The sequence below is a fragment of the Phenylobacterium sp. genome, assembly GCF_041920015.1.
Taxonomy (GTDB): Bacteria; Pseudomonadota; Alphaproteobacteria; order Caulobacterales; family Caulobacteraceae; genus Phenylobacterium.
In genome coordinates this window covers 1-55912 of record NZ_JAYRST010000002.1, presented here as the reverse complement: position 1 = coordinate 55912, position 55912 = coordinate 1, and the positions used below count along the sequence as shown (strand labels likewise).

At 69.1% G+C, this 55912-nt stretch carries 51 protein-coding genes (1 of these 51 cut by a window edge); 32 read left to right on the top strand and 19 right to left on the bottom strand.

Annotation, left to right across the window (positions count from 1 at the left end):
- A protein-coding gene (locus tag ACE3TL_RS00885; RefSeq protein ID WP_374576773.1) for a polyprenyl synthetase family protein crosses the window boundary here: on the top strand, positions 1 to 600 show its 3' portion. The gene continues 279 nt to the left of window position 1, outside the view; only the last 600 of its 879 coding nucleotides appear in the window; its start codon lies beyond the left edge, outside the window; the stop codon is at positions 598 to 600.
- A 19-nt stretch (positions 601 to 619) separates the two neighbouring features.
- Complete coding sequence (dxs, locus tag ACE3TL_RS00880; protein ID WP_374576772.1) at positions 620 to 2539, top strand: 1-deoxy-D-xylulose-5-phosphate synthase; 1920 nt, start codon at positions 620 to 622, stop codon at positions 2537 to 2539.
- A 3-nt stretch (positions 2540 to 2542) separates the two neighbouring features.
- Here dxs and ACE3TL_RS00875 read toward each other — a convergent pair whose 3' ends face one another.
- From ACE3TL_RS00875 to flgF, 5 genes are read right to left on the bottom strand one after another with little or no spacing between them, the layout of a single operon-like run.
- Positions 2543 to 3055 carry a hypothetical protein gene (locus ACE3TL_RS00875; RefSeq protein WP_374576771.1) on the bottom strand — a complete coding sequence of 171 codons (513 nt, stop codon included), beginning with the start codon at positions 3053 to 3055 and terminating at the stop codon, positions 2543 to 2545.
- Positions 3056 to 3076: 21 nt separating this feature from the next.
- Positions 3077 to 3808, bottom strand: coding sequence for a flagellar basal body L-ring protein FlgH (gene flgH, locus ACE3TL_RS00870; RefSeq protein ID WP_374576770.1), 732 nt, complete (start codon positions 3806 to 3808; stop codon positions 3077 to 3079).
- 11 nt (positions 3809 to 3819) lie between these two features.
- The gene (flgA, locus tag ACE3TL_RS00865) at positions 3820 to 4563 is read right to left on the bottom strand and encodes a flagellar basal body P-ring formation chaperone FlgA (protein WP_374576831.1); all 744 of its coding nucleotides are present in this window, start codon (positions 4561 to 4563) and stop codon (positions 3820 to 3822) included.
- A 2-nt stretch (positions 4564 to 4565) separates the two neighbouring features.
- Entirely contained in the window at positions 4566 to 5354 is a 789-nt protein-coding gene (gene flgG, locus ACE3TL_RS00860) for a flagellar basal-body rod protein FlgG (protein WP_374576769.1), read from the bottom strand.
- A gap of 14 nt (positions 5355 to 5368) precedes the next feature.
- The gene (gene flgF, locus ACE3TL_RS00855; RefSeq protein ID WP_374576768.1) at positions 5369 to 6106 is read right to left on the bottom strand and encodes a flagellar basal-body rod protein FlgF; all 738 of its coding nucleotides are present in this window, start codon (positions 6104 to 6106) and stop codon (positions 5369 to 5371) included.
- Positions 6107 to 6322: 216 nt separating this feature from the next.
- Between flgF and ACE3TL_RS00850 the strand changes: the two genes are divergently transcribed.
- The 6 genes from ACE3TL_RS00850 to ACE3TL_RS00825 all read left to right on the top strand — a co-directional run bounded on the left by ACE3TL_RS00850 (position 6323) and on the right by ACE3TL_RS00825 (position 13082).
- Positions 6323 to 6904 (top strand): flagellar basal body-associated FliL family protein, encoded by a 582-nt coding sequence (locus ACE3TL_RS00850; RefSeq protein WP_374576767.1) that lies wholly within the window; start codon positions 6323 to 6325, stop codon positions 6902 to 6904.
- A gap of 75 nt (positions 6905 to 6979) precedes the next feature.
- On the top strand, positions 6980 to 8029 hold the full coding sequence (gene fliM, locus ACE3TL_RS00845) for a flagellar motor switch protein FliM (RefSeq protein WP_374576830.1): 1050 nt from the start codon (positions 6980 to 6982) through the stop codon (positions 8027 to 8029).
- The gene (locus tag ACE3TL_RS00840) at positions 8026 to 8520 is read left to right on the top strand and encodes a DUF6468 domain-containing protein (protein WP_374576766.1); all 495 of its coding nucleotides are present in this window, start codon (positions 8026 to 8028) and stop codon (positions 8518 to 8520) included. The genes fliM and ACE3TL_RS00840 overlap by 4 nt, the downstream gene beginning before the upstream one ends.
- Positions 8520 to 9332, top strand: a complete 813-nt coding sequence (locus ACE3TL_RS00835; protein ID WP_374576765.1) for a MotE family protein — start codon at positions 8520 to 8522, stop codon at positions 9330 to 9332. Before ACE3TL_RS00840 ends, ACE3TL_RS00835 begins: the two co-directional genes overlap by 1 nt.
- Before the next feature lie 4 nt (positions 9333 to 9336).
- Complete coding sequence (locus ACE3TL_RS00830; protein WP_374576764.1) at positions 9337 to 12261, top strand: endoglucanase; 2925 nt, start codon at positions 9337 to 9339, stop codon at positions 12259 to 12261.
- An 11-nt stretch (positions 12262 to 12272) separates the two neighbouring features.
- Positions 12273 to 13082, top strand: coding sequence for a transporter (locus tag ACE3TL_RS00825; RefSeq protein WP_374576763.1), 810 nt, complete (start codon positions 12273 to 12275; stop codon positions 13080 to 13082).
- Here the strand turns inward: ACE3TL_RS00825 and fliP are convergent.
- Together fliP and ACE3TL_RS00815 are read right to left on the bottom strand one after the other, a co-directional pair.
- Positions 13079 to 13876 (bottom strand): flagellar type III secretion system pore protein FliP, encoded by a 798-nt coding sequence (gene fliP / locus ACE3TL_RS00820; protein ID WP_374576762.1) that lies wholly within the window; start codon positions 13874 to 13876, stop codon positions 13079 to 13081. The two genes, ACE3TL_RS00825 and fliP, sit on opposite strands and share 4 nt — an antisense overlap.
- Positions 13869 to 14150 (bottom strand): hypothetical protein, encoded by a 282-nt coding sequence (locus ACE3TL_RS00815; RefSeq protein ID WP_374576761.1) that lies wholly within the window; start codon positions 14148 to 14150, stop codon positions 13869 to 13871. Before ACE3TL_RS00815 ends, fliP begins: the two co-directional genes overlap by 8 nt.
- A gap of 121 nt (positions 14151 to 14271) precedes the next feature.
- Between ACE3TL_RS00815 and flgB the strand changes: the two genes are divergently transcribed.
- From flgB to ACE3TL_RS00765, 10 genes are all read left to right on the top strand, one after another.
- On the top strand, positions 14272 to 14721 hold the full coding sequence (gene flgB, locus ACE3TL_RS00810) for a flagellar basal body rod protein FlgB (protein WP_374576760.1): 450 nt from the start codon (positions 14272 to 14274) through the stop codon (positions 14719 to 14721).
- A gap of 10 nt (positions 14722 to 14731) precedes the next feature.
- Positions 14732 to 15151: a flagellar basal body rod protein FlgC gene (gene flgC, locus ACE3TL_RS00805; protein WP_374576759.1), complete on the top strand. Its 420-nt coding sequence runs from the start codon at positions 14732 to 14734 to the stop codon at positions 15149 to 15151.
- An 11-nt stretch (positions 15152 to 15162) separates the two neighbouring features.
- Positions 15163 to 15471: a flagellar hook-basal body complex protein FliE gene (gene fliE, locus ACE3TL_RS00800; protein WP_374576758.1), complete on the top strand. Its 309-nt coding sequence runs from the start codon at positions 15163 to 15165 to the stop codon at positions 15469 to 15471.
- A gap of 57 nt (positions 15472 to 15528) precedes the next feature.
- Positions 15529 to 16296 (top strand): ATP-binding cassette domain-containing protein, encoded by a 768-nt coding sequence (locus ACE3TL_RS00795; RefSeq protein WP_374576757.1) that lies wholly within the window; start codon positions 15529 to 15531, stop codon positions 16294 to 16296.
- Positions 16293 to 17837 (top strand): glycine betaine ABC transporter substrate-binding protein, encoded by a 1545-nt coding sequence (locus tag ACE3TL_RS00790; RefSeq protein WP_374576756.1) that lies wholly within the window; start codon positions 16293 to 16295, stop codon positions 17835 to 17837. The genes ACE3TL_RS00795 and ACE3TL_RS00790 overlap by 4 nt, the downstream gene beginning before the upstream one ends.
- A gap of 77 nt (positions 17838 to 17914) precedes the next feature.
- Complete coding sequence (gene fliQ, locus ACE3TL_RS00785) at positions 17915 to 18178, top strand: flagellar biosynthesis protein FliQ (protein ID WP_183773444.1); 264 nt, start codon at positions 17915 to 17917, stop codon at positions 18176 to 18178.
- A gap of 19 nt (positions 18179 to 18197) precedes the next feature.
- Entirely contained in the window at positions 18198 to 18953 is a 756-nt protein-coding gene (gene fliR / locus ACE3TL_RS00780; RefSeq protein WP_374576755.1) for a flagellar biosynthetic protein FliR, read from the top strand.
- 3 nt (positions 18954 to 18956) lie between these two features.
- On the top strand, positions 18957 to 20042 hold the full coding sequence (gene flhB / locus ACE3TL_RS00775) for a flagellar biosynthesis protein FlhB (protein WP_374576754.1): 1086 nt from the start codon (positions 18957 to 18959) through the stop codon (positions 20040 to 20042).
- A gap of 79 nt (positions 20043 to 20121) precedes the next feature.
- Complete coding sequence (gene cckA, locus ACE3TL_RS00770; RefSeq protein ID WP_374576829.1) at positions 20122 to 22188, top strand: cell cycle histidine kinase CckA; 2067 nt, start codon at positions 20122 to 20124, stop codon at positions 22186 to 22188.
- Positions 22189 to 22238: 50 nt separating this feature from the next.
- The gene (locus ACE3TL_RS00765) at positions 22239 to 23162 is read left to right on the top strand and encodes a mechanosensitive ion channel family protein (protein ID WP_374576753.1); all 924 of its coding nucleotides are present in this window, start codon (positions 22239 to 22241) and stop codon (positions 23160 to 23162) included.
- Here ACE3TL_RS00765 and ACE3TL_RS00760 read toward each other — a convergent pair.
- Positions 23159 to 24367 carry an NAD(P)/FAD-dependent oxidoreductase gene (locus ACE3TL_RS00760; protein ID WP_374576752.1) on the bottom strand — a complete coding sequence of 403 codons (1209 nt, stop codon included), beginning with the start codon at positions 24365 to 24367 and terminating at the stop codon, positions 23159 to 23161. The two genes, ACE3TL_RS00765 and ACE3TL_RS00760, sit on opposite strands and share 4 nt — an antisense overlap.
- A gap of 39 nt (positions 24368 to 24406) precedes the next feature.
- The gene (locus ACE3TL_RS00755) at positions 24407 to 24790 is read right to left on the bottom strand and encodes a hypothetical protein (protein WP_374576751.1); all 384 of its coding nucleotides are present in this window, start codon (positions 24788 to 24790) and stop codon (positions 24407 to 24409) included.
- Positions 24791 to 24940: 150 nt separating this feature from the next.
- Here ACE3TL_RS00755 and ACE3TL_RS00750 point away from each other — a divergent pair, with 150 nt between their 5' ends.
- The 3 genes from ACE3TL_RS00750 to ACE3TL_RS00740 all read left to right on the top strand — a co-directional run bounded on the left by ACE3TL_RS00750 (position 24941) and on the right by ACE3TL_RS00740 (position 28610).
- Positions 24941 to 26731 (top strand): DEAD/DEAH box helicase, encoded by a 1791-nt coding sequence (locus tag ACE3TL_RS00750; protein ID WP_374576750.1) that lies wholly within the window; start codon positions 24941 to 24943, stop codon positions 26729 to 26731.
- 77 nt (positions 26732 to 26808) lie between these two features.
- Positions 26809 to 27537 carry a TVP38/TMEM64 family protein gene (locus tag ACE3TL_RS00745; protein ID WP_374576749.1) on the top strand — a complete coding sequence of 243 codons (729 nt, stop codon included), beginning with the start codon at positions 26809 to 26811 and terminating at the stop codon, positions 27535 to 27537.
- A gap of 56 nt (positions 27538 to 27593) precedes the next feature.
- A complete protein-coding gene (locus tag ACE3TL_RS00740; protein WP_374576748.1) occupies positions 27594 to 28610 on the top strand; it encodes an NADP-dependent oxidoreductase in 1017 nt (338 codons plus the stop codon).
- A 7-nt stretch (positions 28611 to 28617) separates the two neighbouring features.
- On the opposite strand, the gene ACE3TL_RS00735 is transcribed toward ACE3TL_RS00740, so the two are convergent.
- Positions 28618 to 29631 (bottom strand): fatty acid desaturase, encoded by a 1014-nt coding sequence (locus ACE3TL_RS00735; protein WP_374576747.1) that lies wholly within the window; start codon positions 29629 to 29631, stop codon positions 28618 to 28620.
- A gap of 192 nt (positions 29632 to 29823) precedes the next feature.
- Between ACE3TL_RS00735 and ACE3TL_RS00730 the strand changes: the two genes are divergently transcribed.
- Entirely contained in the window at positions 29824 to 31671 is a 1848-nt protein-coding gene (locus ACE3TL_RS00730; RefSeq protein ID WP_374576745.1) for a DUF885 family protein, read from the top strand.
- Positions 31672 to 31681: 10 nt separating this feature from the next.
- On the opposite strand, the gene ACE3TL_RS00725 is transcribed toward ACE3TL_RS00730, so the two are convergent.
- A complete protein-coding gene (locus ACE3TL_RS00725) occupies positions 31682 to 33298 on the bottom strand; it encodes an EAL domain-containing protein (protein WP_374576744.1) in 1617 nt (538 codons plus the stop codon).
- Positions 33299 to 33418: 120 nt separating this feature from the next.
- Between ACE3TL_RS00725 and ACE3TL_RS00720 the strand changes: the two genes are divergently transcribed.
- Entirely contained in the window at positions 33419 to 33907 is a 489-nt protein-coding gene (locus ACE3TL_RS00720; RefSeq protein ID WP_374576743.1) for an NUDIX hydrolase, read from the top strand.
- Between the two features lie 30 nt (positions 33908 to 33937).
- The gene (locus ACE3TL_RS00715) at positions 33938 to 35020 is read left to right on the top strand and encodes a phosphatidylinositol-specific phospholipase C1-like protein (protein ID WP_374576742.1); all 1083 of its coding nucleotides are present in this window, start codon (positions 33938 to 33940) and stop codon (positions 35018 to 35020) included.
- Here ACE3TL_RS00715 and ACE3TL_RS00710 read toward each other — a convergent pair.
- Positions 35017 to 35418 (bottom strand): GFA family protein, encoded by a 402-nt coding sequence (locus ACE3TL_RS00710; protein ID WP_374576741.1) that lies wholly within the window; start codon positions 35416 to 35418, stop codon positions 35017 to 35019. The genes ACE3TL_RS00715 and ACE3TL_RS00710 overlap by 4 nt on opposite strands.
- Positions 35419 to 35522: 104 nt before the next feature.
- On the opposite strand from ACE3TL_RS00710, the gene ACE3TL_RS00705 reads away from it, so the two are divergent.
- From ACE3TL_RS00705 to ACE3TL_RS00695, 3 genes are all read left to right on the top strand, one after another.
- Positions 35523 to 35663, top strand: coding sequence for a hypothetical protein (locus ACE3TL_RS00705; protein WP_374576740.1), 141 nt, complete (start codon positions 35523 to 35525; stop codon positions 35661 to 35663).
- Positions 35664 to 35740: 77 nt separating this feature from the next.
- A complete protein-coding gene (locus tag ACE3TL_RS00700; protein ID WP_374576739.1) occupies positions 35741 to 35890 on the top strand; it encodes a hypothetical protein in 150 nt (49 codons plus the stop codon).
- 80 nt (positions 35891 to 35970) lie between these two features.
- The gene (locus ACE3TL_RS00695; RefSeq protein ID WP_374576738.1) at positions 35971 to 37029 is read left to right on the top strand and encodes an alpha/beta fold hydrolase; all 1059 of its coding nucleotides are present in this window, start codon (positions 35971 to 35973) and stop codon (positions 37027 to 37029) included.
- On the opposite strand, the gene ACE3TL_RS00690 is transcribed toward ACE3TL_RS00695, so the two are convergent.
- Positions 37026 to 38291, bottom strand: a complete 1266-nt coding sequence (locus tag ACE3TL_RS00690) for a dicarboxylate/amino acid:cation symporter (protein ID WP_374576737.1) — start codon at positions 38289 to 38291, stop codon at positions 37026 to 37028. The genes ACE3TL_RS00695 and ACE3TL_RS00690 overlap by 4 nt on opposite strands.
- An 87-nt stretch (positions 38292 to 38378) precedes the next feature.
- Positions 38379 to 40040, bottom strand: coding sequence for a putative 2OG-Fe(II) oxygenase (locus tag ACE3TL_RS00685; RefSeq protein ID WP_374576736.1), 1662 nt, complete (start codon positions 40038 to 40040; stop codon positions 38379 to 38381).
- Between the two features lie 208 nt (positions 40041 to 40248).
- Between ACE3TL_RS00685 and ACE3TL_RS00680 the strand changes: the two genes are divergently transcribed.
- Positions 40249 to 43236 (top strand): TonB-dependent receptor domain-containing protein, encoded by a 2988-nt coding sequence (locus ACE3TL_RS00680; RefSeq protein WP_374576735.1) that lies wholly within the window; start codon positions 40249 to 40251, stop codon positions 43234 to 43236.
- A 227-nt stretch (positions 43237 to 43463) separates the two neighbouring features.
- Here the strand turns inward: ACE3TL_RS00680 and ACE3TL_RS00675 are convergent, their stop codons facing one another.
- A complete protein-coding gene (locus tag ACE3TL_RS00675) occupies positions 43464 to 44120 on the bottom strand; it encodes a TetR/AcrR family transcriptional regulator (RefSeq protein ID WP_374576734.1) in 657 nt (218 codons plus the stop codon).
- A gap of 17 nt (positions 44121 to 44137) precedes the next feature.
- Between ACE3TL_RS00675 and ACE3TL_RS00670 the strand changes: the two genes are divergently transcribed.
- Together ACE3TL_RS00670 and ACE3TL_RS00665 are read left to right on the top strand one after the other, a co-directional pair.
- Positions 44138 to 44590, top strand: coding sequence for a nuclear transport factor 2 family protein (locus ACE3TL_RS00670; RefSeq protein WP_374576733.1), 453 nt, complete (start codon positions 44138 to 44140; stop codon positions 44588 to 44590).
- Positions 44587 to 45420, top strand: a complete 834-nt coding sequence (locus ACE3TL_RS00665; RefSeq protein ID WP_374576732.1) for a hypothetical protein — start codon at positions 44587 to 44589, stop codon at positions 45418 to 45420. The genes ACE3TL_RS00670 and ACE3TL_RS00665 overlap by 4 nt, the downstream gene beginning before the upstream one ends.
- A gap of 101 nt (positions 45421 to 45521) precedes the next feature.
- Here ACE3TL_RS00665 and ACE3TL_RS00660 read toward each other — a convergent pair whose 3' ends face one another.
- The 4 genes from ACE3TL_RS00660 to ACE3TL_RS00645 all read right to left on the bottom strand — a co-directional run bounded on the left by ACE3TL_RS00660 (position 45522) and on the right by ACE3TL_RS00645 (position 51563).
- Positions 45522 to 48302 carry a M14 family metallopeptidase gene (locus ACE3TL_RS00660; RefSeq protein ID WP_374576731.1) on the bottom strand — a complete coding sequence of 927 codons (2781 nt, stop codon included), beginning with the start codon at positions 48300 to 48302 and terminating at the stop codon, positions 45522 to 45524.
- A gap of 197 nt (positions 48303 to 48499) precedes the next feature.
- Positions 48500 to 49990: an amidohydrolase gene (locus ACE3TL_RS00655; RefSeq protein WP_374576730.1), complete on the bottom strand. Its 1491-nt coding sequence runs from the start codon at positions 49988 to 49990 to the stop codon at positions 48500 to 48502.
- Between the two features lie 69 nt (positions 49991 to 50059).
- Entirely contained in the window at positions 50060 to 51082 is a 1023-nt protein-coding gene (locus tag ACE3TL_RS00650) for a FecR domain-containing protein (RefSeq protein ID WP_374576729.1), read from the bottom strand.
- The gene (locus ACE3TL_RS00645; RefSeq protein ID WP_374576728.1) at positions 51045 to 51563 is read right to left on the bottom strand and encodes an RNA polymerase sigma factor; all 519 of its coding nucleotides are present in this window, start codon (positions 51561 to 51563) and stop codon (positions 51045 to 51047) included. Before ACE3TL_RS00645 ends, ACE3TL_RS00650 begins: the two co-directional genes overlap by 38 nt.
- 399 nt (positions 51564 to 51962) lie before the next feature.
- Between ACE3TL_RS00645 and ACE3TL_RS00640 the strand changes: the two genes are divergently transcribed.
- Both ACE3TL_RS00640 and recA read left to right on the top strand, forming a co-directional pair.
- Positions 51963 to 54347, top strand: coding sequence for a TonB-dependent receptor domain-containing protein (locus ACE3TL_RS00640; protein ID WP_374576726.1), 2385 nt, complete (start codon positions 51963 to 51965; stop codon positions 54345 to 54347).
- A 154-nt stretch (positions 54348 to 54501) separates the two neighbouring features.
- Positions 54502 to 55572, top strand: a complete 1071-nt coding sequence (gene recA, locus ACE3TL_RS00635) for a recombinase RecA (protein ID WP_374576725.1) — start codon at positions 54502 to 54504, stop codon at positions 55570 to 55572.
- The last annotated feature ends 340 nt before the right edge of the window (positions 55573 to 55912 follow it).

Genomic DNA, 55912 nt, shown 5'->3' with positions numbered 1-55912 from the left:
ATGCGGCGCGGACGGCCGACCGTGCACAAGGCCTATGACGAGGCGACCGCCGTCCTGGCCGGCGATTCCCTGCAGACCATGGCCTTCGAGATCCTGGCCGATCCCGACACCCATCGCGATGGAGCGGTACGCGCCGAGCTCGTGCTGAAGCTCGCCCAGGCCTCGGGCGCGCGGGGCATGTGCGGCGGCCAGATGATCGACATGCTGGGCGTGCGCGACGACCTGGGCGCGGTGGCGCGGATGCAGCGGCTGAAGACCGGCGCCCTGATCGCCGTCTCCTTCGAGCTGCCGCTGATCATGGCCCGCGCCGGCGAGGCCGAGCGCCACGCCCTGATGGGGTTCGCCCAGGACATCGGGCTCGCCTACCAGATCGTCGACGACCTGCTCGACGCCGAGGGCGACAGCGAGGCGATGGGCAAGAAGGTCGGCAAGGACGCCGAGCGGGGCAAGGCCAACTACGTCACGCTTCTGGGGGCCGATGCGGCCCGCCAGCGGCTTGCAGTGCTCAAGGAGCAGACCAAGGCTCACCTGGATCCGTTCGGCCCGCGCGCGGATTTCCTGCGGGCGAGCGTCGATTTCGTGCTAGATCGCCGAAACTAGTTCAAGAAAACCCGACAATATGGCTCCCGTCACTCCGCTGCTCGACAAGGTCAAACACCCACGTGACATGCGTGGATTCAGCACCGCTGAACTGCGCCAGCTCGCCGATGAACTGCGCGCGGAGATGATCGATGTTGTATCGCAGACCGGCGGACACTTCGGCGCCGGCCTCGGCGTCGTCGAGCTGACTGTCGCGCTGCATCATGTCTTCGAGACGCCGGAAGATATCCTGATCTGGGACGTCGGCCACCAGGCCTATCCGCACAAGATCCTGACCGGCCGCCGCGACCGCATCCGCACCCTGCGCCAGGCGGGCGGGCTGTCGGGCTTCACCAAGCGCAGCGAGAGCGAATACGACCCGTTCGGCGCGGCGCATGCGGCGACCTCGATCAGCGCCGCCCTCGGCTTCGCCGCCGCGCGCGACGCCGCCGGCCGCTCCAACAGCGTGGTGGCCGTGATCGGCGACGGCTCGATGAGCGCGGGCATGGCCTACGAGGCCATGAACAACGCCTGCCACACCACTCGCGGCCAGCTCACGGTCATCCTCAACGACAACGACATGTCGATCGCCCCGCCGGTGGGCGGGATGAGCGCCTATCTCGCCCGCGTGGTGTCGGGCGGCGGCTATCAGTCGCTGCGCAACCTCGGCAAGTCGGTGGCCAAGGTGCTGCCCCGGCCGCTGCAGGAGGCCGCCCGCAAGGCCGAGGAATACGCCCGCGGCATGGTCACCGGCGGCACCATGTTCGAGGAACTGGGCTTCTACTATGTCGGGCCGATCGACGGGCACGACCTCGACGCCCTGACCGCGGTGCTGCGCAACGTCCGCGAGATCAAGGACAAGCCGGTCCTGGTCCATGTGGTCACCCAGAAGGGCAAGGGCTACGCCCCGGCCGAAAGCGCGGCCGACAAGCTGCATGCGGTGGCCAAGTTCGACGTCATCACCGGCCAGCAGGCCAAGGCTGCGCCGGCCGCCCCGACCTACACCAAGGTCTTCGCCCAGGAACTCATCAAGCAGGCTGAGAAGGACCCGAAGATCATCGGCGTCACCGCGGCGATGGATTCCGGTACGGGCCTCGACCTGTTCGCCAAGCGCTTCCCCGACCGCATGTTCGATGTCGGCATCGCCGAGCAGCATGCGGTGACCTTCGCCGCGGGGCTGGCCGCCGACGGGATGAAGCCGTTCTGCGCGATCTATTCGACCTTCCTCCAGCGTGGTTACGACCAGGTCGTCCATGACGTGGCGATCCAGGGCCTGCCGGTGCGTTTCGCCATGGACCGCGCCGGCCTGGTCGGGGCCGACGGCGCGACCCACGCGGGCTCCTTCGACATCGGGTTCATGGGCGCCTTGCCGGGCATGGTGCTGATGGCGGCGGCCGACGAAGCCGAGCTGGCGCGCATGGTCGCGACCGCCGTGGCCATCGACGACCGCCCCTCGGCCTTCCGCTATCCGCGCGGCGAGGGGACGGGCGTGGCGATCCCGGACATCGCCGAGCCGCTGGAGATCGGCAAGGGCCGCATCGTGCGCGAAGGCTCGGCCGTCGCCATCCTGTCGTTCGGCACGCGCCTGGCCGATAGCCTCAAGGCGGCCGACATGCTGGCCGCCCGCGGCCTGGCCGCCACCGTCGCCGACGCCCGCTTCGCCAAGCCGCTCGACATCGAGCTCGTCCTGCGCCTGGCGCGCGAGCACGAGGCCCTGATCACGGTGGAAGAAGGCGCCATGGGAGGCTTCGGCGCCTTCGTACTCCAGGCGCTGGCCCAGCACGGCGCCCTCGACCGCGGTCTGAAGGTGCGGACTCTCGCCCTGCCCGACGTCTTCCAGGACCAGGGCAAGCCGGAGGCGATGTACGCCGAGGCGGGGCTCGACGCCGAAGGGATCGTGGCCGGCGCGCTTTCCGCCTTGGGCGTCGACAACGCCGCAGCCGCGGGCCGGCGCGCCTGAAGCCTACTTGCAGGCCCCGAGGAATTTCCGAACCTGGCCCTTGGGCGCCGGCGGTGGCTGAAGCGTCTCGCCGATCGCGTTCAGAGTGATCGCGCCGCTCTTGCGGAAGGCGGCGGCGAAGGGCGCAAGGGTTGAAAACTCGGCTGTGGCCGTCGTTCCGCCGGTGATCTCGTTGACGCGGCCCTGACCGCGCAGATTCAGCGACGCAGCCTGCGAGGTGAGGACGACGCTCATCGGCCAGGGTTCGCGCACGCCGGCCTTGTCCACCCAGGCGCCTCCGACCTGATCCACGCCCAGTTGCGCCGAAAGGTCGGCGACGACCTTCACCTGCCCCGACTTGCGCGTGCAGAAAAAGGCGATCGGCTGGTCGTCGGTGTCCGGCGCGCCGAAGTGCAGCGCCGCCTCGGCGTCCTTCGGCGTCTCCACGCTCCAGACCCGCTCGGGAGCCTGGGCTCGAGCGGGGGTCTGGGCGGCGGCGGCGATCAGGGCGAGCAGGAGGGCGGCGGCAGGCTTCATGCCGGCCAAGCTAGCACCGGCTCAGAACGGCTGGAACCGCTCCACCAGCGATTGGCCGCCCGGCACTTTCTGCACCCGGCTGATGTCGCCGCGGCCGCCATAGCTGATCCGCGCCTCGGCGATCTGGGTGTGGCGGATGGTGTTGGCCGAGGAGATGTCCTCCGGCCGCACGATGCCGGCGACGGTGAGCTGGCGCAGCTCGGCGTTGGTGCGGACCTCCTGGGTGCCCTGGATCACCATGTTGCCGTTCGGCAGGACGTTGGTGACCACCGCGGCGATGGTCAGGGAGATCTTCTCCGAACGGGTGACCGCGCCCGTCCCGGTGTTGTTCGAGGTCGAGTTGGTGTTGATCGCGTTGGCGGGGTCGAACCCGCCGGGGAAAAAGCGGCCGAGGCTCGATTCCAGGCCGAAGAAGTTGTCGACGCCAGCCTGCACCCCCGAGCTGCGGCTGCTGGTCGAGGTGTTCTTGGTCTGGGCCGAGTCGTCGATGTCGATCTGGACGGTCAGGATGTCGCCCACCCGGTTGGCGCGCTGGTCGATGAAGAAGGCGCGCGCGCCGGTCCGCCACAGCGAATTGGCCGAGGCCGGCGTCGGGGTCGGCTCGCGCGCCGAGACGAAGCTCGGCGCTTCGCGGGCGACGAGTTGGGCCGGATAGCCGACCGGCGCGAGCTCGGGCCCCTTCACCGCCTCCTTGACGGTCGAGCAGGCGGCCAGCGGGGCCAGGGCGAGGACGGCGAGAAGCGAGAGGCGCATGGGCGTTTTCCCTAACGAAGCGCGTACTGGGCGCGGGGCAGGGCCCGCATCTGGTCGGCGGCGGGGCCGACCAAGGCCTGACCGGGGCCGCTGGCCACGGCCGAGATGACCTTCTTCGAGGCGGTGTTCTGGACGGCGAAGCTGTCGCCCAGCGCCGCGCCGGCCATCGCCTTGGCCTGGAGGGCCAGAGAGATCCCGTCGTTCTCGTAGAGGACGGTGATCATCTCGCCTGCCTTGATGACCTGGGGAGCGGAGACGTCGCGGGCCGAGACGGCCGCGCCTGCGCGCAGCGGGCGGCGCGCCGCCAGCCCGATCACCATCTCGGCGTCGCCGGGCGCGTCGGCCGGCGCGGCTGCGACCTTGGCCCAGACGAGGTCCTGCGGCTGGACGATCTCGCCGGCCGCCAGGCTGCGGGCGTAGGTCAGCACCTCGACATTGACGCGCGAGACGCCGGCCGCTGCGACGGCGGCGCTCGGCGCGCCGCGGACCACGATCCGGCGAAAGCCCTCGGCGTTGGCCCAGTCCAGGCCCGCCCGGCGCGCCGCGCCCTGCACGGCTGCGGCGTCCAGCACCGCCGAAGCCCCCGGCTTGGCGGCGACCGGGACCTTGCCGGCCGCGCCCGCGCCTTCGAATAGGTCGCCCAGCGTGATCACGCCGTCGCTGTCGAGCGGCTCGGCCTTGAGGACCACCGGCGTGCCGGCCAGGGCGGGGGCGGCGATCAGGGCCGCGGCGGTGGCGATCAGCAGGCGCTTCATGATCATGACCGGATGTTGCTGGCGGTGCGCAGCATCTCGTCGGCCGAGGTGATGACCTTGGAGTTCATCTCATAGGCGCGCTGGGCCACGATCAGGGCGGTGATCTCGCTCACCGCATCGACGTTGGAGGCTTCGGTATAGCCCTGGTTCAGCGTGCCGGTCCCGTCGATGCCTGGGGCAGCGACGGTGGGCGCGCCCGAGGCGGCGCTTTCCTTCAGGAGGTTGTCGCCGATGGCGTCCAGGCCCGCCTCGTTGACGAAGGTGGCCAGCTCGATATTGCCCACCACCTCCGGCTGGGTCTGGCCCGGGCGGATCGCCTGGACCTGGCCCGACTTGGAGATCGAGATGTCGGTGGCGTCTTCCGGAATGGTGATCGCCGGTTCGATCAGATAGCCGTCCTCGGTGACGAGCTGGCCCTGATTGTTGGGCGAGAAGTTGCCGGCGCGGGTGTAGGCGATGGTCCCGTCCGGCATCATCACCTGGAAGAAGCCGCGGCCGGTGATCGCCACGTCGAACTTGCCGCCGGTGGCGGTCATGTTGCCCTGTTCGGTGATGCGGTAGACCGAGCCGGTCTTGACACCGCCGCCCACCTGCACGCCGGTCGGCACCACATTGCCCTGGTCGGACGACTGCGCGCCGGCCCGTTCGATGGTCTGGTAGAGCAGGTCCTGGAACTCCGCCCGCTGCTTCTTGAAGCCGACGGTGTTCATGTTGGCGATGTTGTTGGAGATCACATCGACGTTCAACTGCTGGGCGGCCATGCCCGTCGCGGCGGTGCGGAGCGCTTGCATCGGTCAGCTCTTCCTTAGTTCACCTTGCCCATCCGCTCGACCGAGCGGCGGGAGAGTTCGGCGTTGGCGTCCATCATCTTGGTGATGGACTCATAGGCGCGGGTGATCTCGATCATCCGGGTGACTTCCGAGATCGGCTTGACGTTGGAGCCTTCCAGCATCCCCTGCTGGATCACCGACTCCGTGGCCGGGATGGGCTGGGCGTTGGAGCTGTTGCGGAAGCGGTTCTCGCCGACCTTCTCCAGCACCGACAGCTCCTGGAACTGGAAGAGGCCGACCTTGCCCAGCCGCTCCTGACCCTGGCTCACCACCCCGTCCTTGGCGATGCTGACCGGGCCGAGCTTGGGGTCGATGACGATGTCGCCGCCGCCTTCGTCCAGCAGGGCCGCGCCGTCCTCGGTGACCAGGCGCCCGTCGCCGTCCATGTGGAAGCGGCCGTCGCGGGTGAACTGCTCGCCGTCCGCGGTGCGCACGCGGAAGAACCCGTCGCCCTGGATGCCGAGGTCGAAGGTCGCGCCGGTGGAGCGCAGCACGCCCTGGCCGAAATCGCGCCCGACGCTGCGGTCGATCACGAACTTCACCGGCCGCGGCGCGCCGGCCGTGTGGGCGGGGGCGGCCGGCTCGGTCTCGACCATCAGGTTTTCGACCTTGAAGCCGGTGGTGTCCATGTTCGCGATGTTGTTGGCCACGATGTCGAGTTCTCGGCGCAGGGTCATCTGGCGCGAGAGTCCGACGTAGAGGGCGTTGTCCATGGCGAGGCTTAACCTGCGGCGTTTTCGTCGCCGCCTGCGCTGCAAGGATCGGGCCAGTCTGAAAGCTGAATGAAATCAGCGGGAAATAAAGTTAACGCCCGCCGCCCGGCGCTTTTTGCCCGGCACGAAAATCGCGCTCGTTAACACCTGTTAAAAACTTGTCCTTAACCATGCCTGGGTCATGAGACGGGGATAGATTCTAAGGAGCGCGCGGGCGTGGCCAAGGACAAGGTGAAAGAGGCCGACGCCGACGCCCCCGAAGGCGAGGAGGGCGAGGCCGCGCCCAAGAAGAAGCTTTCGCCGAAGATCCTGATCATCGCGGGCGTCGCCGCGGCCCTGGTGCTGGGCGGCGGCGGGGCCGGCGCCTTCTTCCTGCTCAAGCCCAAGCCCGAGGCGGCCGCCGGCAAGGCGGCGAAGAAGGAACGCAAGAAGGACGACAAGAAGAAGGGCGAGGGCGACAAGCCGGTCGGCGAGGTGCGCGAGGGCCCCGACGGCGTGCTGTTCTACACCATGCCTAGCATCGTGGTGAACATGCAGACGGCCGACGGCCGCACGACCTTCCTGAAGCTCAAGCTGACCCTGGAGGCGCCCGATCAGGATACGGTCGACGCCCTGGAACCCAACATGCCCAGGCTGCAGGACATGTTCCAGACCTTCCTGCGCGAACTGCGGCCGGAAGACCTGCAAGGCTCGCAAGGCTCCTACCAGCTTCGGATGGAGATCCAGCGGCGCGTCAACATGGTGATCGCGCCGGCCAAGGTGAACGCGGTGCTGATCGAGGAGATGCTGATCAACTGAGGCCCTTGGGCCTCGGGCGGCGAACGACGCATGGGCGACGACGAACCTCAGATCATCGGCGGGCTGCAGGGGGCGATGAACCCCGACGACCCGGCCACCTGGCCAAATCCCGACGACGCCAAGATCGACGGGATGCTGGGGGCCGAGCGCATCCTGAACCAGGACGAGATCGACAGCCTGCTGGGCTTCGATCTCTCCGACGAGGAGGCGGCCGAGCGCTCGGGCATCCGGGCGATCATCAATTCGGCGCTGGTGTCCTACGAACGCCTGCCGATGCTGGAGATCGTCTTCGACCGCCTGGTGCGGCTGATGACCACCTCCTTGCGCAACTTCACTTCCGACAACGTGGAAGTGAGCCTCGACAACATCTCGTCGATCCGCTTCGGCGACTACCTGAACTCGATCCCGCTGCCGGCCATCCTCTCGGTCTTCAAGGCCGAGGAGCTCGAGAACTACGGCCTGCTGACCGTCGATTCCAACCTGATCTATTCGATCGTCGACGTGCTGCTGGGCGGGCGCCGCGGGACGGCGGCCATGCGGATCGAGGGGCGTCCCTACACCACCATCGAGCGCGTCCTGGTCCAGCGGATGGTCGAGGTGGTGCTGGCCGACGCCCGCGCCGCGTTCGAGCCGCTGACCCCGGTGACCTTCACCCTCGACCGGCTGGAGACCAATCCGCGCTTCGCCGCCATCGCCCGGCCGGCCAACGCCGCCATCCTGGTCAAGCTGCGCATCGACATGGAGGACCGCGGCGGCCGTATCGAGTTGCTGCTGCCCTACGCCACGCTCGAACCGATCCGCAAGATGTTGCTGCAGCAGTTCATGGGCGAGAAGTTCGGCCGCGACAATATCTGGGAAAGCCATCTGGCGACCGAGCTCTGGACCACCCAGCTCGACGTGCGCGCGGTGCTGGACGAGCATGAATTGCCGCTGCGCCAGGTGCTGGACCTGAAGGTCGGCGACACCCTGCTGCTCAACGCCACCCCCGACAGCCAGGTCGAGCTGCGCGCCGGAACCGTGCCGCTGACCCGCGGCCGGATGGGCCGGCGCAACCACCACATCGCCGTGCGGGTCGAGGCGCCGCTGTCGCCCCACGCCAGAAAAGCCATTTCGAGGTTCAAATGAGCGCCATCGCCATCGGCATGAACCTGATGCTCGCCGGCCTGCTGGCCGCGGCCCTGGTCATGGGTTACCGCCTGAATGCGCGTTTGAAGGCGCTGCGCGAAAGCCACGAGGGCTTCGCCAAGGCCGTGGCCGAGCTCGACGCCGCCGCCGCCCGCGCCGAACAGGGCCTGGCCGACCTGCGCGCGGCGACCGACGAGGCGCACGACGCCCTGGCCGACCGCATCGGAAAGGCCCGAGCCCTGACGGCCCGGCTCGACCGCCAGCTCCAGGGCGCCCCGACGCCTCGCGCCGACGCGGTTTCAGAAAGCGATGTCGAGCGCGTGACCCACCGGCTCGGCTCCCTGCTGTCGGCCGCGCGCGAACCGCGCCCGCAGCGCGAGCCGCCGCGCCGCGAGGCGCCGGCCTTCCAGGCTCGCCCGACCTTCGACGACGATCTCTTCGATGGGCCCGCCGAACCCGCGCCGCGGCGCGCCCGGGCCGGAGTCCGCTGATGCAGAACATGCCTCGCATCCTGCCCCTGGTGGGCGTCGCCATCGCCGGCGTGATCGGGATCAACGCGCTCTCGGGCGCTCAGACCCTGCCTGACCTGGTGTCCGGCGCCCGCGCCTTCGCCGAGGAGGCCGCCAAGGGCGTGAAGAGCGCGGCGGCGCCCGCGGACGACAAGGCCGCCACCGGCGAGGCCAAGGACGCGGCCGCCAAGGTTCCGGGCCTGCCGGCGGCCAAGCCTGCCGCCGTCTGTGCGCCCACCGCCGCGGAACTGGCCAAGGAGGCGGGTCTCTCGCCGGCCGAACTGCAGGCGCTGCAAAGCCTCGGCGCGCGCCGGGGCCAGCTCGACAAGCGCGAACAGGACCTCGACGTGCAACTGGCCCTGCTGGCCGCGGCCGAGGCCAAGCTGGACGCCAAGATCCAGGCCCTGACCGGCATGAAGGGCGATATCGCCAAGCTGATGGTCGACGCCGACGCCAAGGAACAGGCCGAGATCGACCGCCTGGTGAAGGTGTTCGAGCTGATGAAGCCCAAGGACGCCGCGCCGCGGATGGTCCTGCTGGACGACGCCGTCCGCCTGCCGGTGGCTGCGAAGATGAAGGAGCGCGCGCTCTCGCCGATCCTGGCCGCCATGCCGCCGGCCGAGGCCAAGAAGCTGACCGAGGCGCTCGCCAGCCGCTTCGCCGAGGTCAAGAAGGTTGCGGCCGCCGCTCAGGCCGTGGCCGGTCCGCCCGCGCCGGCGGCCGCCAAGCCTGGCGCCCAGGCCGCCGCCCCGGCTGCGCCGAAGCCCGCCGCGCCGCCCGCCAAGGCCGGCTGAGCGAATGAACCTGCGCCAGGCCCTGCGGTCGAGCGTCGCGGCGATCACCATCGCCAGCGTCGCCGCGCCTGCGGGCCTGGCCGCCCCCGCCACCGAAGCAGCGCCTCGCGGCGTCCAGGTCCGCGTCGCCCAGGCCAAGGACTTCTCGCGCATCGAGATCGCCGGCCGCGCCGTGGTCCGGCGCGAGGGGCAGACCCTGGTCCTGCGCCTTGGGCAAGGCGCCGCGCCGGACATCACCCGCCTGAAGGTCGCTCCGCCCCGCTGGCTGAAGTCGGCGCAGACGCGGTCGGTCGCCGGCGGGCTGGAACTGGTCCTGACCCTGGACGACGCCGCCGACGCCAAGGTCGGCGCGGCCGACGGCGCGACCTACATCAATCTCTTCGAAAAGCCGCCGGCCGCGGCCCCGCCCGCCCAGGCCGAGGCTGCGGCGCAGGCCCAGGACGCTCCGCCCCGGCCCAACCCGATCCCCGCCGGCGGGGTGGTGCGGATGGAGACCAAGGTCGGCGCCGGCCAGGTCCAGCTCGTCTTCCCCTGGGCCAATCCGGCCGGGGCGGCGGTGTTCCGGCGCGGCGGCGCGGTCTGGGTGGTGTTCGACGCGCCCGCGACGCTTGACGTTTCCAGGGCGCCGCGCGGCTTGCGCCAACTGACCCGGATGGGCGCGGTTCGCGGCGCGGACTATGCGGCCGTTCGTATCGATTCTCCGACCGGCACGCCGGTCTTCGCCCAGTCCCAGGGCGCGACCTGGACCATCACCCTGGGCCCGGGCGCGCAGGTGGAGCCGGCGACCCAGATCCGCGTCGTCCGCGACCAGGCCGGCGGTCCGGCCGGGCTGAAGGCGGCGGTGGCCGGGGCGACCAGGGTCGTACGAGTCGCCGATCCGGTGGTGGGCGACACCTTGTCGGTCGTCACCGCCCTGGGGCCGGCCAAGGGCCTGCCCTCGCGCCGCGAGTTCGTGCAGATGGCCCTGCTGCCCTCGGCTCAGGGCCTGGCGGCCGAGGCCTATATCGACGACCTGGCCATGAGCCACGACGGCGACCTGGTGCAGATCGGCCGCCCGTCCGGCCTGACGCTGTCGCCGGCCTCCACCACGGTCGAGCGGGCCGAAGCGACCCTTGGGGCGCCGCAGGCGGCCGGCATGCCCGGCCTGATCGACTATCGCAACTGGCCGAAGACCGGCTCCGGCGGCTTCCTCGCCCGCTACAACGCCCTGCTGGCGGCGGCCAACGACGAGGCCGCGCTCGGGCGCGACGCGCCCCTGGCCGCGCGCATGTCCCTGGCCCGTTTCCTGGTCGGTTCGGAGCTGTCCTACGAAGCGATCGGCGTGCTGAACGAGGCCGCCCGCCGCAATCCGCAGGTGCTGGACGATCCGGAGTTCCGCGCCCTGCGCGGCGTCGCCAAGGTGATGGCGCGCCGCTACAAGGAGGCCCAGGCCGACTTCTCGGTGGCGATCCTCTCCGACGATCCTTCGGTCGCGCTCTGGCGGTCCTACGCTGCGGCCCAGTTGGATCAGTGGCCCGAGGCGCGCGCGCAGTTCGGAGCGGGCGCAGAGGCGTTCAATCAGTTCTCGCCGGTCTGGAAGGCGCGCTTCGCCCGCTCGGACGCCCTGGCGGCCCTGGCGCTGGGCGACCTCAACGGCGCGGAAGCCCGCATCAAGCTCGCCCTGATGGACAAGACCGATCCGGTCGAGGAACTCCAGACCCGTCTGGTCCAGGCCGAGGTGGTGGAGGCCATGGGCCACAAGGACAGGGCCTTGCGCATCTATGCCGCGGTGTCGCGCGCGCCCATCGACTCGATCTCGACGCCTGCGACCCTGAAGGCGACCAAGATCCGCCTGGAGCTGGGCAAGATCACGCCGGTCGATGCGGCCAACACCTTTGCTGCGCTCCGCTATCGCTGGCGCGGCGATGCGGTCGAGCTGGAGACGATCCGCGCGCTGGGCCACCTCTATCTCGGCCAGGGCCGGTATCGCGAGGCGCTGGAGGTCTTGCGCGGGGCCGGTACGCGCTTGCCGAACCTTCCCGAGTCCGTGCGCCTGCAGGCCGATCTGGCCGCCGCGTTCCGAGGACTCTTCCTCGACGGCGCCGCCGACGGGCTGGAGCCGGTCCAGGCCCTGGCCCTGTTCTACGACTTCCGCGATCTGACCCCGCTGGGCGCCGATGGCGACCTGATGGTCCGCAAGCTGGTCCGCCGGCTGGTCGACGTCGACCTGTTGGACCAGGCCGCCGAGCTTCTGAAGTATCAGGCCGAAAATCGCCTGGACGGGGTGCCGCGCGCCCAGGTGGCGACCGATCTGGCGCTGATCTACCTGATGGACCGCAAGCCCGAGCAGGCGTTGATCGCCATCAACGCCTCGCGCACCACCATTCTGCCTACGGCGCTGAACGCCGAGCGGCGGCTGGTCGAAGCCCGCGCCCTCAGCGATCTCGGCCGCTACGACCACGCGCTGGAGGTGCTCGATCGCGACGCCGGCCGCGACGCCCAGGACCTGCGCGCCGAAATCTACTGGAAGCAGAAAGGCTGGGCCCAGGCCGCGGCCCTGTTCGAGAAGAGCCTGGGCGATCGTTGGAAACAGACCGGCCCCTTGAGCGCCGAAGATGAAGGCAAGCTGCTTCGCGCCGGCGTCGCCTACAGCCTGGCGGGCGACGATGCGGCCCTGGCGCGGATGCAACAGCGCTATTCTGGCTTCTACGACCAGGCCCGCAACCCGGAGGCTTTGCGCGTCGCCCTGACCGGGGTCCAGCAAGGCCAGCTCAGCGTCGGCGACTTCGGCCGCGTCACCGCCGACAACGAGGCGTTCGCCGGCTGGGTCGCCAAGATGAAGACCCGCTTCCGCGACAAGCCGGCGCCGCTGGGGCCGCCGACCCCGCCGGCCGAGGCCGCCAAGCCCGCGCCGAAACAGGCCAGCGCCGCGACGGCCGGGCGGGGGTAAGGAAGACACCCATGCGTCCGACCCTGAAAGTTCTCGCTCTCGGCGCGGCCTGCGTGGCCGGCTCCGCGCAAGCCCAGGATCGCGAGGGCCTGCGGGATTTCTGCCCCGACCGACCGGGCAAGGGTTCGCCGTCCTGCGTGCTCGACGCCGGCGTCTTCCAGGTGGAATTGGGCGCGGTGGAGGCCAGCTTCCAGCGTGCTGGGCCAGGTTCGAGCGAGACCTATGCGATCGGCGACCTGGCGCTGCGCCTTGGCCTGACGCCGACCCTGGAAGGCCAAATCGCCTGGACGCCCTATGCCGAGACCCGCTCGCACGCCGGCGGGGCGACGAGCCGCACATCCGGCGTCGGCGACCTCACCTTCGTCCTGCGCAAGTCGTTGCGCAATCCCGACGGCTCTGGCGTTTCCGTCGCCCTGCAACCCTTCGTCAGCGCGCCGACCGGCAAGCGCGGCGTGGGGGCGGGCGGCTGGCAGGGCGGTCTGATCGCGTCGATTTCCGCGCCCCTGACGCAGGAGGTCGCGCTGGGCCTCGCGCCGGAGGTCGACATCGTCCGCGACGCTGACGGGCGCGGAACGCACCTGGCCTGGTCGCTGGCCGCCGGTGTGAGCCGCCAGCTCGGACCGGTGACGCTGGGCGCCGAGCTATGGGGCGCGATCGACGACGATCCCGCGGGCGAGCTTCGCCAGGCTTCCGTCGACCTGACCCTGGCTTGGACGCCGCCGGGATACGAGGACCTGCAGTTCGACTTCGGGGTCTATGGCGGCTTGACCGCCGACACGCCCGATCTCGAGGTCTCGGTCGGCGCCTCGCGCCGCTTCTAGCCGCCGCCGACCCCGCGCTGGAAGCTTTCGACCAGACTGCCGGCCACCAGCCGCCAGCCGTCGACCAGTACGAAGAAGATCAGCTTGAAGGGCAGGGAGACGATCACCGGCGGCAGCATCATCATCCCCATGCTCATCAGCACGCTGGCGACCACCAGGTCGATGACCAGGAACGGGATGAACAGCAGGAAGCCGATCTCGAAGGCCCGCTTCAGCTCCGAGATCATGAAGGCGGGGGTGACGACGGTCAGCGGCGTGTCCTGGGCCGTGGCCGGGCGCTGGATCTTCGAGAGCCGGATGAAGAGGGCGAGGTCTTCCTGGCCCACCTGGCTCAGCATGAAGGTCTTGACCGGGGCGGCGGTGGCGTCGAAGGCGGCTGGCAGCTCCATCTGCTGGTCCATCAGCGGCTTGATGCCGTCGTCGTAGGACTTCTGGAAGGTCGGGCCCATGACGATGGCGGTCAGGAACAGGGCCAGGCTGATGATCACCGCGTTGGGCGGACTCTGCTGGAGGCCCAGGGCCGTGCGCAGCAGGCCCAGCACGACCACGATCCGCACGAACGAGGTGGTCATGATGACTATGGACGGCGCCAGCGACAGCACCGTCAGCAGCCCGACCAGTTGGACGACGCGCTCGGAGAGGCCCGCGCCGGTCCCGAGGTCGACATTGATCGCCTGGGCGAGGGCCACGGCCGGGAAGATCAGCGAGACCAGGGTGGCGGCGGCCGAGAGGCGCGCGGCCCTGCGCCAGTCTTCGGCATGATCCTGGAAGAGGGCCTTGAAAACCTTACGCATGGGCGTCCGTTCCAGGCTTGGCGGCGGCCGTCAGCACCCGTCCCTCGCCGAGCAGCAGCAGCGTCTCCTGGCCGTCGAACGAGATCACGACCAGGCGCCGCGAAGGGTCGAGGATCAGGGTCTCCACCACCGCCAGCCGGCGCTCCTTCTTGGTCGGAACCAGGCGCGCCAGGGCGTCTGGCCCGAAGCGGCGCAAGGCTACGGCTCCCAGGCCGACGAGCCCCAGGGTGAGCGCCAGGGCGAAGACGGCGCGAAGGAATTCGGACAGGTCCATGCCGGATTTCGAAAGGGCCGGATTTCAAAAGGGGGTGACGCGACTCGTGCGCCCGTTGGCCCTGGAGTGCGCCTGAGGGTCTTAAGGCGCGGTTAACCCTGTTTGTTCACCATTCCGGGCCATGGACCTGAACGAGATTCCGCTGTTTGCGATGCTGAAGGGGCGGCTGGGCCACCTTGGCGAGCGCCAGCGCCTGATCTCGCAGAACGTCGCCAATTCCGACACGCCCGGCTATACGCCTGGCGACCTCAAGCCCTTCACTTTTCAAGCCAAACTACAGGCGGCCCAGGCTTCGACCACGGCCCAGGCTTCGACCACGGCCCAGGCTTCGACCACGGCCCAGGCGGTCACGCAGCCGGGGCACATGACCCCGGCCTCGCAGCACCGCTCGCCCTACAAGGCGGTGAAGACCAAGGACTCCGAGACCACGCTCGACGGCAATTCCGTCGTGCTGGAGGAGGAGATGCTGAAGATGACCGAGGCGCGCATGAACTACGACGCGGCCATCAGTTTCTATCAGAAGTCGCTGGCCATGCTGCGCCTGGCGTCCCGCTCGCCGGGCCGCGGCTAGGAGGTTATAGATGGCGGACATCAAGCCCACCTCCGGCGCACCCCAGGCCATCGCCGTCACCGCCCTGCGCGCCCAGCAGGCGCGGATGCGGGTCATCGCCGAGAACATGGCCAACGCCAATTCGGTGTCGCGCCAGCCCGGCGGCGATCCCTATCGCCGCCAGATCCCGGTGTTCACGCCCTACAAGACCGACGGCGGCCAGGGGGTGCGGGTCGCCCGCGTCGAGCCCGACCGCAAGGACTTCCGCAACGTCTACGACCCCAGCCATCCCTCGGCCGACGCCAAGGGCTATGTGAAGCTGCCCAATGTCGATCCCCTGGTCGAGGCCCTCGACATGAAGGAGGCGCAGCGCGCCTACGAGGCCAACCTCAACGTCATCGAAACCGCGCGGTCCATGGAGCAGCGCACCCTCGATATCCTGAAGAAATAGGCGCCTGAGCCATGATGACCGCGCTTGCCGCCGCCAAGGCCTACGCCGCCACCCAGAACACCGCCATCGCGCGTCCGGCCGCCCCGGCCCAGGACGAGCAGGGCCTCGACTTCGGCGCGGTGCTGAAGTCGGCCATGGGCGACGTGATGCAGAACACCAAGGCGGCCGAGCACCAGATCGCCGCCCAGGCGGCCGGCAAGGCCGAACTGATCGACGTGGTGACGGCGATCTCCGCCGCCGAGGCCAGCCTGGAGACGGTGATGGCCGTCCGCGACCAGGTGATCAACGCCTATCAGGAAATCATGCGCATGCCGATCTGACGGCGCGCAGGCGAGCCGGGGGTTCCACTTCCACCCTCCCGTGTTACGCCTAGGGGCATGTCGGCGATCGAGCTTTCGGCCATCGAGAGGCGCTTCGGGACCCACCGCGCCCTGGCGGGCGTCGATCTCGCCATTCCGACCGGGCAGTTCGTGGCGCTGGTCGGCGCCTCCGGCTCGGGCAAGACCACTCTCCTGAAGACCATCAACGGCCTGGTCGCGCCGGACGCGGGAACGGTGCGCGTCGAGGGCGTGGACGCGCGCAGCCTGCCGCCGCACGACCTGCGCCGGCGGATCGGCTACGTCTTCCAGGAGGTCGGGCTGTTTCCTCACCTCAGCGTGGCCGAGAACATCGCCGTCACCCCGCGCCTGCTGGGCTGGGCGCCGGCCAGGATCGCCGCGCGGGTGGACGAGTTGCTCGATCTCGTCGCCTTGCCGCGGGATGTGGCGCGCCGCTCGCCAGCCCAGCTTTCCGGCGGCCAGCGCCAGCGGGTCGGTGTGGCGCGGGCGCTGGCGGCCGAGCCGAAGCTGATGCTGATGGACGAGCCGTTCGGCGCGCTCGATCCCCTGACGCGCGATGCGCTGGGCGCCGACTACCGAGCCCTGCACGAGGCGCTGGCCCTCACCACGGTGATGGTCACGCACGACATGGCCGAGGCGATCCTGCTGGCTGACCGGATCGTCGTGCTGGAGGCGGGGCGCGTCCTCGCCGACGGGCCGCCGCACGAGTTGACGGGGTCCGACCAGCCGCAGGCGGTGCGCGAGCTGCTGGAGGCGCCGCGCCGGCAGGCCGAACGGCTGCGCGCGCGATTGGGCGGGGCGGCATGAACGCGCGGATCGCCCAGGCCTTCGCCTTGCTGCCGGACTATCTGGCCTGGCATGTGCTGTTGAGCTTCTGCGCCCTTGCGCTCGGCCTGGCCGTCAGCTTGCCGCTGGCGGTGGCGGCGAGCCGCAGCCCGCGCCTGCGCTGGCCGCTGCTGGCTTTCGCCGGCTTCATCCAGACCATCCCCAGCCTGGCGCTGCTGGCCCTGTTCTATCCGGTGCTGCTGGGCCTCTCGGCTGCGAGCCAGGCGGTGTTCGGCAAGGGCTTCTCCGCGCTTGGCTTCCTGCCCTCGCTGCTGGCGCTCACCCTCTATTCGATGCTGCCGATCCTGCGGACCGCCACGGCCGGCGTCCTGGGCGTCGACCCGGCGGTGCGCGAAGCGGCCGACGGCGTCGGCATGACCTCGCGCCAGAAGCTGCTGCAGGTCGAGCTGCCGCTGGCCATGCCGGTGATCATGGCCGGCGTGCGGACCGCTGCGGTCTGGACCATCGGGGCGGCGACGCTCTCGACCCCGGTCGGCCAGACCAGCCTCGGCAACTACATCTTCGCCGGTCTGCAGACCGAGAACTGGGTGTTCGTGCTGTTCGGCTGCGCGGCCTCGGCGGTGCTGGCCCTGGCGGTCGACCAGCTTCTCGGCCTGATCGAGATGGGCGCGGCGCGGCGTCGGCGCGGCCTGGTCGCGTTGGGGGCGGCTTTGCTGGCGCTCGGTGCAGCGGGGGCGATCAGCCCGCTCTGGGCGATCGGCAAGCCGGCCAGCTACGTGATCGGGGCCAAGAACTTCTCCGAGCAATACATCCTGGCCGAACTGATGGCCCAGCGGCTGGAGGACGGCGGCGCCAGGGTCTCGCGCAAGGAGGACCTGGGCTCGGCGGTGGCCTATCGCGCGCTCGCCGCCGGGGAGATCGACGCCTATGTCGACTATTCCGGCACGCTCTGGACCAATGTGCTGAAACGCCAGGACAATCCGGGCCGCGCCGCCGTGCTGGCCGAGTTGACCTCGGAGTTGAAGCGCCGCGACGGCGTGGTCGTGCTGGGATCGCTGGGGTTCGAGAACGCCTACGCCTTCGCCATGCGGGCCGACCGGGCCCAGGCGCTGGGCGTGGCCAGCCTCGCCGACCTCGCCCGCCAGGCGCCGCGCCTGACCCTGGGCTCGGACCTGGAGTTCCTGTCGCGGCCGGAATGGAAGGCGGTGGACGCCGCCTACGGCTTCCACTTCAAGGCCCAGCGCTCGTTCCAGCCGACCTTCATGTACCGCGCCCTGGCCGGCGGCGAGGCCGACGTCATCTCGGCCTTCTCCTCCGATGGCCGGATCGCCGCCGACCGGTTGATCGTGCTGTCCGACCCCAAGGGCGCCTTGCCGCCCTATGACGCGGTGATCCTGGTTTCGCCCAAGCGGGCGGGCGATGCGCGCCTGCTGGCGGCGTTGCGGCCCTTGGTGGGCTCGATCTCGGTCGAGGCCATGCAGGCGGCGAACTTCAGCGTCGATCGGGACCGCGACAAGGCCACGCCGGGCGAGGCGGCGAGGGCGCTGGCGGCGGGGCGGTAGCCCTTCGTTAACCATGACTGGGCAATTTTGACCTAGCTGGCTTCCAGCGTTCCACGCGTACCTCGAAAGGCCATCCGATGAGCGGCGCCGAAGTTCTGGACGTCGGTCGCGACGCCATCTGGCTCACTATCCAGCTTTGCGCGCCGGTGCTGATCGTTGGCCTGGTGGTGGGGGTCGGCGTCGGCCTGATGCAGGCCCTGACCCAGATCCAGGAAGCGACCCTGGTCTATGCGCCGAAGATCGTGGCGATCTTCCTGTCGCTGCTGCTGTTCCTGCCGCTCATGGGCGCGCTGATGAGCGGCTTCATGCGCCAGATCGCCGCCCGCATCGCGGCGATGTGACGGGCGCAGCGGCCCGTCCATGGAAAGCTACGCCGCCGCCTCCCAGGTCTACGCCGCCGGGCTGATCTTCGCCCGGGTGGGGGCGATCCTGATGCTGCTGCCCGGCTTCGGCGACACCAGCGTGCCGCCGCGCATTCGCCTGTCGCTCGCCTTCCTGATGGCCTTGATGCTGATGCCGGTGGTCGCCAAGGGCATGCCGGTTCCCGGCGAGGTCTCGGGCGTCGCCGGCGCGGTGATCAAGGAACTGCTGATCGGGCTGATGATCGGGGCGATCCTGCGGATGATGCTGTCCTCGCTGGCCACGGCGGGCGAGATCATCTCGATCCAGACGACGCTCGCCTTCGCCCAGACCGCAGCGCCCGGCCAGGCGCAGCCCTCCACGACCCTGGGCACCTTCCTCACCCTGATCGGCGTCACCCTGATCATGGCGACGGATCTGCACCACATGTTCCTGGCCGCGATCGTCAGGTCCTATTCGATCTTTCCGTTCACACGGCCCATCGAGATCTCCGACGGCGCGCAACTGGCCATCCAGACCGTAGCGGGGGCGTTCCGCCTGGGTCTGCAACTGGCCGCGCCGGTCGTGGTGTTCTCGGTGATCTTCAACGTCGCCGCCGGCCTGGTGGGGCGGGTGATGCCGCAGTTCCAGGTGTTCTTCGTCGTCACTCCGCTGATCGTGCTGCTGGGGCTGTCGATCTTCGCCCTCAGCCTGGGGGTGATCGGCATGGTGTGGGTCAACCGCTACCGCGAGCTGGTCTCGCAGTTCCTGGGCTAGGCCATGGCCGACGAACAGGACGCAGCCTCCAAGACAGAAGAGGCGACACCCCAGAAGCTCCAGAAGGCGCGCGAGAAGGGGGATGTCGCCAAGACGCCGGACCTGGCGATGCTGGCCTCCTTCGCGGGCGCTGCGGCGGTGATCGCCATCGCCGGCGGCTGGATGTCGCGCCATCTGGCGAGCGAGCTGCTGCCGTTCATCGCCCATCCGGACGAGTTCGACCTGAAGGCGGGCGGTCTGGATGTCGCCGTCCATGCCGCGCGCGCGGCCGCGCCCGTGTTGCTCGCCGTACTGGCCGTCGCGTCCCTGATGGGAGCGGCCGGAAACCTGGTGCAGACCGGCCTGCTGTTCAGCCCGGAGAAGATCAAGCCGGACTGGAAGAAGCTCTCGCCGATGAGCGGCCTCAAACGCATCCTCGGCCCCGACGGCCTGATGCAGTTCGTGAAATCGCTGGCGAAGGTGGCGATGGTCGGCTGGGTCGGATGGGTGGTGATGAAGCCCTACATCCACCCGTTGAGGGAGCTGGCCGCCCTGGACCCGGCGGCGATGCTGCCGCTGATGATCGAGATCCTGCGCAAGCTGGTCTTCGCCACCGCCGCCCTGATGCTGGTGATCGCCGGCCTCGACTGGTTCTGGCAGCGCGCGCGCTTCCTCAAGCGTATGCGGATGACCAAGGAGGAGCAGAAGGAAGAGTTCAAGAACGCCGAAGGCGATCCACACGTGAAGGCCAAGCGCCGGCAGATCGCCATCCAACGCTCGCGCAGCCGCATGATGGCCGCGGTGCCGAACGCGACCATGGTGATCATGAACCCGACCCACTATGCTGTCGCCCTGCGCTACGAGGCCGGCGACACCGCTGCGCCCCAGTGCGTGGCCAAGGGCATGGACGCCCTAGCGCTGAAGATCCGCGCCGTGGCCGAAGAGCATGACGTGCCGGTGATCGAGGACCCGCCGCTGGCGCGGGCGCTCTACGCCGCGGTCGAACTGGACGACTTCATTCCGCCCGCCCACTACGAAGCGGTCGCCAAGCTGATCGGCTTCATCATGCAGAGCAGCGCGCGCGTGGCCGCAAGAGCCCGCAACCATTAAGATTTTTCGTGAGAAGATTTCGGTGACTGATTCGTCGGAGGTTCGCGCCTCCTCGTTCGAAATCCATCGGGACCGCCGCATGGCCCAAGTGAAGACCCAGGATCGCGCCCGCCGCTTCGACCCGATCACGGCGATGGCCGTGCTTTGCTTCCTGGCTGCGGTCGGGTTCGCGGCCGTGCCCGCGTTCAACGCCGGGCCGGCGACGCGTGCGGGACTGATGTTGCTGATCGGGCTGTTCGGCGTCGCATGCCTGGGCCTCTTCGCCCTGCGCAGTTCGACCGAGGCGGTAAGCGCCAGCGAGCCGGGCGCCGACCAGGTCGTGGACGCTCTCACCGAGCCGGCGGCGATCGCGGCCGCGGACGGCCGCATCCACGCGGCCAACGCCGCCTGGCGCACGCTGCTGGGCGCGGCGGCGCGTTTGCCCAAGGGCGGGCCTTCGGCCGCCAGCCTGTTCTCGGCCCTCACCGCCGCCCGCCGCGGCGAGACGGCGCAGGCCTCGATCCGCAACAATGGCGCGGAGCACTCGGCCACGGTGGCGCCGATCGGCGAGCGCCGTTTCCTGGTGCGTCTGAACGAGCCGAGCCAGCTCGCCCTGCCGCCGGCCGCCGCCGAGGTCCTGCAGGCGTTCAACAGCGCCGGACCGCCGCCGCCCAAGGTGCTGGACGCCTTCGCCGCCGCCTCGCCCTTCGGTGCGGCGCTGCTGGACGGGGACGATCCGTTCGCTGCAACCATCGTCGAGGCCAACCCCGCCCTCTCGGCTGTGGCTGGCGGCGGCGCGGCCGGTGCGGTGTTCGGCGATCTTATAGAGCCGACTTCCCGCGCCGATGCAGCCCAGAAGCTGGCCGGCGGCCATGTCGGCGCGCTGGAGGTGCGGCTGGCCGCCGATCCGGCCCGTATCGCGCATCTCTATCTGTCGAAGACCGGCGGGCGCTGGGTCGCCTATCTGGTCGACGTTTCCGAGCAGAAGCAAATCGAGCTGCAGCTCTCGCAGAGCCAGAAGATGCAGGCCATCGGCCAACTGGCCGGCGGCGTGGCCCACGACTTCAACAACCTTCTGACCGCGATCTTCTTCCAACTCGACGTGCTGGCCCAGCGCCACCCGGTCGGCGACCCGTCCTATGAGGGGCTCAACGAGATCCGGTCGACCTCGGCCCGCGCCGCCGACCTGGTGCGCAAGCTGCTGGCCTTCTCGCGCAAGCAGACCGTGCAGAGAGAAACCCTCGACCTCGGCGAACTGATCAGCGAATCCGAGGTGTTGCTGCGCCGAGTGCTCTACGAAGACGTGAAGCTGGAGACCGAGTACGGCCGCAACCTGCCGCACGTGCGCGCCGACCGCAGCCAGATCGAGACGGCGGTGATGAACCTGGCCGTCAACGCCCGCGACGCCGTGCGCGCGCATGGCGGCGGCGTGGTCCGCATCCGCCTGGCCCGGCTGACCGAGCAGGAGGCGCACGCCGCGGGTCATCCGGCCGCCAAGGGCGACCAAGCCCTGATCGAGGTGTCGGACGACGGTCCCGGCATTCCGCCCGAGGTGATGGACAAGATCTTCGACCCGTTCTTCACTACCAAGCCGGTGGGCGAGGGGACGGGCCTCGGCCTCGCGACGGTCTACGGCATCGTCAAGCAGTCGGACGGCTGGATCAGCGTCGCCTCGCGTCCCGGCGAAGGCGCGGCCTTCCGGATCTTCCTGCCGGTCCATGTGCCGAGCGCGGCGGCGCCGGCGCCTGAGCCGGCGGCGGCCAAGGCGCCGCCCAAGGCCCGCGACCTGTCCGGCGCCGGCCGCATCCTGTTCGTCGAGGACGAGGACGCCGTGCGCGGGGTGGCCGCCAAGCTGCTGCGCGCCCGCGGCTACGAGGTGATCGAGGCCGGCTCGGGCGAGGAGGCCCTCGAACTGGCCGAGCAGCACGCCGGGGAGATCGACCTGATGATCTCCGACGTGGTCATGCCCGGCATGCAGGGGCCGGACCTGCTCAAGCACGCCCGCGTCTATCTGGCCGGCGCGCCGGTGATGTTCATCTCCGGCTATGCGGAGGCCGAGTTCTCGAACCTGCTGGAGGGCGAGGAAAACATCTCCTTCCTGCCCAAGCCGATCGACATCAAGACCCTGGCCGAACGGGTGAAGCAGGAACTCCAGAAGGCCGCCTAACGTTTGTTGCGGATTGGCCGGGGCGGGGGCGTCAATGCTAGACGGCGGACATGCAGGGATTTGAACGCGAGATCGCCAGCCGTCTGAACCAGACGGTCTCGGCCGACGAGAACGTCCTCCACAAGTTCATCGACGCGGCCGGCGACCTGGCGGTGAACCTGGTGGTCGCCGTGCTGATCCTGGCGGTGACCTGGTGGGCGGCGGGCTGGGCCTCGCGGCTGGTGCGTCGCCTGATCGCCCGCGCCCACCGCGGCGGGCCGCCGGACGTGACGCTGCAGGGCTTCGCCGGCTCGGCGGCGCGCTATCTGGTGATCATCGTCGGCCTGATCGCGGTGCTGCAGCAGCTCGGCGTGCAGGCGACCTCGATCCTGGCGGTGCTGGGCGCAGCCTCGCTGGCCATCGGCCTGGCCTTGCAGGGCACGTTGAGCAACGTGGCGGCCGGGGTGATGCTGCTGCTGTTCCGGCCCTATCGCGTGGGCGATGTGATCCAGGTTTCGGGTCACACCGGCACGGTTCGCGCCCTGGATCTGTTCATCACCGAGCTGACCACGCCGGACAACCTCAAGGTCGTGTTGCCCAACGGCAAGATCTTCGGCGATGTGATCGTGAACGTCAGTTATCACAGCCGCCGCCGCGTCGATGCGGTGATCAAGGTGGACTTGAAGCGCGACGTCAGCGCGCTGATGGCGGCGTTGCGGGCGCGGGCGGAGGCCAATCCCCTGGTGCTGCGCGACCCGCCGCCATCCGTCGACCTCACCTCGATGTCCGAAGCCTTCGTCGAACTGACCGTCCACGCCTGGGCCGAGACGGGCGATGTCGGGGCGGTGAAGGCCGACCTGATGCTGGCGGGACGGCTGATCGCCGACGGCGCGGAGGAGCACCTGCCCAGCCTGCCCGAGGCGCGACAGGCGCCGGCCAAGGCTCCGGCCAAGCGGCGCGCGTCTCTCCGCGACCGGTTGAAGGCGCCGGACTAGGCTTTGAGCAGGCTCCGCGCGGCCCAGGCGCCGGTGGCGAAACAGGCTTGCAGCAGGTAGCCGCCGGTCGGCGCTTCCCAGTCGAGCATTTCCCCGACCGCATAGACGCCGGGCAGGGCTTTCAGCATCAGGCGCTCGTCCAGGTCGCCAAGCGTCACGCCGCCGGAGGTGGATATGGCCCGCTCCAGCGGGCGTGGCGCGGTGAGGCGGATCGGCGCGGACTTGATCGCCCGCGCCAGGGCGCCGGGATCGCGCGGAAGGGCCAGGCCGTGGGCTTCGCGCAGCAGGTTCGCAGCCAGGGGCGAAAGGCCGGCGGCCTTGCGCAGCAGGCTGGCGGTCGACTGACCGGGCGCGGCCTTGTGCAGTCGGTCGGTCAGCTTCGGGCGCGTCAGGTTGGGGGCGAGATCGATCTCCAGAATGGCCGGCTCTCCGGCCTCCAGCGCCGCGCGCAAGGCCGCCGACAGGGCGTAGATCGCCCCGCCCTCCAGGCCATAGCGCGCCACCATCGCTTCACCGCGCACGGTGCGGCCCTGGAAGCTCATGGCGATGGTCTTCAGGGGTTGGCCGGCGAAGCGCCCTGCGAAAGCCGGGCTCCACGCCGTCTCGAAGCCGCTGTTGGCCGGGGCGAAGGGCGTGACGGCGACTCCCCTGCCACGTAGGATCGCGGCCCAATCCCCGGTCGAGCCCAGCCTTGGCCAACTGGCGCCGCCCAGCGCCAGGATCGTCGCATCGGCGGCGGCGGCGATCTCGCCGCCTGGCGAGGCGAACAGGAGTTCGCCGCTGGGCGTCCAGCCGCGCCATTCGTGACGCAGGCGCACCTCCACGCCTTGCGAGGACAACCGCGCCAGCCACGCGCGCAGCAGCGGCGAAGCCTTGAGGCTGCGTGGGAAGACCCGCCCGCTGGAACCGACGAAGGTGTCCTGCCCCAGGCCATCGGCCCAGGCTCTCAGGTCGCCCGGGCCGAACGCCTCGATCATCGGGCGCAGACGCTCGGCGGCGGCGCCGTAGCGGGCCAGGAATGCGTCCAGCGGCTCCGAATGGGTGAGGTTCAGTCCGCCACGCCCGGCCATCAGGAGCTTGCGGCCCAGGCTCGGCATGCGCTCATAGACCGTCACCGGCCGGCCCGCGGCGCTGAGGATCTCGGCGGCGATCAGGCCGGCGGGGCCGCCCCCGATGACGGCGACGCGTTTTGCGGAGCTGGACATGGGCTGCTGAGAGCCGCTTCCAGCCCGGAAGTCCAGAGCCTATGGCGCGAAGCTGGAGCGCGCCTTGACGCCCCAATGGCCGTCCTCGCAGGTGATGACATAGATGGAATCGAAGCCGCCGATCACGCTCCCGTCCTTGCGGTAGCGGGTGAAGCGGGTGTCGAGGTGCACCTTGTCCGGCCCGGCGTGGATCACCTCGCGCCGCTCCCAGGCCGAGTGGTCCCAGTCGGACAGCGCGCCGCGCTCGAACATTCCGGGCTGGTGATAGCCGGGCTCGATCAGGGCCAGGGTGTTGGACGCCAGCCGTACGCTCGGAAAGTTGAAGGTCGCCTCGAAGGCGACGACGTCGCGGGCGTTGAAGGCGGTCATGAAGGCGTCGGTGACGGCCATGGCGGCGGCGATTTCGGTTTCGTAAGCGCTCATCTTCCTCTCCATTTTGCGGTAGATTGCCTGCGGCGCTTGCGCCTCGAAAGGCGTTTTCGGCGTTGCAAGGCTTGCGGTTGCGCTCCGCTTGGCCTCTAAGGCGCGCCCCGCGCTGTTTTTTGTGTGTGGCGCGAACCTCTAAGGACGACCATGGCCTTCCCCGACATTCACCCCGCTTTGGCGCGCGCGCTCGCGAGCCAGGGTTATTCCGAACCTACCCCCGTCCAGGCCGCTGTGCTGGCCGCCGAGACGGCCGGCCGCGACCTGCTGGTCTCGGCCCAGACCGGGTCCGGGAAGACCGTCGCCTTCGGCCTGGCGGCGGGACCGACCCTGCTGGAGGATGCCGAGCGGTTCGGCGCGCCGGGCGCCCCGCTGGCCCTGGCCATCGCCCCAACGCGGGAACTGGCTATGCAGGTCGCCCGCGAACTTGGCTGGCTCTATGCGGAGGCCGGCGCCAAGGTCGAGACCTGCGTCGGCGGCATGGACCCGCGCCGCGAGCAGCGCGCCCTGGCGGCCGGCTGCCATATCCTGGTCGGCACGCCGGGTCGCCTGAAGGACCATCTGGAGCGGGGCAATCTCGACCTGTCGAACCTGCGCGTCCTGGTGCTCGACGAGGCCGACGAGATGCTCGACATGGGGTTCCGCGAGGATCTGGAGGAAATCCTCGACTCCTCGCCGGTGAACCGCCGCACCCTGCTGTTCTCGGCCACCATAGCCAGGGACATCGCCGCCCTGGCCAAGCGCTATCAGCGCGACGCCCTGCGCATCGACACCGTGCGCCGCGACGAGCCGCACGGCGATATCGAGTATCGCGCGATCCGCGTGGCGCCGAACGAGGTCGAGCTGGCGGTAGTCAACGTGCTGCGCTTCTTCGAGGCGCCGGGCGCCCTGGTGTTCTGCAACACCCGCGACGGGGTGCGGCACATGCATGCGGCCCTGCGCGAGCGCGGCTTTGCGGTCGTCGGCCTTTCCGGAGAGCTTGGCCAGCGCGAGCGGACCGAGGCGCTGCAGTCGCTGCGCGACGGCCATGCCCGGGTCTGCGTGGCGACCGACGTCGCCGCCCGCGGCCTCGACCTGCCGGACCTGGGCCTGGTGATCCACGCCGACCTGCCGATCAACAAGCCGGCCCTGCTGCACCGTTCGGGGCGCACCGGCCGGGCGGGGAAGAAGGGCGTTTCGGTTCTGCTGGTTCCCTACACCCGCCGCCGCAAGGCCGAGCAACTGCTCGCCTCGGCCGGGGTCGAGGTGCAATGGCAAGGGCCGCCGACGGCCGACGACATCCGCGCCAAGGACCAGGCGCGGCTGCTGGACGATCCGATCTTCACCGAGGAGACCGGCGAGGACGAGGCGAACCTCGCCCGGCTGCTCTTGGAGACACGCAGCGCCGAGCAGGTGGCCGCGGCCCTGATCCGCCTGCACCGCCAGCGCATGCCTGCGCCGGAAGAGCTCTATGACGATGCGCGCATGCGCGACTCCCAAGAGCGCGATCGCGACCGTCCTTTCCGCGAGCGCGGCGAGCCGGCCTTCGGCAAGCCCGAGCGTCTGTCTCCCGACGAGGTGAGCTGGTTCCGCATCAGCGTCGGGCGCGGCAAGAACGCCGATCCCAAGTGGCTGATCCCGATGATCTGCCGCCTGGGTCACATCACCAAGAAGGACATCGGCTCGATCCGCATCTTCGATCGCGAGACCAAGTTCGAGATCGCCAAGACGGCCGAGGCCAAGTTCGCCGAGGCGGTGCGTGCGACGCTGGAGGACGAGATCCGCATCGAGCCCAGCACGCCTCCGGGGACGGGACCGCGCAAGGCCGGAGGCCCGCCGCAGAAGGACGGCCGCCCGCCGTTCCGCAAACCCTTCAAGGGGCCGCCGGGCGCGCCGGGACCCAAGTCGGGCAAGCCGCCGTGGAAGAAGAAGGCCGGAGAGAAGCGCCCCAAGGGCGGCTGATCCCCATCGCCTGGAGAGGGAGCCATCGCGGCTCGGCGGCGTTTGTCCAACTTCGGTGGATGGAAGGCCGGGTGCGGATGACCGACCTCGCGCAAGACCGGCGCCATAGGACCCTGCGCATCGCCGCGCGATGGGTCCCGACCCTGTTGCTGGCGGCGGCCACCGTCGCGCTCTACGCCAGCGGCCTGGCCGACGAGATTTCGCTCGATAGCGTGCAGGCCAACGAAATCCACCTGCGCCAGGAGGTGGCGGCCGCCCCCGTGGCGGCGCTGGTGGTGTTCGTGGCGCTCTATGCGGTGGCGACCGCGGCCTTCGTGCCGGTCGGGCTGGTGCTGATGCTGGCGGGCGGCTTCCTGTTCGGGCCGCTGGTCGGGGCGGCGGCGACCATCGTCGGGTCCACCCTGGGCGCGGTGATGGGCTATCTGGCCGCGCGGTTCGCGGCGGGCGACCGCATCCGCAAGATGCTGGGACGCGGGCGATGGCGTCCGCTATTGGCAGGTTTCGAGCGGGCGCCTTTCAGATACCTGCTGACCCTGCGCCTGGCGCCGCTCAGCCCCTTCGGCCTGGTGAACGTCGCGGCCGGCTGCGCGCAGGCGCCGTTCGGAGCCTATGTGGCCGCGACCCTGGTCGGCGCGGTCCCCTATTCGTTGCTCTACAGCTATCTCGGCTCAGGGCTCGGACGGGCGTTCCTGCGGAGCCGGACGCCCGATGCGAGCGTGCTGCTGCGGCCCGAGGTCGGCCTGCCGCTGCTGGCGCTCGGCGCGCTCAGCCTCGTTTCCATTCGCGTCCGACGGCGGCCCGCATAGACGCCGCCGGCCGGCGGGACCATGATCGCTTCCAAGACGAGGGGGAGGAAGCCGTCATGCCGATCAATCGCCAGTGGGTGCTTCGCAGGCGGCCGGCCGCCGAGGTCACGCCGGAAGATCTGGAACTGGTGGAGGCTGAGCTACCCGAGCTGAAGGACGGCGAGGTGCTGATCCGCAACCTCTACCTTTCCCTCGACCCGACCCATCGCATCTGGATGAGCGACCAGGATCAGTACCTGCCACCGGTGCGGATCGGCGACGTCATGCGCGGCGGGGTGATCGGAGTGGTCGAGAAGTCCCGCGCCGCGAGCCTGCCCGAAGGGGTGATCGTCAATCCGGGCCTCGGCGGCTGGCAGGACTACACCGTCGCTTCGGAGGGCGTCGCCCGCCGCGTGCCGCATCTGTCCGGAGTGCCGCTGACCGCGCATATGAGCGTGCTGGGCGCGACCGGTATGACCGCCTATTTCGGGCTGATGGACATCGGCAAGCCGCAGCCGGGCGAGACGGTGGTGGTGTCGGCGGCGGCCGGGGCGGTCGGCTCCATTGTCGGGCAACTGGCCAAGGCGGAGGGGTGCCGGGTGATCGGCATCGCCGGCGGGCCGGAGAAATGCCGCTGGCTGACCCACGACCTGGGGTTCGACGGGGCGATCGACCACCGCTCGCAGGACATCTCGGCCGAGCTGGCGCGGCTGGCGCCGAACGGGGTGGACATCAATTTCGAGAACGTCGGCGGCGCGGTCATGGACGCGGTGATCGCCCACATGAACACCTTCAGCCGCATGCCGCTCTGCGGGATGATCTCGACCTACAACCGCGAGGGCCCGGTTGCGGGGCCGTCGGACTTCGCCCGCGTGCTGATGCACCGCATCCTCATCAAGGGCTTCATCGTCATCGACTACCTGCCGCGGGCGGCCGAGGCGATGGCCGTGCTCGCGCCGCTGGTGGCCTCGCACCATCTGAAATGGAAGACGCACGTGGTCGACGATCTGGAGAACGCGCTGGACGCCCTGGGCCGGCTGTTCACCGGCGATCACGACGGCAAGCTGCTGGTGCGGATATCGCCGGAGCCTTGAGCCCGATCTAGGCTGCGCGGGGCAGGTGGCGGATTTCGCGGAAGGAGACCAGCTTCTGGCCCGCCTCGTCCCAGAGCGCCAGGCGCGCGTTGCGGAAGCTTTCCCACAGGCCGATGCGGCTGACGTCGCGCAGTTCCGGATGGTCCTTCAGAACCTGCGGCAGCCGATAGAACGGGATGCGCGCCGACAGGTGGTGGACGTGGTGGATGCCGATATTGGCGGTCAGCCAGCGCAGGGGCTGAGGCAGGTCGTAGTGGGAGCTGCCGTGCAGGGCGGCCTCGTCGCGCTTCCAGTCCTTGTTGCGGGCCCAGGCCACGCCCTCGAACTGGTGCTGCACGAAGAACAGCCAGACCCCGATGGTTGCGGCCACGACCATGGTGGTGAAGTTGACCAGGATCACGGGCAGCACGCCCAGCAGCCACATCATCACGCCCAGCGCCACGGCCACCACCGCGGTGTTGCCGAGCGTCGAGAGCCACGGACGCCAGCCCTCCTTCATCAGGCCGATGGGCAGGCGCTGCTGCAGGAAGAAGACGAAGGTGGGCCCAAGGCCGAACATCACCGCCGGGTTGCGGTAGAGCCGGTAGCCGAGCCGGCGGATCGGCGGCAGGGCGAGATATTCCTCGACGGTCAGCATCTCGATCACGCCCAGGCCGCGGCGGTCGAGGTTGCCCGAGGTGGCGTGGTGCATGGCGTGGGTGCGCCGCCAGTAGTCGTACGGCGTCAGGGTGAAGAGGCCGATGACCCGGCCGGTCCAGTCGTTCGCCGCCTTGGCTTCGAAGAACGCGCCGTGGCCGCAGTCGTGCTGGATCATGAACAGCCGCACCAGGAAGGCCGCAGCCGGCACGGCGATCAGCAGGGCCAGCCACCAGTGGCCGGCATGGAACGCGACCCAGCCCAGCGCCCACAGCGCGATGAGCGCAGAACCGGTCAGGGCGAGCTCGAAGAGGCTGCGGCCCAGGTGGGGGCGCTTGTAGTCGGCGAGCCGGCGGCTCCAGTCGGCGGGCTTGGGGTCGGTCACGTGGGGCAGGGTCCGAGCGGGCAGGTGAAAGATAGCTGCCGGGAGATTGCGGCGTCTCTGCGACAATCGATTGAACCGGCGCGATCCCATTACGGAGATTTAACGCCTCGCGCCATGGGCCTCTCTTGCCGCGAGCAAGGCCCTCCCCATAGGGTCCGCGTCACAATGTAACGAATCCGGGGAGGGCGATACATGCAAAACCGTCGTCAACTGCTTCTGTCCGCCGGCGCGCTGGTCGCCCTGGCCGGATGCGCGACCAGGCCGCAGGCGATGGCCGCCGCGCCTGCGGCTGCGCCCACGCCGCCAGCGACCCCGGGGGCGAGCGAGCAGCTCGACGCCTTCCTGGACCGCATTTTCCAGGAGGCGCTGGACGACGGCCCGCAGCTCGTCACCAGCCTCGGTCTCGACAAGGATGGGCGGGCTTCCGCCAAGTTCCGGCTGGACGACGCCTCGTTGGCCGACAAGGCCAGGGACAAGGCGCTCAACACCGCCCAGCTCAAGGCGCTGAAGGCCATCGACCGCAGCCGGCTGAGCGGCATGGCGGGCGTGAACTACGACAGCATCCTCTTCAACCTGGAGACCGCCGAGGCGGCCAACCAGCGCTTCGACTACGGCTATCTCGGCGCGGGCCAGCCCTACATGATCTCGCAGCTCACCGGCTCGTATCAGTCGACGCCGGACTGGCTGGACAACCAGCACCGGATCGAGACCAAGGAAGACGCCGACGCCTACCTCTCGCGCCTGGCCGACTTCGGCAAGGTGATCGACGAGGAGGTCGAGCGGGCCCGCAAGGACATCGGCGCAGGCGTCGTTCCGCCCGATTTCATCATCAGCCGAGCCCTGCCGCAGATGCAGGGAATGCTGACCGCGCCCGAGGCTTCGAGCCTGGTGGCCTCGGTCGCGCGCCGGGCCAAGGAGAAGGGGATCGCCGGGGACTATGCCGGTCAGGCCGCCAAGATCTATGCCGAGAAGGTCGCGCCGGCCCTGGAGCGGCAGATCGCGCTCTTCAAGGATATCCAGGGTAGGGCCTGGCACGACGCCGGAGTCTGGCGCCAGCCGGACGGCGAGGCCTATTACGAGCACGCCTTGCACGGATCGACGACGACGCGGCTGACCGCCGATGAAATCCACAACATCGGCCTGGAGCAGGCCAAGGCGCTGCAATCGCGGGCCGACGAGCTGTTGAAGGGGCAGGGCCTGACCCGTGGCGGCGTCGGCGAGCGCATCCAGGCGCTCTACAAGGACAAGCGCTATCACTATCCGAACACCGATGCGGGCAAGGAGAAGCTGATCGCCGACCTGATGGAGCTGGTGGCGGCGACGACCAAGCGGTTGCCGGACTATTTCGGCGCCCTGCCCAAGGCGCCCTTGCAGATCAAGCGCGTGCCCCAGGCCATCGAGGCCGCCGCGCCCGGCGGCTACTACAACCAGCCCAGCCTCGACGGTACGCGGCCCGGCATCTACTGGCTGAACCTGCGCGACACGGCCGAGTATCCGAAATGGGCGCTGCCGACGATCACCTATCACGAGGGCGTGCCGGGCCATCACCTGCAACTGTCGCTGCAGCAGGAGGCCGACCTGCCGATGATCCGCCGGGCGACCTTCCTGTCGGCCTATGGGGAGGGTTGGGCGCTCTACGCCGAGGAACTGGCCCGCGAGATGGGGGTCTACGAAGGCGATCCGCGCGGGGAGATCGGCTACATCCAGTCCTCGCTGTTCCGGGCCGCGCGGCTGGTGGTCGACACCGGCATGCACGCCAAGCGCTGGAGCCGCGAGAAGGCCATTGAGACGATGAACGCCATCAGCGGCACGCCGACCAAAGCCTCGACCACCGAGATCGAACGCTATGTGGTCTGGCCGGGCCAGGCCTGCAGCTACATGGTCGGCAAGCTGGAGTGGCTGCGCCTGCGGGCCAAGGCGAAGGCCGCGCTGGGCGAGCGCTTCGACATCCGCAAGTTCCACGATGCGGGCCTGCTGTCGGGCGCCATGCCGCTGACGGTCCTGGAAGCGGTGGTGGACCAGCATATCGCCGGGGTTTAGGGCGGCGCGTTCAGCCCCAGCTATCGACCGCCCCTCTCCGGCGGGCGGCCGGCGCCGCGGGCGCGGGGTTGGTGAAGCTCGGGGTCTCTGCGGCCGCGCCGTAGAGCCAGCCCTGGGCGAAGTCGACGCCGGCGCGGCGCACGGCGTCCTCGGCCTGGGGAGTCTCGACCATCTCGGCGATGGTCTGGACCTTCAGCTCCGAGCACATGCGGACCAGATGCCGGATGAAGGTGCTCTCGCGCCCGCCGTGCTGGAGTTCGCGAATGAAGCGGCCGTCGATCTTGACGATGTCGAGGGTCAGTTGCTGCAGATAGGCCAGGGAGGCGGCGCCGGCCCCGAAGTCGTCCAGGCAGACGACGCAACCCTTCTCGCGCAGGGCCGAGAGATGACGATCTGCCAAGGCCAGGTCGTCGATGGCGGCGCTCTCGGTGATTTCCAGCAGCAGCCGGCCGGCGGCGCTGGGCGCGTCGGCCAGCATCCGGTGGACCGCGGTCACGAAGGCCGGGCTGACGATGGTGCGGCCAGAGACGTTGGCCGCGAGCTTCAGGTGCGGCTCGGCCACCAGGCGGGCGATGGTCTGGTCGACCACGGCGATGTCGAGCGGCTCGATCATGTCGAGCTCCTCGGCCATGCGGATCATCGGATAGGGGCTGGCGCTGTCGCCGAAGCGAACCAGCACCTCGAAGTGGTGCAGGGTCGAGCCGGCCTTCAGGTCCACCACCGGCTGGAAGACGAGGTTGAAGCGGCGGTCGCTGACGGCCGCCCCCAGCATGCCGACCTCGGAGAGCGTCTTCTTGATCGAGCGGTCGACGACCTCGCTGAGGTCCATGGGCCCGTCCGCGGAGAGGCCGTCGGCGATGAAAGCGTCCAGCGAGAAGCGGATCGCGCGGGCGATCTGGCTGGGGCTGGCATCCGATTGCAGGGCCATCAGTCGGACATCCGCCTCGAGGCCGCAGGCGCGGTCCTTGTCGATGATGGAGATCAGCCGCTGGACCAGGGCCTCGACAGCGTCTCCCTTGGGGCGGACCAGGGCGAAGCGGTTGTCGCCGAGCTCGGCGGCGGCCGAGCCGCCGTGCGACTGGGCGCGCAGGGCGCCGGCCAGTCGCTGGTCGAGCGCCTGCGCCGCCTCGGGACCGAGCCGGCCGCGCAGGGCCGCCAGGCCGCCGAATTCGAGGAAGGCCATTTCCAGGTCCTGGCCGTTGGCCCTGGCCGCTTCGATCAGATTGGCCGCCGTCGTCTCGAACGAGGCCTTGTCGTGCAGTTCGTGGACGACCTTGCCTCCGGCGCGGCTGAAGACGCAGGAGACCACGCCGCCGGAGCCCGGCATGCGGAAGGCGCTCATCGAAGCCGCGCGCTGGACGCCGTTCGGCGCGCCGGCCAGGGCGATCGTCACCGGCCCGCCGCGGGCGCCTTCCTTCAGGCCGCCTAGCAGGGCCTCGACCATGGCGTGGTCGCGGCTGTCGGCGAAATCGCGCCAGGAGCGGCCGACCAGGTCGGTTTCCGGCGATCCCGAAAGGGCTTCGCTGGCGCCGAGCGCCAGGCCGATCCGGCCCTCGCCGTCGATTTCGAGAAGCAGGTCCGCGCCGGCGAATGCGAAACCAAGCAGGCGCTGTGGGGCGAGCGACAAAGGGTGGGTCTCCGAGCGGGCCGGCTATATCTTTGTCCTAGCGCCTTAATTTCACGTTGAGAGCGCCGTTCGCGAAGCCTGCGCCTTTTGCTAGATTGCCGGGACGTGCTGGAGGCGCCTTTGCGTGAACGTCTGACCGCCCGCGTCCTGCTGTTCGACGGCTCGGGGCGGATCCTGCTGATGAAGGGGCGGTTGCCCAACCGGCCGATGCACACCTCGTCTTGGTTCACGGTCGGGGGCGGGGTCGAGCCGGGGGAGAGCCTGGAGGCGGCCGCGCTTCGGGAGATCGGCGAGGAAACCGGCTTTCTGGACGTGGAGCTGGGGCCGGTCGTCTGGACGCGGGAGGCGGTGGGAGAGCTGGCCTCGGGCGAGCGGGTGGTTTTCAAGGAATCCTACATCGTCGCCCGCTGCGGCGGCGGGGAGCCTTCCCGCGCCGGATGGGAAGCTCATGAGACCAGTCTGATCGACGATATTCGCTGGTGGGCGCTGGAGGAATTGGCGGTCACGGCCGAGCGGGTGTTTCCCGAGCGGTTCCTCGACCTGATCGGCGCGGTGGCCGGGGGCGACTATCCGCCTTCGCCGCTGGAGATAACCATCGTGCGGGCTTAAGGCCGCGCGAGATCGGAACAGGGAGAAGTCATGCTGATCGCCGTTCTCGCCGCCGCGGCGCTCGCCGGGGCCTGCGATCTCGAAGCACCGTCCGGGGAGGCCGGATGCACGCGCGCGGCCGTCGACCGGTTGAAGCTCAACGACATCCAGGCGGTGGGCACCCACAATTCCTACAAACTGGCGATCTCGCCCGCGCAGATGAAGCTGGTGCGCGCGGCCGACCCGCAGCAGGCCGACGCGCTGGACTATGCTCACCCGCCGCTCGCCGCGCAGCTCGACGCCGGAGCGCGGCAACTGGAGCTCGACCTGTTGAACGATCCGGAAGGCGGCCGCTACGCCTCGCCCCTGGCGATGAAGGTGGCTGACGACCTGCCCTACGACCTTGCGCCGCTGAAGGCGCCGGGGCTGAAGGTGATGCACGCCCAGGACATCGACTATCGCTCCAACTGTCCCCGGTTCACGACCTGCCTGGAACAGGTGCGCGACTGGTCCAGGGCTCACCCCGAGCACCTGCCGCTGCTGATCCTGCTCAACCTGAAGGAGGACGGCCTGAAGCTGCCAGGCGCGACCCTAGCCCTGCCGTTCGACGGCGCGGCGATGGATCGGGTGGATGCGGAGATCCGTTCGGTCTTCCAGGCTTCGGAGCTCATCGTCCCGGACCAGGTCCAAGGGCGGCGGCGCACGCTGCGCGAGGCGGTTCTGGCCGGGGGTTGGCCGCCCCTGAAGGCGGCGCGCGGCAAGGTGATGTTCGCGCTGGATGCGCCGGAGGAGCAGGTCGCGCTCTATCGCGGCGGCCGACGCTCGCTGGAAGGCCGGGTCATGTTCGTGAACATCGACGAAGGCTCGCCGGCGGCGGCCTACATCACCCTGAACGAGCCGAAGGCCCAGGCTGGCCGGATCGCCGCGGCGGTCAAGTCGGGCCTGCTGGTGCGCACCCGCGCCGACGCCGACACCGCCGAGGCGCGCGCTGATGACAGGAGCCGCCAGGCGGCGGCCTTCGCCTCGGGCGCGCAATATGTCTCGACCGACTATATGCGGCCCGATCCCAGGCTGGGCCCCTATGAGACGCGTCTGCCGGGCGGCGGCGTCGCCCGGCGCAACCCGGTCCGTTAAAGCGGCCGCTCAGCCGGATATTGCGGCAGGTCGTCGGTGATCTCCCACCAGCCGGCCTTGGAGGCGACGTGGAAGTGGAAGCCGCGCTCAGCCTCCACCGGGGCGTCCAGCGTTCCGGCCCTCAGCCTCACCACGCCGGGCTTGCTCGTCAGGCGGCTGAAGATCGGCGATCCGCAGCGCCGGCAGAAGACGCGCTCCTTGCCCGGCGAGGACTCGTAGGCCTGCAGATCGTCCGCGCCGCTCAAGAGGCGGAAGTTCCTGGTGTCGAGGGGGATATTGGTCGCGAACGCGCCGCCCTGGGCCTTTCGACAGTCGCCGCAATGGCAGAACTGGATCGGCGCCAGCGGTCCGTCGATCTCGAAGCGAACCGTCCGGCAGAGGCATGAGCCCGCGTGCATTGCTATCCTTTCCACAACCTGACCAGGAGGCGCGAGGCGTAAGACCTCGGAAACTAACCAAACGTGTTTACCTAGCTTTGACCGAACGCCGTTATTCTGGAAGCATGTCGCGCTTCTATATCCATTATGAGGAACCCGGACAGGGGAAGCGACCGCCGAATGCGTGGACGGTGATCCGCGTGTTCCTATGGACCCTGCTGCTTGCCTGCCTGGGCCTCTGGTGCTGGACGATGCTCGCCGCCTGACGCGGCTTTGGAGGGGCTGGCGCCGCAATTGCGGGCTGCGACCTTCGTGGGGACCTGGTGTCCCGACGGAGGACACAATGCGGTTCACCTTTGTCGAAGCCGAGGCGCCCGAGCGGCGGTCCGGCGTGCTGGTCTGGATGCGGCGCATCTTCGACCTGCTGGTCATCGGCGCCATGGTTCTGGCGGGCGTCGAGACGATCGCCTTCCTGCGCGGACTGGTCGGCTAGGCCCGGCCGGGGCAAGCTCCCGTCACGGCCTGGATTCGGCGCTGAACGGCGTCGCGAGGCCGGCGTCGGGGAGAAGCACCATGAAGCGGCCGTTGATCGTCCTGGCTCTTGCCGCCTCGGCGCTTGCGCCCAGCGGGGCCTGGGCCGAGCCGCCGACCATCGCCAAGGTCGGTGAGCTGCCGGCCGCCTTCGACGACATCGGTCCGGCGGTGCAGGCGCTGAAAGGACCAGGCGGGCGCACGATCCACTTTGCGGACACGGGCGAGGCGGGCTTCCGGCCGGTGCTGTTCGTCGGCGGCACGGGCACCAGCGCGCGCGCCTTCGGCATGACCGAGTTCCTGAAAACCATGCGCGTGCAGCTCAAGCTGCGGCTGATCACCGTGGAGCGGAACGGCTTTGGCGATACGGCGCTGACGCCCGGCTGGGGCTATGGCGACTACGCCGGCGAGGTGAAGGCGGTGCTCGATCACCTGGGCGTGCAGCGGTTCTCGGGCGTCGCGATCTCCGGCGGCGGGCCCTATATGGCGCAGGTGGCGGCCCTCATGCCCCAGCGGGTGATCTCGCTGCACCTGCTGGCGGCGGCGACCGAGCGGCCGGCGGGCGACAGCGTCTGCAAGCTGGCGCCCGAGCAACTTGCCGCGGCGTTGAAACCGCAGGTGCAGAACCCGCAGGCCTGGTGGGCCTTCCCGAAGGACAGCCCCACCCACGCGATCCCCGGCTTCGCCGACCGGGCCTATGAGGAGGGCGCGCGGACGTTCTTCATCCACGGCCAGATGGGCGACCCGGCGCCCGAGGCGGCCGAGGTGATGCGCTATTGCGGGCCGCTGGCCGATCTCTCGCAGGTCAAGGCGCCGGCCTATGTCTACCAGGGAACCGCCGACACCCAGGTCGGGATGGAGAGCGCCAGGACCTGGCAGGCGCGACTGCCGAACCTGGCGGCGATGCGGGTCTATGAGGGCGAAGGGCACGACGTCCAGTACCGCCACTGGGACCAGCTTCTTCTGGACGTAGCGGGTCACGGCGATCTGACGGCGGTCTGCGTGAAGGGACGCTCGCAGGCCTTGCCCAAGGCCCAGGCGGACAAGGCGCTGAAAGCTGGAGCGAGCCTGGGCGTCTGCGCCTGGGCCAAGGCCAGCTAGGCGGGCGCCTTCGCCGGTTCGCCGGGGTCCTCTCCCTCGATGTCGTCCAGTTCGCCTTCCCACTTGGCCACCACGGCGGCGGCGACCGAGTTGCCCACCACGTTGGTCGCCGAGCGGCCCATGTCGAGCAGGTGGTCGACGCCTAGCACCAGGGCGATCCAGGCCTCGGGCAGGCCGAAATAGGTGAGGGTGGCCATGATCACCACCAGCGAGGCGCGCGGCACGCCGGCGATGCCCTTCGAGGTCACCATCAGCAGGAGCAGCATGAAGATCTGCTGCTGGACCGTGAGCTGCACGCCATGGGCCTGGGTGATGAAGATGGTCGCGAAGGTGCAGTAAAGCATCGAGCCGTCGAGGTTGAACGAGTACCCGAGCGGCAGGACGAAGGAGACGATGCGGCGCCGGACGCCCACCTTGGGCAGACTTTCCAGGATGCGCGGATAGGCCGCTTCCGACGAGGCGGTGGAGAAGGCCAGCAGGGCCGGGGTGCGGATCACGCCGAACAGCGGCAGCACCCGCTTGCCGATCACCACGAAGCCGGCGACGAACAACAGCACCCACAGAACGCCCATGGTCGCATAGAAGCCGAGGACGAACTTGCCGTAGACCGCCAGCATCGACACGCCCTGTGTGGCGATGGTCGAGGCCAGGGCCGCGAAGATCGCGAAGGGGGCGGTGCTCATCACGAACTCGGTGACCTTGAGCATGATCTGAGCGCCCTGCTCGACCAGGTTCAGGATCGAAGGCGCCTTGTCGTCGAGGGCCGCGACCGCGGTGCCGACGAACAGCGAGAACACCACGATCTGCAGGATCTCGTTCTTGGCCATGGCGTCGACGATGGAGGTCGGCACCAGATGGGTGATGAAGCCCTTGAGGGTGAAGGCCTCGGTGCTGGCGGCCGGCGTCGCGGCCGCCGTGGCCGTCTGCATATGCAGGCCCGCGCCCGGCTGCAGCAGGTGCACCATGAAGAGGCCGATCAGCAGCGAGACGATCGAGGCGCAGATGAACCAGCCCATGGTCTTGGCGCCGATCCGGCCGACGGCGGCGGCGTCCTCCATGTGGGCGATGCCGGCCACCAGGGTGGTGAAGACCAGCGGGGCGATGATCATCTTGATCAGGCGCAGGAAGATGTCGGTGATCAGCGACAGGCCGTCGGCCGTGGACTTGGCTTGTTCGACGGAGAGGAACTGGTTGCAGGCCCACCCGACGCCGACGCCCAGCACCATGGACAGGACGATCAGCAAGGCGAAACGGCGATTCATGGGCGGCTCACGGATAATGAACAGGTCCGGGAGCCTGCGCCCCGGTTGCTGAATAAGACGCAGGCGCCAGGCCTGGCCTCACCTGGTTCACGTCATTGTTGGGGCGGCTGCGGGCTGCGGAACGATGTCGAAGGCGATGGTCAGCCGCGGTTCCTCGCCGCCGAACGGCACCGTGCCGTGCCACATGTAGGAGGGGAAGAGCGCCAGCAGGCCAGGCTCGGGGCGGACATAGTGTTCGGCGCCAAGCGGCGGCGCGGTCGGGATCGGCGGGGCGCCGAACCGCAGCCAGCCCGCATGGTCCTCGCCCTCGCCGATGGCGGCCGGCAGGCCGATGTAGCAGGCTGACGAGATCCAGCCCTGCGGATGGATGTGGTCGACGTGGAAGCCGTTGGGGCGCAGGCGGACCGACCAGGCGCCGAGCACGCGATGATCGCCGAAGTTGCGGCGGCGGAAGATATCGTCGCCTTCGCCGATCGCGGCGCGGTAGGCGCGGATCGGCCCCTCCACCGCCTCGAAGAAGGCGGCGATGGCTGGGTGTTCGGCGTGCAGCAGGTTCTGCGGCGTCTGGGTGCCGCCGCGCAGCGATTGTTCGATGGGATGAGCTGCGAGGGCGTGCAGGTCTTCGAGCGCGGCCTGGAGGTCGGCGAGATAGGCCGCAAGGCTGGTCCAGCCCCTGGGCGTGTCGATGCTCTGGGCGCGGACCAGGGCGGCGTAGTCCCAGAGGCTGCGGTAACGCCCGTCGCCCGACAGCCGCCAGGCGGTGGCCAGGGCCGCGGCGGCTTCCTGGTCGGTCGGATCGCGCGCCAGCAGCCGCTCGGAGATCGCAGCCGCCGCGGGGCCGTCGCCCAGGGCCAGATGCGCGTGCGCCATCACCCGCTGGGCGGAAGCGTCCTGGGGCGCGCGCGCCAGGACCGAACCGGCCAGGTCGCGGCTGCGGCCAGGATCGGTCTCCAGCAACAGTTGCGCCGCCTCCAGCGTCAGGCGCGGGTCGCCGCCCGATGCGGCCAGAGCCTGCTCGGCGAAATCGCGGGCCGCCTGCGGTCCCTCGACATGGTTCAGCAGCCTGATCTTCACCGCGGCCAGGACGGGCAGGAGCGGCCCTCCGGCGCCTGCCAGGGCGGCGTCGACGGGGGCGAGGGCCGCGGCCGCGTCGCCGCGCCGCATCCAGATGAGCTGGCCAAGATCGCGCAGGGCTTCGGCGTAGCCGGGACGCTTGGCGACGGCGCTGGCCAGGGCGCGTTCGGCCTCGTCGTAGCGGCGCTGGCCCTGCAGGGCGCGGCCGTAGACCAGCCAGGTTTCCGGCGCATCGAGGCCGAGGGCGAAGGCGCGCTCACACTCGACCGCCGCCTCGCGGTCGCGCCCGGCGTCGCCCAGGCCCGAGGCGACGTTGTGCGCGGCGACGCCGCTCTTAGGATTGAGTTCGGCGGCGCGGCGATAGTCGGCCAGCGACTCTTCGCGGCGCCCGAGCAGCTTCAGGGCCGCGGCGCGGGCCGACAGGGCTTCGGGCCAGGGCACCGCGCCCTGGACGAACGGACGGAGCAGCGCCTCGGCCTCCGTTGCGCGACCCGTGGCCGTCAGCAGCCGGGCCAGGGCCGCAGCCGCATGCGCGCAGCCCGGCTCCCGCGACAGGATGCCGCGATAGGCCTGCTCGGCCTCGGCCGTGCGGCCCAGCCGGGTCAAGCCACGGGCGCGCTCCAGTTCCTGCACAGCGAACGGGCTCAGGGTCGGAGAGGCGTTCTGTGGCGGCAAATGCTTTAAATCCAGATGGTTAGGGCGAGTGGGCGGTGCGGTTCGCTGGCATTGTGCGGAAGCCGCCGGCGCCCTGTCCAGTGCAGGTGTGACCGATCTGCACGTGCGCATGACAAAATTGCAAAACCGACATGTGGGTCCACCGGGCCTTTGCGTCTTGGGTTCCGGAAGCGCGAGGGGCGCCTCCGAAAACAACAAGGGGCGGTGGATGAAATCCAGTTCGTTGAAGTGGCTGATGGCGGGGGGAGTCGCCTACAGCGCTCTGCTCGCAGGCGGTGTGGCCTATGCGCAGGAGGGGGAGACCGCGGTCGAGGAGGTGGTCGTCACCGGGTCTCGCATCGCGCGGCCCGACTACGTCGCCAACAGCCCGATCGTGTCGGTCGGCCAGGCGGCCATTGAAAACACCGGCCAGGTGACGGTCGAAAAGTCGCTGTCCCAGATGCCGCAGTTCACCGGCTCGTTCGGCCAGGGCAACACCGGCTCGACCTCGACCGGCCTCAACGGCGGCCAGTCCTACGCCTCGCTGCGCGGTCTGGGCGCCAAGCGCACCCTGATCCTGATGGACGGCCGGCGCCTGCAGCCGTCGAACCCGGACGGCTCGGTCGACCTCAACACCATTCCCGAAGCCCTGATCGAGAACGTCGAAGTCATCACCGGCGGCGCCTCGACGGCCTACGGGTCGGACGCCACCGCCGGCGTGGTGAATTTCCGCCTGAAGCGCAACTTCGAGGGCATCGTCGTCGACAGCCAGTATGGCGTCACCGAAAAGGGCGACGGTGAATCGTTCAAGGTCTCGGTGACCGCCGGTTCGGCGTTCAACGACGGCAAGGGCCGCGCGGTCCTGTCGGTGGACTACACCAACCGCGACATCGCGCTGCAGAGTTCGCGCGACTACTTCATCTTCCGCCTCTCGACCCCGGGCCTCTCGACCATTCCGCAGGGCACGGTGCTGTTCGGCGCGAACCTGCCGACCCTGGCTTCGGTCAACAGCGTGTTCGTCGGCCAGTACGGCACGCGGGCGCTGACCGGCAACGCGGCGGGCCGCTACACCGGCCAGATCGGCTTCAACACCGACCAGACGCTGTTCTCGACGGCGGGCGTGCCGGTGCTGAACTTCCGCGATCCGCAGACCAACGACGCCTATATCGTCAACTCCAACGCCTCGGGCACCCAGCAGCAGATCAACTTCGGCTACGACGGCGCCTCGATGCAGTCGGACCTCGACCGCTATGCGGTGTTCGGCAAGCTGGACTACGATCTGACGGACAACCTGCGCGCCTTCGCGCAGTTCACCTTCACCGACTACGAGTCGGTCGGCATCACCAACCCGACCCTGGCCTCGAACGTCTACGGCCTGACCGTGCCGGTCTCGAACCCGTTCATCCCGGCCGAGTTCCGTACGATCCTCGCCTCGCGGCCCGATCCGAACGCGAACTTCACCTTCTACAAGGCCCTGAACATCCTGGGCCCGCGGATCCAGTCCTACAGCTACACCGTCTACCAGCTCACCGGCGGCCTCTCCGGCAAGGTCGGGTTCAAGGACTGGAGCTGGGACGCCTACGCCTCGTACTCGAAGGCCAAGTTCGACAACGAGCAACTGGGCGGCGCCAGCGCCAGCGCGGTCGGCCGTCTGCTGAACAGCCCGACAGGCGGCACGGAATACTGCGCCGGCGGCTGGAACCCCTTCGGCAACCTGACGCCTTCGGCCGACTGCATCACCTACATCACCCGCCGCACGCTGAACCAGAACGAGCTGGAGCAGCGCATGGTCGAAGCCAGCGTCCAGGGCGGCCTGTTCGACCTGCCGGCCGGCGAGATCCGCTTCGCCGCGGGCGTCGACTACCGGGCCAACGAATACACCTTCAAGCCCGACACCCAGCTCAACCAGCCCGGCGGCACCTCGGACGTCCTCGGCTACAGCGTCCTGCGTGACGCCGCCGGTTCGGTCGACACCTACGAAGCCTTCGGCGAACTGCTGGTGCCGATCGTGAAGGACCTGCCGTTCGTGCAGGAGTTCAACGTCAACCTGGGCTACCGCTTCTCCGACTATTCGTCGGTGGGCGCGATCCACACCTACAAGGCCGACTTCGACTGGACCGTGGTCCAGGGCCTGCGCCTGCGCGGCGGCTACAACCGCGCCATCCGCGCCCCGAGCGTCGGCGAACTCTACGCGCCGGTCTCGACGGGCTCGGTGACCATCGGCACGGCCAACGCCACCAACATCGACGGCGACCCCTGCGATATCCGCTCCTCGTTCCGTCAAGGTTCGAGCGGCGCTCAGGTCAAGGCGCTCTGCCTGGCCCAAGGCGTGCCGAACGCGATCATCGACAACTACCAGCTCGGCACCGCCCAGGTGTTCGCCCTGACCGGCGGCAACCCGGACCTGCAGGAAGAAACCGCCGACACCTTCTCGATCGGCGCGGTCATCCAGTCGCCGTTCGAGTCGCCGCTGCTGTCGCGGATGTCGGCCTCGATCGACTACTACAGCATCAAGGTCCAGGACGCCGTCGGCCAATTGCCGATCAAGAACGCGTTCCAGTTCTGCTTCAATGCGGGGGGCAACAACCCGAACTTCGACCCCAGCAACTACTACTGCAAGCTGATCGCCCGTAACACGGCCAGCGGCGTGCCGCTGAACCCGGTGCAGCCGCTGCTGAACCTCGGCCAGTTCGAGACCACCGGCGTCGACGTCCAGTTCGACTGGAACTTCGAGCTGATGGACCTCGGCCTGCCGGAGAACGCCGGCTCGCTGGCGATCAACGTCGCGGTCGGCTGGCTCAACGAGTTCAAGATCCAGACCCTGCCGAACGCGCCGACCTACGACTACGCCGGCACCTGGGGCACGGCGGTCGAAACCAGCGCCGGCCAGGCGCACCCGGAATGGAAGTCGGTCGCCTCGGCCACCTACACCTGGGGTCCGGCCAGCGTGGGCCTGCGTTGGCGTCACATCAGCGAGATGCAGAACTCGGCGCGGATCGTCACGCCGACCAGCACTTCGCGCGGGGTGAAGGCCTACGACATCTTCGACCTCAACGGCCGCGTGAAGCTGCCGTGGGACACCGACCTGCGCTTCGGGGTCAACAACCTGCTCGACAAGAACCCGCCGCAGGCGGGCGACACCGAGGCCAACTACGATGCGCAGAACTACGACGTGATGGGCCGCGCCTACTATGTCGGCGTGCGTAAGCGCTTCTGATCGGCTCCCCGGAGGCGGGTCCAGCCCCACTGGCCCGTCTTCAAACAGCCGCTGGTCCTTGGCGGCTAGAGCGCGATCCGTTCCGAGAGAAACGGATCGCGCTCAGACTTTTTCCGCCCCGAACCGGCATCGGTTTCGGCGGACAATGTTCCAAGGGCGTCGGTCGGAAGGCCGGCGCCCTTGGTGTTCTGGGGAGGTTCGGGATCGCAAGCTCCCGGCCTTTTCGTTCAAGCGGCCTTGAGCGCGGCGGCCGTCATGGCGGCCATTGTTCGGAGCTGCTCGCAGCTGCATCGCCGCCCAAGCACGACGATGCGCCAGTAGAGCGGGCCGATCACGAAATCGGCGGCGAGATGGCGGTTCAAATCAGGGCGTAGTTCGCCCCGCGCCACCGCACGCTCTATCAGGCTCGCCACCTTCCTGGCGCTCGCCGCCTCGCTGGGCCGCAGCGCCGCGGCCAGCGCCGGCTCACGTTCGATGGCGGCGTAGAGGTCGGGCATGACCCGGCGCACCAGCGGATGGCGCAGGAGCCGGCGGCCGGCGACGCCCATGGCGTACAGGTCCGCCTCCAGGGATCCGCAGTCGCCGGACTCCAATCGCGACGGGACCGTCTTGGTGAGTTGGGCGACGAGGTCGCTGGCCATGTCGGCCTTGGACCGCCAGCGTCGGTAGAGCGCCGCCTTCCCGACGCCGGCCTTGCGCGCCACGGTGTCGAGGCTGAGGGCGCTGTATCCGAGGCGCGCCCACTCTTCGAAGAATGTCCGCGCCAAGGCGTGGGTGACCTCCGGTCGCCGCACCGCGGCGCCGCTCAGGCGCGGCTTCTCGTCGTCGGAACGGTTGCGTTCCGACGACGGAGTCTCTATCTCGTCGAGACGATCCTGTTCCATCGATGGAGACCTACCGCGTGACAGAGACCAAGCCAACCTTCGTCAGCGTCCTGCAGGACGCGCTCGGCGCCCGCATCGAACCGCCGGCTTCGAACTTCATCGAGATGATGTCCGAGGATTTCGTCATGGAGTTTCCCTATGCGCGGCCGGGAATGCAGTTGCGGATCGAGGGGCGCGAGGCGGTGCTGGCGTATCTGATGACCGTGGCGGGCTCGGTCAGCGTCGATACGATCGACAATGTGGTCGTCCACGAGACGGCCGATCCCGAAGTGGTCATCGTCGAGTTCGAGGCTCATGGCCGCGCGGTGAAGGTCGATGAGCCCTACGACCAGCGTTACATCTCCGTGATCCGCACGCGCGGCGGGCGAATGATCCACTACAAGGACTACTGGAACCCGATCCAGGGCCTCAAGGCGCAGATCGGATCGGCGGCGGTGGACGCGTTCGTGCTTGGCGGAGGCGCGGCGTGAGCGGCCTCGTCCTTGTCACGGGCGCGACGGGCAAGACCGGGCGGAGCCTGTCAGCGCAGCTCGAGGCGAACGGCGTGCCTCATCGCGCCGCGGCCCGCAGCGGCGAGCCGGCCTTCGATTGGACGCGCCCCGAGACCTGGAACAGCGCCCTGGAGGGCGTCGGCGCGATCTATCTCGTCGCGCCGCCGACGGTGGACGATCCCTATTCGCGGATGATCTCGTTCCTCCAGGCGGCGGTCGAGCGGGGCGTCGGCCGGTTCGTGTTCCTCAGCATGGCCTCCCTGCCGGCCGGCGCCTTCGCGCATGGCCAGGTTCACCAGTGGCTCGAGGACCACACGGGCGACTGGGCCGTCCTGGGGCCGAGCGCCTTCATGCAGAACTTCACCGAAGGCTCGCATCTGGCGACGATCCGCCAGGAGGACACGATCTATTCGAACACCGGCGACGGCCGGGTCTCGTTCATCAGCGCGGATGACATCGCGCGTGCGGCGTTCGTTCTGCTGACCGGGCCGGGCGGCCTGAACAGGGACTTCACCATCACCGGCGACGAGCCCATGTCGTATGACCAGGTCGCAGAACAGATCGGCAGGGCCCGCGGCCGGGCCGTCACCCATACCCGCATCTCGTCGGAGGACCTGGTGGCGCGGTTCATCGCCAGGGGCCTGCCCGAGGCGACGGCGAAGGTCCTGGCCTTCGGCTATGAGGGTATCGCCGGCGGCGCCTTCGACTGGACGACCGAGGTCTTCCGGGAACTGAGCGGTCGGCCGGCGACCAGATTTCAGGCCTTTGCGGAGGCGAACGCCGATGTGTGGCGGCCGGGCGTTCGGTAGGTCTCAGTCCGCCAGACTGCGCGCCCATCGCTCTGGCAGGCCAAAAAGAAACCCCGGGATCCTGTGATCCCGGGGCGGAAGGCTCTTCTCTCCGGAAGAGGTTATTGCTTGGCGGCGGCCGGGCCGTAGAGCAGGCCGTTGAACAGGAACTTGAAGGTCCCGTAGGGCTGGGCCCGCTGGGTGACTTCCGGTCCCATGACCAACAGCTTGCCCTTGCCGTAGTCGATGTCGAGCACGCCGGTCGAACCCTTCAGCTTCTCCTGGCCGACGGCCCAACCGCTGCGGAGCGGCTTGTCGGTGTCGAACCACGAGACGCGGGCGACGCCGGAGGCCGAGGCCTTCAGGTTGAAGGTCGGGCTGCGGTCGAAGAACACGTCCACCTCGGTCGGCATGCCGTAGGCGAGGGGCTGGGTGTTGTCGACCTTGGCCCGCAGGACCGAGCCTGGAATGTAGAATTCCTTGTTCGACAGGCCGACGACCTTGTCGCCGTCCTTCTTGGCCACGGCCACCTCGACCGGCGCGCCGAGGGCGGTCGCCAGGCGCGAAGACGAGCCGATGGTGATGACCGTGCCGCCGTTCTTGGCGAAGTCGGCGATCTGCGGGACGGTCTTGTCGTCGGTGATGGCGCCCAGCCACGGACGGTACTCGGCCGGGATGTCCTCGGCCTTCGGCTGTGGGAAGCTGCGGCCGCTGCGGAACGGACCGCCCTGCGGCGCGGGAACCACGCCATCGGCGAAGACCAGGACGTCGAAGTCCTTGGCCAGGTCGCCAGCGTCGAGGCGTTGCGGATAGACCACCTGGAAGGGCGCTTCGAACTGCTCGAACAGCCAGCGGTTCCAGCCCGAGGGCATGGAGCCGCCATAGACGTCGACCAGGCCGATGCGGATGTTCTTCAACGGGATCGAAGCGCCGGCCGGCTGGGCGCCGACCGCATAGGCGTCGATGCCGAGGTCCTTGACGCCTTGGGCGACGATCGACTGGGCCTGCGCCGAGGCCGGAACCCAGATCGCGCCGGCGCCGAAGCTGGTCTTGCCCGCCTTGGCGCCGTCCTTGAGCCAGAACACCGGCGCGCCGGCCTTCAGCAGGCGGGCGGTCAGGGTGAAGCTCTTGTTGGTCTCGTGGCTGATGAGCCAGCCGGCCTTGCCCGAGCCCTTGATCGCGCCGGGGGTCACGCCGATCAGGTCGGGAACCCGCTCGGTCGGGGCCTCGAAGCCGTCGAGGATCCGGTCGAACTTGATCCCCATCTGGTAGGCGAGGGTGTAGCCGGTGATGTCGTAGGGCGCCTTGGGCGGGCCGCCCGGATACTCGGTGTCGTGCGGGTGATCCTGAGGCTCGAACATGTCGAGGATGTGCGGGCGATAGGCCTGGGCGGTCTTCACCACGTAGGAGCCGGCCGGATAGGTCTTGGCGCCGACCTTGAACGCCTTGGTCGCCTTGTCGACGTCGACGCCGCTCTTGATCAGGGCGTTCAGGAACGCCGCGACCGTCGGCATGTCGGCCTGGTCGGAGGGGATGATGTAGCCGCGCGGGTCGCGGCTCTCCGGCGTCTGGACCACCGTCTTGTAGATGGTCGGGTCGACGGCGCCGGCCCGGCCGAAGAACGCGGCCATCATGCCGTCCTCGGCGGCGGGCTTGGCGGTCTTGGCGGCCTCGTTCATGGCGTCGACCTTGGTCGGCGTCATGGTCCAGCTATCCTTGGAGCCGCGCTCGATGCTGTTGGCGCCCATCTTGTAGATGTTGAACAGCAGGCGTTCGCGGTTGCGCGCGGCGTAGTCGATGACCGCGCGGTCCATGGTCCACTGGTATTCGACCGTCTGCGCCAGGTGCCAGGGCTGCGGTTCGATCGGCATCGGCCGGTCGCCGTTGGGCAGTTGCAGGTTCGGCACCAGCTTCACGCTTTCCGGCGTCGGGCCGCCGATGATCTCGGTCAGCAGGCCGACGGCGTTGTGGAAGTAGGCGATCGAGCGCTCCATCCCGTTGTGCCAGGTGGAGTAGGAGGCGGCGCTGCGCGCGCCCGAGCCCGGCTTGTCCTCGGCGACCAGGCGGCTGTGCATCGCCATACCCACTTCCTGCAGGGTGGTCATGACCAGCGGGTCGTAGTTGTAGTTGAAGGGATCGCGGAACGGCGGAACGAACACCACCATGCCGGTCGGGCCGGTCTGGTGCTGGTTGAAGATGATCTGCGGATACCACTCGCGGAAGAGCTGCTTGTTGACGTTGGTCGTCTCGGCCATCTGCGACATGTAGCTGTCGCGGTTGTTATCGTGGCCGACGTACTTCTGGTACAGGCGCGGGATCGAGTTGAACTCGCGCTTCTTCGGGTCCGGGTTGCGCATGTACCAGTCTGAGACCAGCTCCATGCCGTCCGGATTGTCGTGCGCGAACAGGATGATGACGTCGTCGAGCATCCGGAGCGTCTCCGGATCGTTCATGGTCAGCATCCGATAGAGGACCTGGATCTGGCCCTGGGAGGTCACCGTCTCGGTGGCGTGCAGGCCAGCATCGATCCAGACCACGGCCTTGCCCTCGGCGGCGAGCTTGGCGGCCTCTTCCTTGGAGAGGCCCTCGGCCTTGGCCAGGCGCTTGGAGATCGACTTGTAGTGATCGAGCTTGGCGAGGTTGGCGGGAGAGGAGACCACCGCCATCCATTGGGTGCGGCCTTCCTCGGACTTGCCGAAGTCGACCAGCTTCATGCGGTCGGACTGGCTGGCCAGGGTCTTCAGATAGGCCTCGTAGGCCGTGTAGTCGGCGAGGAAGTAGTCGCTGCCCGGATTCTGGGCGAAGGCCTCGCTCGGCGGGGTGATGGAGGCGGCCTGCGCCCCGCCGCCCATGATCATGACCAGCGCCAGGGCGGCGCCCGCCATTGCGTGTTTCCGCATCATTCCATCCCCCGTGTCTCTGCCTGAAAACCTCGGGCGCAACTTCGGCCCGTCAGTAAGTCAGACGCAAGGGGACATCGATTCCGCACTCCAGATTGCGGGGGAATTTGCGGGGAAGCCGACTGTACCCGGCGCTAGAAGCGCAGGCATGAAAAAGGCGCCGCAGGAACCGAGGCTCCCGCGGCGCCCGAAGGGAACGCTTACTCCGAACCGCCGGCCTTGCGGTAGTCGAGCGGCGGCGGGCGGTCGCCGACCATGGCCTTGTAGGTGAAGCCTTCGCCCTGGCGCTGCTTCAGTTCGGCCTTGGCCTGGGCGATCAACTCGGGGTTCGACAGCAGCTCGGCGCCGGTCAGCGACAGGGTCTTGGCCGCCACGGCCGCGCCCTTCAGGCCGATGCTCATGCCGGCCGCGGCCACGTTCTGCCAGCTATGGCCGGCCGAACCGGGAACGAAGGTCGCTGTCGAGAGCCCGACGGTGGGCGTGACCCACGAGACGTCGGCCACGTCGGTCGAGCCGCCGCCGGCGTCGCCGGAGGTGTCGGCCGGGGCGTAGGACTGGACCCTGGCCACCGACGACAGGTCGCCGCCCCCGTTCGGCAGGGACTTGGCCAGTTCCTGGGCGAACTTGGTTTCTTCCGGCGTCCAGGTGATGCCGCCGACGCTTTCCAGCGACGATTGCATGACCTTGCCCAGCACGTCGTTGGGCAGCAGGTTGTAGACGCCGCCGGTCTGTTCGAACTCGACCTTGGTGCCGGTGATCATGGCCGCGCCGTTGGCGGCGTTCTTCACCTTGTCCATCACGTCGACGACGATCTTCGGATTGGCGTTGCGGACGTAGTAATAGACCTCGGCGAAGTCCGGCACGACGTTCGGCGCCTTGCCGCCGTTGGTCACCACATAGTGGATGCGGGTGCGGTCGGGGATGTGTTCGCGCAGGTAGTTGGTGGCGACGTTCATGATCTCGACGCCGTCGAGCGCCGAGCGCCCGGCCCACGGCGCGCCCGAGGCGTGCGCCGACTGGCCGTAGAAGCGGAACTTGCCGCTGATATTGGCCATGGACGTGCCCTGGCGGGCCGAGTTCTCGTTGCCCGGGTGCCAGTGCAGGGTGATGTCGACGTCGTTGAACAGGCCGTCGCGCACCATGTAGACCTTGCCGGAGCCGCCTTCCTCGGCGGGGGTCCCGTAGACGCGGACCTCGCCCTGCACCTTGTTGGCGATCATCCACTGCTTCAGGGCGATGGCGCTGGCCACCGAGGCCGCGCCGAACAGGCTGTGGCCGCAGCCGTGGCCGTTGTCGCGGCCGGCGACCGGCTGCTTGGTCGGAACGGCGGCCTGGCTGAGGCCGGGCAGGGCGTCGAACTCGGCGAGGATGGCGATCACCGGGCCCTGGCCGTTCTTGAAGCTGCCCACGAAGCCGGTCGGCTCGCCGGCCACTCCGGCCTTCACGGTGAAGCCGGCGGCCTTGAGCTGGTCCTGGAGGAGGGCGCTGCTCTTGGTTTCCAGATAGCCGAGCTCGGCGAAGTTCCAGATCTTCAGCGCCGTGTCGTTCATCTTCGGCGTATAGGCGTCGACCGCGCCGGTGAGCTGGGCCTTGTCGGCCGTGGTCAGCGGGGCGGCGCCCGCCATGCCGGCGCCGAGCCATGCGGCCGTGCAAAGCGCGCTGGCGGCCAGCGCCTTGGTGATCATCTTCATAGGTCCTCCAGTGCGCCGCAGGACAGGGGCGCGGCGTTCGTCAGCAAGACGCAGGACGCCGGTGAATCCTCATTCCCCGGCGAGCGGGCGAAGCTCGATGATCGAGGCCGAAACCGGGGCGGCCTTTGCCATGCCATAGGCTTCGAGCGTGGCGACGAAGCCGGCGACGTCGCCGGTGCGGAAACGGCCGCTGAGCGGGGTGGCGGCCAAGGCCGGATCGTCGATGCGGATCTTGCGGGTCGAGTAGCGGTTCATCTCCGCGACGATCGCGCCCAGCGGGCGGTTTTCGAACACCAGGCTACCGTCGCGCCAACTGGTCAGGTCGGCCACGTTGCGGGGCTGGACGGTCCAGGGCTGGTCGCCGGCCTGGACCAGTTCGTGCCCAGGGGTGATGTCGACCATGGCCCGCGGCGAGGCCACGCGGATCTTGCCCTCGAGCAGGCTGACCGACCATTGGCCAGGTTCGACCCGCACGTCGAAGGCGGTGCCCAGCGCGGTGACCGTGCGGCCCGAGGCCGCCACCACGAACGGGCGGTCGGGATTCTTGGCCACCTCGAAGAAGGCCTCGCCCTTGACGACGGCCAGGCCGCGGCGGCGGCCCCATTCGGTCAGGCGCACTTCGGTGTCGGTGCTGAGCGTGATTTTCGACCCGTCGTCCAGGGTGACGATCTTCTGGCCGCCGACCGGGGTGACATAGACGGCCAAGGCCTGGGGCGCGGCGGCCACCGTCGTCTCGCGCGGGGCGTCCGAGCCCTGGCGCCAGGCGCCGTAGCCGACCAGGGCGCTGGCGCTCACCACGACCGCGGCGATCCCCGCCGCCCAGCGCATCTGCGGCTGACGACGTGCGGAGACGAGCTCGGCCTGCACCGAGCGGCGTGCGGCCTGCACGCGGGAATCATCCTTCAGCGCGCCCAGGCGATCCCAGGCGCCGCTAACGCTTTCCCAGTCCTGGCGATTGCGAGGATCGGCGGCCAGCCAGGTTTCGAACGATCGCCGCAGGGCCCCGTCGTCGGGGCGGCGCTGCAGCCGCGCGAACCACGAGGCGGCGTCCGGGCTACCGGAAGGACCGTTTTGTGGCTGGTTGTCGTTCATCGAATTCCTGTAGGCGGGCCGAAACGACCCGCAATGCCTTGGTCACATGCTTTTCTACGGCGCTCACCGAGATGCCCAATTGCGCCGCGGTCGCCTTGTAGCTCATGCCCTCGAAACGAACGAGCATGAAAGCGGTGCGAGTCCGCGGTGCGAGCTGGCCCAAAGCTTCCAGGGCGACGGAGGCCTCCTGCTTGGCCTGCAGGATGCGGTCGGGCGACAGTTCGTCGAGGGGGTGGTGGGCTTCTTCGAGCTCGCAGTGCGCGCCCCGGCGCCTCACTGTGTCGCGGCGCCGGCGGTCGAGCAGGACGTTCGTCGCGGTCTGGAAAATGAAGCTGGAAAGATTCGAGACCTCGCCGCCCTGCCGCCGGTTATGCAGGCGCAGGAGCACTTCCTGGATCAGGTCGTCGATTTCATGACCATCGGCCCGGCGCCTGAAAAAGGCGCGCAAGGCTTGCTGGTAGGGGAGCGACGCATGCGCCAACCCCTCCGGCTCGCCCCTAGGCCCGGTCGTTTCCGCCCACGCCATCTGGTTCCTGAACACCCCGCATTGTCTTATTGGCGCCATGGTTGTTGATGGGGGAGGCGAGGTCAATGACGTTTGGGAAAGCGCAGGGACGAACGTGGCGGATGCTGGATTTTCGGGCACGCTCGTAGCAGTCACTAATCGGGAAGCGGACGAAATCGGGAAATCGACTGTGCGGATACGGCTGGGACTGGTCATCTGCGCCCCTGGGGTCGATGCGCGCAGGGTCGGAAGGGAGTCCTTCTCCTCTTGAGACCGTACTGGGCGGCATCCTCGACTGCGTTTGTCCTGGCGTTGGCGACGGCCTCGGCGTCCGTCGCTGCGCCGGCGCGCGCCCAGTTCGCGATTCCCGCCGGGTTGCCGCTCGACCGCGCCCTGACGGCGTTTTCGGTCCAGAGCGACCGGGACATCCTGTTCGCGCCCGGCGTGGTCGCCGGGCTTCGCGGCCGGGCGGTTCACGGCCGGCTGGCGCCTGGCGCGGCGCTGGACGAACTGCTGGAGGGCTCGGGACTCGCCTGGCGTGAGTTCGAGGGCCGGTTCCTGATCGAAAGGGCGACGCCCAAACTGTCGACCCCGGTGGTCGAGGCGGCGTCGGAAGTCGAGGGCGTGGTCGTGACCGCCCTGCGCCGGCCGACGCTGGAGCGGCTCACGCCCATGTCGATGCGCGCGCTGTCGGGCGAGGAATTGACGCGGGCCGGGGCGGCGACCTTCCAGCAGGCGGGCGCTCTGCTGCCGGGCCTGACCCGCGCGAACACCGGAACCGGGCGGCATCGTTTCAGTCTGCGCGGGGTCTACGGTTCGGGCGAGGCCACCACCGCCCTCTATTATGACGACGTGCCGGTGACCGGCCCCAGCGGCACGACCTCCGATCCAGGCGGATCGGCGCCGGAACTGCTGCTGGTGGACGTCGACCGGCTCGAACTGCTGCGCGGGCCGCAGGGCACGCTTTACGGCGCCAGCGCCATGGGCGGCGCGTTGAAGGTGGTCTTCCACCGGCCGAACCTCTCACAGACCCAGCTTTCGTTTTCCGGCGAAGTCATGGCCAACGCCGGCGACTGGGGCGAGGCTCAGACCCTGGTGCTGAACCGGCCGCTGGTCGACGACAAGGTCGGCCTGCGGCTGACCGCCTATCGCCGGAGCGAGCCGGCCTATGTCGACAATCGGCGCCTGGGCCTGGAACGGGTCAACGCCAGCCTGGTCGAGGGCGCCCGCATCGGCCTGGGGCTGCGGTTCACCCCGGATGTCGAGGTCAATCTCGTCCTCGCCCACCAGGAAAGCCGCGAAGACGACACCTCGGGTGGGGCCCAGGCCGCGCCGCCCGACGTTTCGCTCAACTATGTGCGGACCCCGTTCGACAGCCGGCTGACCTTCATCGACGGAGCCCTGGCCTGGAGGTTCTCGGGCCTCCAGCTTTCGGCGAACCTGGCCGGCTATAGCTGGAAGAGCGTTCGCCGCAGCGACTACACCGGAACCTTGCTCAGCGAACGCCGCAGCCCCGACGGCTGCCGGCGCTATCTCCAGATCGCCGGCTGCTCGCCCGCCGAGCTCGACCTCTATTCCGCCTATGTCGACAGCCGCGCGCCGGGCCTGCTCAGCCAGCCGATCGACCTGCGCGCCTACGTCCAGGAGGTACGGCTGGGGTCCGACGCGCCCGGCTTCGTCGCCTGGACGCTCGGCGCCTTCCACGAACTGCGCACCGACACCATCGACAGCCAGGTGCTGGCCGCCGATCCGGCCACCGGCCAGCCGGAGGAGGGCAAGGGCTTCACCGGCCGGCGCATCGTCGACAGCCGCCTGACCCAGCGGGCGCTCTATGGCGAGGCGACCCTCGGCGCCGACCGCGACACCTCCCTGACCCTGGGCGTGCGGCGGTTCGAGTACGACAAGCGGACGCTCGGCGAGGCCCTGGTCGTCAATGTGATCTCCAACACCGCCGACGCCAATTTCCGCACCACCGCCGGCGAGGAGGGATGGAGCGTCAAGGTGCTGGCCAGCCACCGCTTCGGCCCCGGCATGATGGGCTATGCCCAGGCTTCGCAAGGGTTCCGGCCCGGCGGCAACAACACCGTGCCGAACCTGCCGCCGAACCTCGCCTCCTACGGCGCCGACAGCCTCTGGAACTACGAACTGGGCTTCAAGGGCGGCTGGTTCGACAATCGCCTGCTGGCCAGCGCCGCCGTGTACCGCATCGACTGGAGCGACATGCAGTACACCGCCAACAGCACCAACGGCGCCTTTTCCTTCATCACCAATCTCGGCCGCGCGCGCGTCTATGGGATGGAGGCCGAGACCACCTTCATTCTGTCGCCCCAACTGCGCGGCGGGGCGAACCTGTCGCTCACCGATGCGGTGCTGACCAAGGATCAGGCCAGCAACGACGGCATCGGCCTGGGGGCGGCGGGCGACCGCATGCCGGTGGTTCCCCGCGTGGCCGGCGACGGCTGGGTCGAATATCGGCGCGAGACGCCCTGGGGCGCCGAACTGATGCTGCGCGCCGACGCCAGCTACGTCGGGACCTCTCACAGCACCTTCAAGGGGGGAAGCGCGGGCGATCAGAAGCTGGGCGGCATGTGGCTGTTCAACGCCCGCGCGGTCCTCAAGGCCCGCAACTGGTCGCTGGGCGTGTTCGGCGAAAACCTGACCGACGCCGACAGACCGACCTTCGCCAACACCGTGCGCCCGCCCCAGGTCTTCGCGCCACGCCCCCGGCGAGTCGGAGTTTCGGTCGCCTACAGCTTCTGACCGGCGTCAGATCCGGACGTGATGATGGCGGTTTGCGAAAAAGAACATCTTGTGAACTAGGAACAAACAGCGTACGCCTTTCCCTCGACGGCCAACGACGCGTCAGCGGCTTCGGACTGTCGGGTTGGAATCATGAAACAAGGGGCGCCTTGAAATGAGTCAGTCGGCGTTGAAGCTCGTGGGACGAGAAGAAGGCGATAAGCAGCGCGCGTTGGAAGCAGCCATCGCGCAGATCGATCGGGCCTTTGGCAAGGGCTCGGTGATGAAGCTTGGCGAGAAGAGCCATATCGAGGTCGAGGCGGTGTCCACCGGCTCGCTGGGCCTGGACATCGCGCTGGGCATCGGCGGCCTGCCCAAGGGGCGGATCATCGAAATCTACGGGCCGGAAAGCTCGGGCAAGACCACGCTCGCCCTGCATGTGGTGGCCGAGGTCCAGAAGGCCGGCGGCGTCGCCGCCTTCGTCGACGCCGAGCATGCGCTCGATCCGCAGTACGCCAACAAGCTGGGCGTGAACCTCGACGACCTGCTGGTGTCGCAGCCCGACACTGGCGAGCAGGCGCTGGAGATCACCGACACTCTGGTCCGCTCCGGCGCCATCGACATCATCGTCATCGACTCGGTGGCGGCCCTGACGCCGCGGGCCGAAATCGAAGGCGAGATGGGCGACAGCCTGCCCGGCCTCCAGGCCCGCCTGATGAGCCAGGCGCTGCGCAAGCTGACCGCCTCGATCTCCAAGGCCAAGACCCTGGTGATCTTCATCAACCAGATCCGCATGAAGATCGGGGTGATGTACGGCAGCCCGGAGACGACCACCGGCGGCAACGCGCTCAAGTTCTACGCTTCGGTCCGCCTCGATATCCGCCGCACCGGTTCGATCAAGGTGCGCGACGAGATTCTCGGCAACAATGTCCGGGTGAAGGTGGTCAAGAACAAGGTCGCCCCGCCGTTCCGCGAGGTCGAGTTCGACATCATGTACGGCGAGGGCATCTCCAAGCTGGGCGAGATCATCGACCTGGGCGTCAAGGCCGGCGTGGTCGAAAAGTCCGGCTCGTGGTTCTCGTGGAATTCGACCCGCATCGGCCAGGGCCGCGACAACGCCCGCGAGTTCCTCAAGAACAACCCTGACATCGCCATCCAGATCGAACGGCAGGTGCGCGGCGCCAAGGACGCGATCGAGGAAGAGCTGCTGGTCGGGCCGACCGGCGACGAGGCCGACGAAGACTGAAGGACCGGCGTCAGAGGGCCCGCCACGGCCGTTCGGAACCCGGGCCTTTCCAACCCGAGTCCGGGACCCTGCCCGAGCGGCCGCAGCCCCCGCACGGCGGCCCGCTGATGCTCAAGGACGCTTGGACGCAGACCGTCCAGGCGTCCTTTTCCTTTGCGGGCGACGGCAAAAACCGTAAACGGTCGCCCCTGGGGCGGCGCCGAGAACGGCGCAATCCCATATCTATTCCATTGCTTCCAAAGTCCGACGAGCCATGCCGAGCCTCAACGAAATCAGAGCCGAGTTCCTGGGCTACTTCGAAAAGAATGATCACCTGATCATTCCGTCGGCTCCGCTCGTG

Excerpts from the sequence above, each read along its gene's own strand:
- dxs (WP_374576772.1), top strand. The coding sequence starts at position 620 with ATGGCTCCCGTCACTCCGCTGCTCGACAAGGTCAAACACCCACGTGAC.
- ACE3TL_RS00875 (WP_374576771.1), bottom strand. The coding sequence starts at position 3,055 with ATGAAGCCTGCCGCCGCCCTCCTGCTCGCCCTGATCGCCGCCGCCGCC.
- flgH (WP_374576770.1), bottom strand. The coding sequence starts at position 3,808 with ATGCGCCTCTCGCTTCTCGCCGTCCTCGCCCTGGCCCCGCTGGCCGCC.
- flgA (WP_374576831.1), bottom strand. The coding sequence starts at position 4,563 with ATGAAGCGCCTGCTGATCGCCACCGCCGCGGCCCTGATCGCCGCCCCC.
- flgG (WP_374576769.1), bottom strand. The coding sequence starts at position 5,354 with ATGCAAGCGCTCCGCACCGCCGCGACGGGCATGGCCGCCCAGCAGTTG.
- flgF (WP_374576768.1), bottom strand. The coding sequence starts at position 6,106 with ATGGACAACGCCCTCTACGTCGGACTCTCGCGCCAGATGACCCTGCGC.
- fliM (WP_374576830.1), top strand. The coding sequence starts at position 6,980 with ATGAACCCCGACGACCCGGCCACCTGGCCAAATCCCGACGACGCCAAG.
- ACE3TL_RS00840 (WP_374576766.1), top strand. The coding sequence starts at position 8,026 with ATGAGCGCCATCGCCATCGGCATGAACCTGATGCTCGCCGGCCTGCTG.
- ACE3TL_RS00835 (WP_374576765.1), top strand. The coding sequence starts at position 8,520 with ATGCAGAACATGCCTCGCATCCTGCCCCTGGTGGGCGTCGCCATCGCC.
- ACE3TL_RS00830 (WP_374576764.1), top strand. The coding sequence starts at position 9,337 with ATGAACCTGCGCCAGGCCCTGCGGTCGAGCGTCGCGGCGATCACCATC.
- ACE3TL_RS00825 (WP_374576763.1), top strand. The coding sequence starts at position 12,273 with ATGCGTCCGACCCTGAAAGTTCTCGCTCTCGGCGCGGCCTGCGTGGCC.
- fliP (WP_374576762.1), bottom strand. The coding sequence starts at position 13,876 with ATGCGTAAGGTTTTCAAGGCCCTCTTCCAGGATCATGCCGAAGACTGG.
- ACE3TL_RS00815 (WP_374576761.1), bottom strand. The coding sequence starts at position 14,150 with ATGGACCTGTCCGAATTCCTTCGCGCCGTCTTCGCCCTGGCGCTCACC.
- flgB (WP_374576760.1), top strand. The coding sequence starts at position 14,272 with ATGGACCTGAACGAGATTCCGCTGTTTGCGATGCTGAAGGGGCGGCTG.
- flgC (WP_374576759.1), top strand. The coding sequence starts at position 14,732 with ATGGCGGACATCAAGCCCACCTCCGGCGCACCCCAGGCCATCGCCGTC.
- fliE (WP_374576758.1), top strand. The coding sequence starts at position 15,163 with ATGATGACCGCGCTTGCCGCCGCCAAGGCCTACGCCGCCACCCAGAAC.
- ACE3TL_RS00795 (WP_374576757.1), top strand. The coding sequence starts at position 15,529 with ATGTCGGCGATCGAGCTTTCGGCCATCGAGAGGCGCTTCGGGACCCAC.
- ACE3TL_RS00790 (WP_374576756.1), top strand. The coding sequence starts at position 16,293 with ATGAACGCGCGGATCGCCCAGGCCTTCGCCTTGCTGCCGGACTATCTG.
- fliQ (WP_183773444.1), top strand. The coding sequence starts at position 17,915 with ATGAGCGGCGCCGAAGTTCTGGACGTCGGTCGCGACGCCATCTGGCTC.
- fliR (WP_374576755.1), top strand. The coding sequence starts at position 18,198 with ATGGAAAGCTACGCCGCCGCCTCCCAGGTCTACGCCGCCGGGCTGATC.
- flhB (WP_374576754.1), top strand. The coding sequence starts at position 18,957 with ATGGCCGACGAACAGGACGCAGCCTCCAAGACAGAAGAGGCGACACCC.
- cckA (WP_374576829.1), top strand. The coding sequence starts at position 20,122 with ATGGCCCAAGTGAAGACCCAGGATCGCGCCCGCCGCTTCGACCCGATC.
- ACE3TL_RS00765 (WP_374576753.1), top strand. The coding sequence starts at position 22,239 with ATGCAGGGATTTGAACGCGAGATCGCCAGCCGTCTGAACCAGACGGTC.
- ACE3TL_RS00760 (WP_374576752.1), bottom strand. The coding sequence starts at position 24,367 with ATGTCCAGCTCCGCAAAACGCGTCGCCGTCATCGGGGGCGGCCCCGCC.
- ACE3TL_RS00755 (WP_374576751.1), bottom strand. The coding sequence starts at position 24,790 with ATGAGCGCTTACGAAACCGAAATCGCCGCCGCCATGGCCGTCACCGAC.
- ACE3TL_RS00750 (WP_374576750.1), top strand. The coding sequence starts at position 24,941 with ATGGCCTTCCCCGACATTCACCCCGCTTTGGCGCGCGCGCTCGCGAGC.
- ACE3TL_RS00745 (WP_374576749.1), top strand. The coding sequence starts at position 26,809 with ATGACCGACCTCGCGCAAGACCGGCGCCATAGGACCCTGCGCATCGCC.
- ACE3TL_RS00740 (WP_374576748.1), top strand. The coding sequence starts at position 27,594 with ATGCCGATCAATCGCCAGTGGGTGCTTCGCAGGCGGCCGGCCGCCGAG.
- ACE3TL_RS00730 (WP_374576745.1), top strand. The coding sequence starts at position 29,824 with ATGCAAAACCGTCGTCAACTGCTTCTGTCCGCCGGCGCGCTGGTCGCC.
- ACE3TL_RS00715 (WP_374576742.1), top strand. The coding sequence starts at position 33,938 with ATGCTGATCGCCGTTCTCGCCGCCGCGGCGCTCGCCGGGGCCTGCGAT.
- ACE3TL_RS00710 (WP_374576741.1), bottom strand. The coding sequence starts at position 35,418 with ATGCACGCGGGCTCATGCCTCTGCCGGACGGTTCGCTTCGAGATCGAC.
- ACE3TL_RS00705 (WP_374576740.1), top strand. The coding sequence starts at position 35,523 with ATGTCGCGCTTCTATATCCATTATGAGGAACCCGGACAGGGGAAGCGA.
- ACE3TL_RS00700 (WP_374576739.1), top strand. The coding sequence starts at position 35,741 with ATGCGGTTCACCTTTGTCGAAGCCGAGGCGCCCGAGCGGCGGTCCGGC.
- ACE3TL_RS00695 (WP_374576738.1), top strand. The coding sequence starts at position 35,971 with ATGAAGCGGCCGTTGATCGTCCTGGCTCTTGCCGCCTCGGCGCTTGCG.
- ACE3TL_RS00690 (WP_374576737.1), bottom strand. The coding sequence starts at position 38,291 with ATGAATCGCCGTTTCGCCTTGCTGATCGTCCTGTCCATGGTGCTGGGC.
- ACE3TL_RS00680 (WP_374576735.1), top strand. The coding sequence starts at position 40,249 with ATGAAATCCAGTTCGTTGAAGTGGCTGATGGCGGGGGGAGTCGCCTAC.
- ACE3TL_RS00675 (WP_374576734.1), bottom strand. The coding sequence starts at position 44,120 with ATGGAACAGGATCGTCTCGACGAGATAGAGACTCCGTCGTCGGAACGC.
- ACE3TL_RS00660 (WP_374576731.1), bottom strand. The coding sequence starts at position 48,302 with ATGATGCGGAAACACGCAATGGCGGGCGCCGCCCTGGCGCTGGTCATG.
- ACE3TL_RS00655 (WP_374576730.1), bottom strand. The coding sequence starts at position 49,990 with ATGAAGATGATCACCAAGGCGCTGGCCGCCAGCGCGCTTTGCACGGCC.
- ACE3TL_RS00650 (WP_374576729.1), bottom strand. The coding sequence starts at position 51,082 with ATGAACGACAACCAGCCACAAAACGGTCCTTCCGGTAGCCCGGACGCC.
- recA (WP_374576725.1), top strand. The coding sequence starts at position 54,502 with ATGAGTCAGTCGGCGTTGAAGCTCGTGGGACGAGAAGAAGGCGATAAG.